This window comes from Roseinatronobacter sp. (genome assembly GCF_051859525.1).
Classification (GTDB): Bacteria; Pseudomonadota; Alphaproteobacteria; order Rhodobacterales; family Rhodobacteraceae; genus Roseinatronobacter.
In genome coordinates, this window is sequence record NZ_JBHYFM010000005.1 from 65,784 (window position 1) to 121,839 (window position 56,056).

53 protein-coding genes and 1 tRNA gene (2 of these 54 only partly in view) are annotated in these 56,056 nt (G+C 60.2%); 28 read left to right on the forward strand and 26 right to left on the reverse strand.

Going from position 1 to position 56,056, the window contains the following annotated elements:
• From ACTIE1_RS06705 to ccmE, 3 genes are all read left to right on the forward strand, one after another.
• Positions 1-414, forward strand: partial view of a glutamate racemase gene (locus tag ACTIE1_RS06705; protein WP_439561022.1) — the 3' portion only. 399 nt of this gene lie to the left of the window's left edge; 414 of the gene's 813 nt are visible here — the last part of the coding sequence; the start codon falls outside the window, past its left edge; it ends in the stop codon at positions 412-414.
• 99 nt (positions 415-513) lie between these two features.
• Positions 514-1,542: an N-acetyl-gamma-glutamyl-phosphate reductase gene (gene argC, locus ACTIE1_RS06710; RefSeq protein ID WP_439561021.1), complete on the forward strand. Its 1,029-nt coding sequence runs from the start codon at positions 514-516 to the stop codon at positions 1,540-1,542.
• Positions 1,543-1,554: 12 nt separating this feature from the next.
• Positions 1,555-2,004, forward strand: coding sequence for a cytochrome c maturation protein CcmE (gene ccmE / locus ACTIE1_RS06715; protein ID WP_439561020.1), 450 nt, complete (start codon positions 1,555-1,557; stop codon positions 2,002-2,004).
• A 192-nt stretch (positions 2,005-2,196) separates the two neighbouring features.
• On the opposite strand, the gene ACTIE1_RS06720 is transcribed toward ccmE, so the two are convergent.
• Genes ACTIE1_RS06720 through ACTIE1_RS06730 form a run of 3 tightly spaced genes read right to left on the reverse strand, consistent with a single transcriptional unit; the run spans position 2,197 to position 5,757 of the window.
• Positions 2,197-2,850, reverse strand: coding sequence for an ATP-binding cassette domain-containing protein (locus ACTIE1_RS06720; RefSeq protein ID WP_439561019.1), 654 nt, complete (start codon positions 2,848-2,850; stop codon positions 2,197-2,199).
• On the reverse strand, positions 2,847-4,538 hold the full coding sequence (locus tag ACTIE1_RS06725; protein ID WP_439561018.1) for an ABC transporter permease: 1,692 nt from the start codon (positions 4,536-4,538) through the stop codon (positions 2,847-2,849). The genes ACTIE1_RS06720 and ACTIE1_RS06725 overlap by 4 nt, the downstream gene beginning before the upstream one ends.
• A gap of 1 nt (position 4,539) precedes the next feature.
• A complete protein-coding gene (locus tag ACTIE1_RS06730) occupies positions 4,540-5,757 on the reverse strand; it encodes an ABC transporter substrate-binding protein (RefSeq protein ID WP_439561017.1) in 1,218 nt (405 codons plus the stop codon).
• 258 nt (positions 5,758-6,015) lie between these two features.
• On the opposite strand from ACTIE1_RS06730, the gene ACTIE1_RS06735 reads away from it, so the two are divergent.
• Positions 6,016-6,627, forward strand: coding sequence for a CDP-alcohol phosphatidyltransferase family protein (locus ACTIE1_RS06735; RefSeq protein ID WP_439561016.1), 612 nt, complete (start codon positions 6,016-6,018; stop codon positions 6,625-6,627).
• Between the two features lie 44 nt (positions 6,628-6,671).
• Here ACTIE1_RS06735 and ACTIE1_RS06740 read toward each other — a convergent pair whose 3' ends face one another.
• The 7 genes from ACTIE1_RS06740 to ACTIE1_RS06770 all read right to left on the reverse strand — a co-directional run bounded on the left by ACTIE1_RS06740 (position 6,672) and on the right by ACTIE1_RS06770 (position 13,467).
• Positions 6,672-7,532 (reverse strand): arginyltransferase, encoded by an 861-nt coding sequence (locus tag ACTIE1_RS06740; RefSeq protein WP_439561015.1) that lies wholly within the window; start codon positions 7,530-7,532, stop codon positions 6,672-6,674.
• A gap of 82 nt (positions 7,533-7,614) precedes the next feature.
• Entirely contained in the window at positions 7,615-8,049 is a 435-nt protein-coding gene (locus ACTIE1_RS06745) for an RDD family protein (RefSeq protein WP_439561014.1), read from the reverse strand.
• Positions 8,046-8,513, reverse strand: a complete 468-nt coding sequence (locus tag ACTIE1_RS06750) for a YbaK/EbsC family protein (protein WP_439561013.1) — start codon at positions 8,511-8,513, stop codon at positions 8,046-8,048. Before ACTIE1_RS06750 ends, ACTIE1_RS06745 begins: the two co-directional genes overlap by 4 nt.
• Positions 8,514-8,519: 6 nt before the next feature.
• Positions 8,520-9,842 (reverse strand): aspartate aminotransferase family protein, encoded by a 1,323-nt coding sequence (locus tag ACTIE1_RS06755; protein ID WP_439561012.1) that lies wholly within the window; start codon positions 9,840-9,842, stop codon positions 8,520-8,522.
• Positions 9,843-9,957: 115 nt separating this feature from the next.
• Positions 9,958-10,554 (reverse strand): LysE family translocator, encoded by a 597-nt coding sequence (locus tag ACTIE1_RS06760; protein ID WP_439561011.1) that lies wholly within the window; start codon positions 10,552-10,554, stop codon positions 9,958-9,960.
• A 106-nt stretch (positions 10,555-10,660) separates the two neighbouring features.
• A complete protein-coding gene (locus ACTIE1_RS06765; protein WP_439561010.1) occupies positions 10,661-12,292 on the reverse strand; it encodes an alpha-D-glucose phosphate-specific phosphoglucomutase in 1,632 nt (543 codons plus the stop codon).
• Between the two features lie 305 nt (positions 12,293-12,597).
• Positions 12,598-13,467: a branched-chain amino acid aminotransferase gene (locus ACTIE1_RS06770; RefSeq protein WP_439561009.1), complete on the reverse strand. Its 870-nt coding sequence runs from the start codon at positions 13,465-13,467 to the stop codon at positions 12,598-12,600.
• A gap of 172 nt (positions 13,468-13,639) precedes the next feature.
• Between ACTIE1_RS06770 and ACTIE1_RS06775 the strand changes: the two genes are divergently transcribed.
• The 4 genes from ACTIE1_RS06775 (at position 13,640) to ACTIE1_RS06790 (ending at position 17,845) form a co-directional block, all read left to right on the forward strand.
• Positions 13,640-14,149, forward strand: coding sequence for a MarR family winged helix-turn-helix transcriptional regulator (locus ACTIE1_RS06775; protein WP_439561188.1), 510 nt, complete (start codon positions 13,640-13,642; stop codon positions 14,147-14,149).
• Entirely contained in the window at positions 14,146-14,865 is a 720-nt protein-coding gene (locus tag ACTIE1_RS06780) for a response regulator (RefSeq protein WP_439561008.1), read from the forward strand. Before ACTIE1_RS06775 ends, ACTIE1_RS06780 begins: the two co-directional genes overlap by 4 nt.
• A 122-nt stretch (positions 14,866-14,987) precedes the next feature.
• On the forward strand, positions 14,988-16,790 hold the full coding sequence (locus ACTIE1_RS06785; protein WP_439561007.1) for an ABC transporter ATP-binding protein: 1,803 nt from the start codon (positions 14,988-14,990) through the stop codon (positions 16,788-16,790).
• A 95-nt stretch (positions 16,791-16,885) separates the two neighbouring features.
• Positions 16,886-17,845: an acetyl-CoA carboxylase carboxyltransferase subunit alpha gene (locus tag ACTIE1_RS06790; protein WP_439561187.1), complete on the forward strand. Its 960-nt coding sequence runs from the start codon at positions 16,886-16,888 to the stop codon at positions 17,843-17,845.
• Between the two features lie 178 nt (positions 17,846-18,023).
• On the opposite strand, the gene ACTIE1_RS06795 is transcribed toward ACTIE1_RS06790, so the two are convergent.
• The 3 genes from ACTIE1_RS06795 to ACTIE1_RS06805 all read right to left on the reverse strand — a co-directional run bounded on the left by ACTIE1_RS06795 (position 18,024) and on the right by ACTIE1_RS06805 (position 21,308).
• Positions 18,024-18,803 carry an enoyl-CoA hydratase-related protein gene (locus tag ACTIE1_RS06795; protein ID WP_439561006.1) on the reverse strand — a complete coding sequence of 260 codons (780 nt, stop codon included), beginning with the start codon at positions 18,801-18,803 and terminating at the stop codon, positions 18,024-18,026.
• Positions 18,804-18,873: 70 nt separating this feature from the next.
• Positions 18,874-19,338, reverse strand: coding sequence for a cytochrome c-type biogenesis protein (locus ACTIE1_RS06800; RefSeq protein ID WP_439561005.1), 465 nt, complete (start codon positions 19,336-19,338; stop codon positions 18,874-18,876).
• Complete coding sequence (locus ACTIE1_RS06805) at positions 19,335-21,308, reverse strand: heme lyase CcmF/NrfE family subunit (RefSeq protein ID WP_439561004.1); 1,974 nt, start codon at positions 21,306-21,308, stop codon at positions 19,335-19,337. Before ACTIE1_RS06805 ends, ACTIE1_RS06800 begins: the two co-directional genes overlap by 4 nt.
• Positions 21,309-21,514: 206 nt before the next feature.
• Here ACTIE1_RS06805 and ACTIE1_RS06810 point away from each other — a divergent pair, with 206 nt between their 5' ends.
• From ACTIE1_RS06810 to thpR, 4 genes are all read left to right on the forward strand, one after another.
• A complete protein-coding gene (locus ACTIE1_RS06810; RefSeq protein ID WP_439561003.1) occupies positions 21,515-22,420 on the forward strand; it encodes an AAA family ATPase in 906 nt (301 codons plus the stop codon).
• An 83-nt stretch (positions 22,421-22,503) separates the two neighbouring features.
• Positions 22,504-23,763 carry a vWA domain-containing protein gene (locus tag ACTIE1_RS06815; protein WP_439561002.1) on the forward strand — a complete coding sequence of 420 codons (1,260 nt, stop codon included), beginning with the start codon at positions 22,504-22,506 and terminating at the stop codon, positions 23,761-23,763.
• Between the two features lie 46 nt (positions 23,764-23,809).
• Positions 23,810-24,151, forward strand: coding sequence for an antibiotic biosynthesis monooxygenase family protein (locus ACTIE1_RS06820; RefSeq protein ID WP_439561001.1), 342 nt, complete (start codon positions 23,810-23,812; stop codon positions 24,149-24,151).
• Positions 24,148-24,693, forward strand: a complete 546-nt coding sequence (thpR, locus tag ACTIE1_RS06825) for an RNA 2',3'-cyclic phosphodiesterase (RefSeq protein ID WP_439563313.1) — start codon at positions 24,148-24,150, stop codon at positions 24,691-24,693. Before ACTIE1_RS06820 ends, thpR begins: the two co-directional genes overlap by 4 nt.
• Positions 24,694-24,858: 165 nt before the next feature.
• Here thpR and ACTIE1_RS06830 read toward each other — a convergent pair whose 3' ends face one another.
• Positions 24,859-25,581, reverse strand: coding sequence for a M48 family metallopeptidase (locus ACTIE1_RS06830; protein ID WP_439560999.1), 723 nt, complete (start codon positions 25,579-25,581; stop codon positions 24,859-24,861).
• Positions 25,582-25,702: 121 nt separating this feature from the next.
• On the opposite strand from ACTIE1_RS06830, the gene ACTIE1_RS06835 reads away from it, so the two are divergent.
• Entirely contained in the window at positions 25,703-26,014 is a 312-nt protein-coding gene (locus tag ACTIE1_RS06835) for a TIGR02300 family protein (protein ID WP_439560998.1), read from the forward strand.
• 93 nt (positions 26,015-26,107) lie between these two features.
• Positions 26,108-26,183, forward strand: a tRNA-Ala gene (locus tag ACTIE1_RS06840).
• Positions 26,184-26,385: 202 nt separating this feature from the next.
• On the opposite strand, the gene ACTIE1_RS06845 is transcribed toward ACTIE1_RS06840, so the two are convergent.
• Positions 26,386-27,732, reverse strand: a complete 1,347-nt coding sequence (locus tag ACTIE1_RS06845) for an NAD(P)-binding domain-containing protein (RefSeq protein ID WP_439563314.1) — start codon at positions 27,730-27,732, stop codon at positions 26,386-26,388.
• Between the two features lie 169 nt (positions 27,733-27,901).
• Between ACTIE1_RS06845 and ACTIE1_RS06850 the strand changes: the two genes are divergently transcribed.
• Complete coding sequence (locus ACTIE1_RS06850; protein WP_439560996.1) at positions 27,902-29,212, forward strand: ABC transporter substrate-binding protein; 1,311 nt, start codon at positions 27,902-27,904, stop codon at positions 29,210-29,212.
• Position 29,213: 1 nt separating this feature from the next.
• Here the strand turns inward: ACTIE1_RS06850 and ACTIE1_RS06855 are convergent, their stop codons facing one another.
• Together ACTIE1_RS06855 and ACTIE1_RS06860 are read right to left on the reverse strand one after the other, a co-directional pair.
• A complete protein-coding gene (locus ACTIE1_RS06855; protein ID WP_439560995.1) occupies positions 29,214-29,933 on the reverse strand; it encodes a FadR/GntR family transcriptional regulator in 720 nt (239 codons plus the stop codon).
• 180 nt (positions 29,934-30,113) lie between these two features.
• Complete coding sequence (locus ACTIE1_RS06860; RefSeq protein ID WP_439560994.1) at positions 30,114-31,484, reverse strand: ammonium transporter; 1,371 nt, start codon at positions 31,482-31,484, stop codon at positions 30,114-30,116.
• 624 nt (positions 31,485-32,108) lie between these two features.
• Here ACTIE1_RS06860 and ACTIE1_RS06865 point away from each other — a divergent pair.
• The 4 genes from ACTIE1_RS06865 to ACTIE1_RS06880 all read left to right on the forward strand — a co-directional run bounded on the left by ACTIE1_RS06865 (position 32,109) and on the right by ACTIE1_RS06880 (position 37,239).
• On the forward strand, positions 32,109-33,359 hold the full coding sequence (locus tag ACTIE1_RS06865; protein WP_439560993.1) for a sarcosine oxidase subunit beta family protein: 1,251 nt from the start codon (positions 32,109-32,111) through the stop codon (positions 33,357-33,359).
• 82 nt (positions 33,360-33,441) lie between these two features.
• Positions 33,442-33,729, forward strand: coding sequence for a sarcosine oxidase subunit delta (locus ACTIE1_RS06870; protein ID WP_439560992.1), 288 nt, complete (start codon positions 33,442-33,444; stop codon positions 33,727-33,729).
• Positions 33,726-36,677 (forward strand): sarcosine oxidase subunit alpha family protein, encoded by a 2,952-nt coding sequence (locus tag ACTIE1_RS06875; protein ID WP_439560991.1) that lies wholly within the window; start codon positions 33,726-33,728, stop codon positions 36,675-36,677. Before ACTIE1_RS06870 ends, ACTIE1_RS06875 begins: the two co-directional genes overlap by 4 nt.
• On the forward strand, positions 36,670-37,239 hold the full coding sequence (locus ACTIE1_RS06880; protein ID WP_439560990.1) for a sarcosine oxidase subunit gamma: 570 nt from the start codon (positions 36,670-36,672) through the stop codon (positions 37,237-37,239). The genes ACTIE1_RS06875 and ACTIE1_RS06880 overlap by 8 nt, the downstream gene beginning before the upstream one ends.
• A gap of 7 nt (positions 37,240-37,246) precedes the next feature.
• Here ACTIE1_RS06880 and ACTIE1_RS06885 read toward each other — a convergent pair whose 3' ends face one another.
• Complete coding sequence (locus ACTIE1_RS06885; RefSeq protein WP_439560989.1) at positions 37,247-38,275, reverse strand: GlxA family transcriptional regulator; 1,029 nt, start codon at positions 38,273-38,275, stop codon at positions 37,247-37,249.
• A 68-nt stretch (positions 38,276-38,343) separates the two neighbouring features.
• On the opposite strand from ACTIE1_RS06885, the gene ACTIE1_RS06890 reads away from it, so the two are divergent.
• Positions 38,344-39,006: a helix-turn-helix domain-containing protein gene (locus ACTIE1_RS06890; protein ID WP_439560988.1), complete on the forward strand. Its 663-nt coding sequence runs from the start codon at positions 38,344-38,346 to the stop codon at positions 39,004-39,006.
• A 1-nt stretch (position 39,007) separates the two neighbouring features.
• Here ACTIE1_RS06890 and ACTIE1_RS06895 read toward each other — a convergent pair whose 3' ends face one another.
• Genes ACTIE1_RS06895 through ACTIE1_RS06910 form a run of 4 tightly spaced genes read right to left on the reverse strand, consistent with a single transcriptional unit; the run spans position 39,008 to position 42,865 of the window.
• Positions 39,008-40,075, reverse strand: a complete 1,068-nt coding sequence (locus ACTIE1_RS06895; protein ID WP_439560987.1) for a heme-dependent oxidative N-demethylase family protein — start codon at positions 40,073-40,075, stop codon at positions 39,008-39,010.
• A gap of 12 nt (positions 40,076-40,087) precedes the next feature.
• The gene (locus tag ACTIE1_RS06900; RefSeq protein ID WP_439560986.1) at positions 40,088-41,053 is read right to left on the reverse strand and encodes a PDR/VanB family oxidoreductase; all 966 of its coding nucleotides are present in this window, start codon (positions 41,051-41,053) and stop codon (positions 40,088-40,090) included.
• Positions 41,050-41,676, reverse strand: coding sequence for a dimethylamine monooxygenase subunit DmmA family protein (locus tag ACTIE1_RS06905; protein WP_439561186.1), 627 nt, complete (start codon positions 41,674-41,676; stop codon positions 41,050-41,052). The genes ACTIE1_RS06900 and ACTIE1_RS06905 overlap by 4 nt, the downstream gene beginning before the upstream one ends.
• A gap of 52 nt (positions 41,677-41,728) precedes the next feature.
• A complete protein-coding gene (locus ACTIE1_RS06910; protein WP_439560985.1) occupies positions 41,729-42,865 on the reverse strand; it encodes an aminomethyltransferase family protein in 1,137 nt (378 codons plus the stop codon).
• A gap of 453 nt (positions 42,866-43,318) precedes the next feature.
• Between ACTIE1_RS06910 and ACTIE1_RS06915 the strand changes: the two genes are divergently transcribed.
• The 4 genes from ACTIE1_RS06915 to glnT all read left to right on the forward strand — a co-directional run bounded on the left by ACTIE1_RS06915 (position 43,319) and on the right by glnT (position 47,663).
• On the forward strand, positions 43,319-44,215 hold the full coding sequence (locus ACTIE1_RS06915; protein WP_439560984.1) for a class II glutamine amidotransferase: 897 nt from the start codon (positions 43,319-43,321) through the stop codon (positions 44,213-44,215).
• A gap of 2 nt (positions 44,216-44,217) precedes the next feature.
• Positions 44,218-44,901 (forward strand): protein GlxC, encoded by a 684-nt coding sequence (locus ACTIE1_RS06920; RefSeq protein WP_439560983.1) that lies wholly within the window; start codon positions 44,218-44,220, stop codon positions 44,899-44,901.
• 5 nt (positions 44,902-44,906) lie between these two features.
• The gene (locus ACTIE1_RS06925) at positions 44,907-46,256 is read left to right on the forward strand and encodes an FMN-binding glutamate synthase family protein (RefSeq protein WP_439560982.1); all 1,350 of its coding nucleotides are present in this window, start codon (positions 44,907-44,909) and stop codon (positions 46,254-46,256) included.
• Positions 46,257-46,331: 75 nt separating this feature from the next.
• Positions 46,332-47,663, forward strand: coding sequence for a type III glutamate--ammonia ligase (glnT, locus tag ACTIE1_RS06930; protein ID WP_439560981.1), 1,332 nt, complete (start codon positions 46,332-46,334; stop codon positions 47,661-47,663).
• A gap of 87 nt (positions 47,664-47,750) precedes the next feature.
• On the opposite strand, the gene ACTIE1_RS06935 is transcribed toward glnT, so the two are convergent.
• Together ACTIE1_RS06935 and ACTIE1_RS06940 are read right to left on the reverse strand one after the other, a co-directional pair.
• Complete coding sequence (locus ACTIE1_RS06935) at positions 47,751-50,120, reverse strand: DUF1989 domain-containing protein (protein ID WP_439560980.1); 2,370 nt, start codon at positions 50,118-50,120, stop codon at positions 47,751-47,753.
• A 276-nt stretch (positions 50,121-50,396) separates the two neighbouring features.
• The gene (locus ACTIE1_RS06940; RefSeq protein WP_439560979.1) at positions 50,397-50,864 is read right to left on the reverse strand and encodes a hypothetical protein; all 468 of its coding nucleotides are present in this window, start codon (positions 50,862-50,864) and stop codon (positions 50,397-50,399) included.
• Between the two features lie 204 nt (positions 50,865-51,068).
• Between ACTIE1_RS06940 and ACTIE1_RS06945 the strand changes: the two genes are divergently transcribed.
• The 3 genes from ACTIE1_RS06945 (at position 51,069) to fabD (ending at position 53,389) form a co-directional block, all read left to right on the forward strand.
• Entirely contained in the window at positions 51,069-51,494 is a 426-nt protein-coding gene (locus ACTIE1_RS06945) for a SufE family protein (RefSeq protein ID WP_439560978.1), read from the forward strand.
• A complete protein-coding gene (locus tag ACTIE1_RS06950; protein WP_439560977.1) occupies positions 51,491-52,312 on the forward strand; it encodes a sulfite exporter TauE/SafE family protein in 822 nt (273 codons plus the stop codon). The genes ACTIE1_RS06945 and ACTIE1_RS06950 overlap by 4 nt, the downstream gene beginning before the upstream one ends.
• A gap of 147 nt (positions 52,313-52,459) precedes the next feature.
• Positions 52,460-53,389: an ACP S-malonyltransferase gene (fabD, locus tag ACTIE1_RS06955; protein WP_439560976.1), complete on the forward strand. Its 930-nt coding sequence runs from the start codon at positions 52,460-52,462 to the stop codon at positions 53,387-53,389.
• 218 nt (positions 53,390-53,607) lie between these two features.
• Here fabD and ACTIE1_RS06960 read toward each other — a convergent pair whose 3' ends face one another.
• Positions 53,608-54,165: a YSC84-related protein gene (locus ACTIE1_RS06960; protein WP_439560975.1), complete on the reverse strand. Its 558-nt coding sequence runs from the start codon at positions 54,163-54,165 to the stop codon at positions 53,608-53,610.
• A 160-nt stretch (positions 54,166-54,325) separates the two neighbouring features.
• Complete coding sequence (gene hemB, locus ACTIE1_RS06965) at positions 54,326-55,318, reverse strand: porphobilinogen synthase (protein ID WP_439560974.1); 993 nt, start codon at positions 55,316-55,318, stop codon at positions 54,326-54,328.
• Between the two features lie 207 nt (positions 55,319-55,525).
• Here hemB and dusA point away from each other — a divergent pair, with 207 nt between their 5' ends.
• Positions 55,526-56,056: the 5' portion of a tRNA dihydrouridine(20/20a) synthase DusA gene (gene dusA, locus ACTIE1_RS06970; RefSeq protein WP_439563315.1), read on the forward strand. 480 nt of this gene lie beyond the right edge of the window; only the first 531 of its 1,011 coding nucleotides appear in the window; the start codon lies at positions 55,526-55,528; the stop codon falls past the right edge of the window.

The window sequence follows — 56,056 nt, forward strand, 5'->3', positions numbered from 1 at the left end:
CGCGCCTTCCAGCGTGAACTGGCCTTCCGGGCCATCGGTGTCGATGTCGAGGCCCAGCCTTGCGGCGGTGTGGTCGATGCCATCGAACAAGGGGACATGCAACTGGCCGAAGCGCTGGTGCATTCCCATGTCGAGGCACTTTTGCGCCGCATGCCCCGCCCCGAGGCCGCCGTTCTGGGCTGCACGCATTATCCGCTGGTTGAACATGCCTTTCGCGAAGCGCTGGGTGCGGGGGTTGATGTGTATTCGCAACCCAATCTGGTGGCCGCCAGCCTTGATGACTACCTGACCCGCCGCCCCGAAATGATCGGGGCAGGCAAGGACAGCGCCTTTCTGACCACAGGTGATCCGGTCAATGTCTCGCGCAAGGCCACGCAGTTCTTGCGACGACAGATCACGTTTCGGGGCGCATAACGCGCGCTGTTTCATCTTGCCCCAAATACTCCCCGCGCGGAGCGCGCCTGTTTCTGAAACGCTTGCCTTCGCACACCCACTACACAGGGAACCTGAACCATGACCAAATCCATCGCCATCCTTGGTGCGTCTGGCTATACGGGCGCCGAACTCGTGCGCCTGATTTCCACCCATCCGGACATGAAGATTGCCGCGCTGACAGGGGAACGCAAGGCAGGCCAGCCCATGGCGCAGGTTTTTCCGTTCCTGCGTCATCTGGACCTGCCGGACCTGTGCCGGATCGAGGATGTGGACTTTTCACGCATTGATCTGGCATTTTGCGCGCTGCCGCATGCGACATCGCAGGCGGTCATCAAGGAATTGCCGCGCGATCTGAAAATCGTGGACCTGTCTGCCGATTTCCGCCTGCGCGATGTTGCCGATTATGAAAAATGGTATGGCCAGCCCCATGCCGCGCCCGATTTGCAGCGCGAGGCGGTCTACGGTCTGACGGAATTCTACCGCGAGGAGATTCGCGCCGCGCGGTTGGTGGCGGGCACGGGCTGCAATGCCGCCACGGGGCAATATATCCTGCGTCCGCTGATTGAAGCGGGGGTAATCGATCTTGACCGCATCATTCTGGACCTGAAATGCGGGGTCAGCGGGGCAGGGCGCGCGCTGAAGGAAAACCTGCTGCATGCCGAATTGTCCGAAGGCACGCAGGCCTATGCGGTCGGGGGCACACACCGCCATTTGGGCGAGTTTGATCAGGAATTCAGCCGCATCGCGGGCCGCCCTGTGCATATCCAGTTCACACCGCATTTGCTGCCGATGAATCGCGGTATTCTGGCCACGGCGTGGCTGGACGGGGACAGCTCGCGCATTCACGAAGTTTTGCAGGCCCGATATTGCGCTGAATCAATGATTCATGTGCTACCTTTTGGCACAACACCATCGACTCATGATGTGCGCGGATCAAATTTCGTGCATATCGGGGTTGTCGGGGATCGCATTCCCGGCCGCGCCTTGGTGGTTGCTGCACTGGATAACCTGTGCAAGGGATCATCGGGGCAGGCCATTCAGAACGCGAACCTGATGCTTGGTCTGGAAGAGGGGGCGGGCCTGATGGGCGCACCGCTTTTCCCATGAAATGAGGTTACGATGAAAAGCCTGAAGAAGAAACGCCGGATACAGATCATTATGGTTGCCGCCGTGGCACTGGCGTTTTCGACGGCATTAATCGGCTATGCCATGCGCGACGGGATAAACTTCTTCCGCTCGCCGTCTGAAGTGCTGGCCGCGCCCCCGCCCCCCAACGAGGTGTTTCGCATCGGCGGGCTGGTCGAGGCGGGGTCAATCATTCGCGGGCAGTCGGATACCGTCATTTTTCGCGTAACCGACGGACCCGCTTCGGTCGAGGTGCGCTATCGCGGTATTTTGCCGGACCTGTTCACGGAAAACGAAGGTATGGTCGGGACTGGCCGGTTTGTTGACGGCGTATTCCAGGCCAGCGAAATTCTGGCAAAGCATGATGAAACCTACATGCCGCGCGAAGTTATGGAAGCGCTGCAGGATATGGGCGAATGGAAAGGCCCTGATCCGCAAAGCTAGCTTTGTATACCCAGCGCAAAGCCCGCACCTGCGGGCCGCGTGTGACCTGACGCGGCCAATCGCACCTGCATAAAACCCGCGCTATCTGCGGGCCGATATACTGTGTTGCTGCCACCTTGATTACAGGGTCTCTGGGGGGCATTGCGCGAAGGGCAGCGACGTCCCGCTACGTCCTGTTCAAGCGCACTGGCCTTACGGTATCGGTCGCGGATCTGTAACCGGCTTTCCCTTGACCGAGATGATCTGCCCTGCTGCGGCGCGGGCGTCCTCATAATCATGGGTAACAAGGATCACCGGCAGGTTGCGCGCGCGGGCGCGGTCGAACACGAACCGGCGCATACTGGCGCGCATGTCGCTGTCCAGACTCGAAAACGGCTCGTCCAGCAGAAGCGCGCGGGGGGCTGACAACAGGCTGCGCATCAGCGCCACGCGCGCGCGCTGCCCGCCTGACAATGTGGCCGGATCACGCGCCCCCATGCCGGTCAGTCCCGCCTCAACCAAGGCGGTGTCAATCAGGCCCGCGCGGTCGGGCAGGTGTTTGGGTATCCCGAACCCAAGGTTTCCCGCGACCGACATATGCGGGAACAGAATGTCGTTCTGGAACAGAATGCCCATGCGCCGCGCATGGGTTGGAGTCTGTGTCACATTCACCCCGTCCAGCCATATCTGCCCGCGCATCCCGAAGGCGGGCGGCAACGCGCCGATCAGCGCCGCAAGCACAGTGGATTTGCCGCATCCCGACGGTCCCATGATGGTCAGCACCTCGCCGCCAGCGACTGTCAGGTCCAGTTCGGCCAGCACGCGACCGGCCAGCGTGATGCACAGGTTTTCAAGGCGCAGGGTCATGTGATGCGCATGCCTTGGCGGCGGCGGAAAAGCAAGGCAGGCAGAATAAGGGCCAGCGCGAAAACAGCCATCGGCAGGGCCATTTGCACCACTGCCCAAACCCCGATCAGGCGTCTGTTGCCCGAACTGGCCAGCGCCACCGCTTCGGTGGTCACGGTCGTCACACGCCCCGCGCCGATCAGCAGCGTGGGCAGGTATTGCGCAACCGATGTGGCGAACCCCACCGCAAACGCGATCAGCAAGGGCCGTGTCAGCATGGGCAGGCGCACAGCCCAAAGCACGCGCCACGGACCCGCACCAAGCGCTTGTGCCGCCAGTCCGGCACGCGCGTCCCATGCGCGCCATGGATCTGCCAGCGACAGATAGACATAGGGCAGCACGAACACCAGATGCAGTGCCATGACCGCCCCGCGCGACCCGTCCAGCCCCAAAAACAAGGCGAACCCTGCCAGCCCCGGCAAAAACGCGATTTGCGGTGCAATCAGCGGCAGGTAAATCAGGGCAATCACAGGGGTCTTGTACCCGCGCGCTTCGGCCTCCAGCACCGAGACGCTTAGCGCCATCGCCATGGCGGTGGCGCCTAATGCGATCAGGGCCGTGTCGCGTGTTATGGGGGCAAGGCTGCCCATCTGGCCCACCCAGTTGCGCAAACCCCAGCTTTGCGGCAGCAGGTCCGGAAAACGCCACATGCTGGCAAAGGACCACACCAGCAGGCCCGCCAGCCCCAGTGCGACCGCCCCGCCGATCAGCAGCGCCCCCATGGCGGCCAGCGGGCGCAGGCTGCGGTCCGCGATCACGCCGCGCCCGCCATCCGCCACCCAAACGCGCCCCCTGCGCGCAACCGCATGTTCCGCCAACCGCCACAGGCCCAGCACCCCCAGTACCAGCACCAGTTGCAGCACTGCCCCCGCCGCCGCCTGAAAACGCATGGACAGATCAGGGCGGGTCATCCACTCCAGAATTTGCACGGCAAGTGTCGGCGGACGCGTTGGCCCAAGGATCAGCGCGACATCCACCACAGACATGGAATAGGCCAGAACCGCATAAACCGGCAGGCGGATTTGCGGGTATACGCGCGGCAGCACGGTTTTCAGCCAGCCAGTGACGCGCCCGTACCCCAATGACCGCGCGACAAGCTGGCTGCGCAGGCTGTCGGTCTGGCCTAGTGCCGCCAGTGTCATCAACAGCAAAAACGGCACCTCTTTGATCACCAGCCCCGCGATCAGCGCCAGCCCCCACGGGTCATTGACGATCAGCAGGTCGGGCGGGCGGTCCCAGCCTGTCAGCGTGGGCGATACCGCCCGCGCCATCCAGCCCGAAGGCGCGACAAGAAAGGCCAGCCCGAACGCCGCCGCTGCGTGCGGCAGGGCCAGAAGCGGTGCCAAAGCGCGCGTGATCCAGTTGAAACTGCGTGTGCCCTGCCACGCAGCCACAATAAAGATCGTCAGGACCAGTGACAGCGCTGTGGCCGCAACGCCGGTCGTCACTGACAGGCGCATTGCCGCTGGCAGGCCAGGCCAGCCAAGGGCTGCGCGCCACGCGTCCAGCGTGACCGAATGCCCGCCCAATGCAGGCATATACCCGAAGGCCGGGCCGACCACCCCCGCAAGCCCCGCCAGCACCGGCAGGGCCAGCACCGCAATGCTGACCCATGGCACCAGCGCCCAGCCGCGGCGCGGGGCGCGCATGTTACTGCCCTGTGCCGTAGCGCGCGGCCCAGTCATCTGCGATGCGGGTCATCCATGTCGGGTGCGGCTCCAGCAGGCCCGCGCCCATCTGGTCGGGCGCAAGGGTGGCAATGCCAAGTTCCAGCGCATCCAACCGCGCGCGGTCCTGCGGGTCCAGCAAATGCAGCCCCAGAACGGTTTGAAAGCCCAGCACATCAGGGTCTTGCGCCCGCGCCTGCACCATTGGATCAAGGATCATATTTGCCAGCACCAATGCGCCCGCCTTGTTGGCCGCATTATAGGGAATGGACAGATAGGACGAATTCGCCAGTGTCCCTTCGTCAAACACATAGGTGCGCACGCTGTCTTGCAATTCGCCATCAGCTATGGCGGCGGATGCGCGCCCCGGATTGAACGCGAAGGCGATGTCGATTTCACCATCGGCCAGCAACTGCCCAAGGGCGGGTTCATTGGCAGGATAGGCACGTCCCTGCCGCCACAGATTGGGCGCAATCTCATCCAGAAAGGCCCAGAGGGGGGCTGTCACCGCATCGTAATCCACATCATCAGTGGGGGCCAGCAGGATGGCGGGATCATCCAGCACGCCATACAGCGCCTGTTTCAGGAAACTGGTGCCCAGAAAATCGGGTGGTTGCGGATAGGTGAACCGCCCCGGATTGTCCGCAATCCATGCGCGCAACGCATCCAGCGAACGCGGCGGTTCCGGCAGGGTGGCGCTGTCATATTCAAAGACCATCTGGAACATTGCCCAGGGACTGCCGAACCCCTCGACCGGCAAGGTGAAATCTACCAGAATGCTGGGGTTTGCGTCGGTATCGACCAACCCCCAGTTCGGCAGATCCTGCGCAAACGGGCCGAACAGCAGGCCCTGTTCCTTCATCGACGCGAAATTCGCCCCGTTGATCCAGATCGCGTCCACCGCGCCGCCCGTATCGCGTCCGGCACTGCGTTCGGCAATGACACGGGTGACCGCATCGGCGGTATCGGCCAGCCGCACATGTTCCAGTGTCACACCGTGGCGGGCCTGCAAATCATCCCCGACCGAGGTGATGAACGCATTGATCCGCGCATCCCCGCCCCATGCATGCCAATACACCGTCTGGCCGCGTGCCTGTTCCAGCACCATGTCCCAGTCTTTGGGGTCAATATCCTGCGCCATGACTGGGCTGTGCAGCAAACCGCCAAGACCCAGCACCGTTCCAAGTATCAAGGTTTTCATGAGATGTCCTTTTTGTCCGGTTCTTTTGTTCATATACGCACGTCGATGCAAACTGTTTCACGCAAAAAGAAATTGAAGCGCCGATCAGATGAAATATTTTGAAACATTATGTTTTGCCCGTGCGTATCACCTACAGAATACGGGACGCATGCAGGGGGATCGGCAGTGTGACGCACGCAGACAGGCCAAAGCGAATGTGCAATACTGCATGGGGCAGGGGCCTGCCCTGCGGCGCCGGCAAGGCGAAAGGCCGCTGACATGCTTGACCGTCATATCCGCCCGTTGATTGACCCGCCGCTGAACAGGATCGGCGGGCAAATCGCCAGATTGGGGTTCAGTGCGAATGCAGTTACCCTTGTGGGGCTTGCGTTCGGCATTGCGGCGGCGGTTGCGATTGTGGCGCAGGCGTATGTTGTGGCAATGCTGCTGATTGCGGCGTCGCGTCTGGCTGACGGGCTGGACGGGGCCGTGGCGCGCGCCCACGGCGTCAGCGACTTCGGCGGCTATCTTGATATCACATGCGACTATGTGTTCTATGCTGCCATCCCGCTGGCCTTTGTCATTCTGGATCCGGCCGCGCATGGCGTGGCGGGCGCGTTCTTGTTGCTGAGCTTTTATGTCAATGCCGGGTCGTTTCTGGGGTTTTCCGTTCTGGCCGAGCGCCGGAAGATGCGCAGTGATACCCATGGGGTGAAATCGCTGTATTTCACGGGCGGGCTGCTGGAAGGCACGGAAACGATCCTGTTTTTTATCGCATTGTGCCTGTTGCCCGGCTGGTTTGTGCCACTGGCCTATGCGTTCGGCGCGTTATGCCTTGTTACCGCCGTATCGCGCGTGGTGCTGGCGTGGAAACTGTTTCGGCCCGAATAAGGTTCCCGCGCATGGCGTGGCAGGGTTTCAGGACAGGCAGGGTGTCAGTCCGGTCTGGAAATGCGCTGCGACAGTCCCACGGGCGCAGACATTTCGCGCGGCATGACCAGTTTGGTCACCTGTTCGGCGATCGGCGGGACCGACAGCGGGTGCGTTGCACTTGTGTAATCTGACGGGTCGCCCAGATCGCGCCACTGCCCCTCGTGATAGACCTCCAGCGCGTTGAAGCCTGCCTTGTAATCCATCTTCGGGCTGCCGGGCACCCAGTAGCCCAGATAGACAAAGGGCAGTCCTGCGGCGCGGGCCAGTTCGATATGGTCCAGAATGATGTATTGACCCAGCGAATGCTTGTCCATGCTGGGGCTGAAGAAGGAATATACAAGGCTTAGCCCGTCATCCAGAACATCCGTCAGACAGACTGCCGACAATGCCCTGACACCGTTTTCTTCAGGCGCACGATATTCGATGACACGCGTGCGCACCGGCGTTTCCTCGACCATGGCGGCAAATTCGAACACATCCATATCGGCCATGCCGCCATCTGCATGGCGCGCGTCCAGATAATTGCGGAACAGGTCATATTGTTCCTCGGTGGCCCATGCACTGTTCACTTCCCGCATCAGCGCATTGTTGCGTTTTCGGGTGCGCCGCTGGCTGCGCGACGGCGTAAAATCGGCCACACGAATGCGCGCGGACAGACAGGCGCGGCAATCCGAACAGGATGGACGATACAGCACATTCTGCGACCGCCGGAATCCCTGCTTGGACAGAGTGTCATTCATCGCCTCTGCCTGATCGCCCTGCAATGCCGTGAACAGCTTCCGCTCCATCCGGCCCTTCAGGTAGGGGCAGGGCTGGGGCGCTGTCACATAAAATTGTGGAATTGTCGGTAGGCTATGGCGCATGAGTGTAAACTTGTTGGCAAAGGGATGACATGCACAGTAGCAAGGCTTTGCACGCAGGCCAAGTCATCATTGGTCCTATGAACTATTGCGGCGCGATCCGGTGCAGCATTGTGGTATTCAGGACAAAATCGTGTAACCCCTGACGATACGGCGTCAGCAGGATCATGACCATGGACGCAGCTTGCAGGGGGAACACGGTCCATAATCCGGTATGCATGACGCTGTACCAGAACGCCGTCATCGGGTCAGGCGTGCGCCCGTCAAGCCCCCGCCATTTCAACGCTGTTGCCATCATGCCCAATGTTGCCCCGTAACGTGCCAGCATGACAGTCCGGTACCCGATGGATGCGGTTGCAAACAGGACCGGCAGGAAAAACAGACTGACAAACAGTGTCATGACCAAGCCAACCAGCGTGATCAGCAAGGTTACGACCAGATCTATTGCCCAAGCGCCCACCCGTTTCAGCGGCACATCGGCATAGAATTCCGGTTGCATTTCGGGGTCGGGCAAACTCATTCCACAAAATCCGCGTCTGTTGCATTTGACAAGGACATAAGAACGCGCGGCTTGATAGAAAAGACATGACGCGGGGTTCCGGCAGCAGCCCACACGATTTTGAAATCCAGCAAGCGGGGGTCGATCCAGACGGGCTGCGGCGTCAGATGGCCGATCGGTGCGACACCGCCAATGGCAAATCCCGTGGACGCCCGCACAAGCGCGACATCCGCGCGCCCCAGTTCCTCGCCTGCCAGGGCAGAGGCCTTGGCGGCACAAACGCGGTTGCCCCCTGCGGTCAGAAACAGCCGCACGGCCCCCGATGACACGCCGCAAAACAGGATCGATTTGACAATCTGGTCAATCTCGCAGCCGCAGGCGGCGGCAGCTTGTTCGGCAGTGCGTGTTTCGCCAGCCTCGATAATGGTGTCGGGCAGGCCCGCATCCGACAGGGCGCGGGCCACCCGTTTCAGGGATTTGCTCATGCAGGATCAGTCCAGATTGTCCAGCACCTCGGCAAGGGTGCCGATCAACTGGTCGATATGGGCTTTTTCAATGATCAGCGGCGGGGACATGGCGATAATATCGCCGGTGGTCCGAATCAGGATACCTTTGTCATAGGCTTTCAGGAAGGCGTCAAAGGCGCGTTTGGTGGGCGCACCGGCAATCGGTTCCAGTTCCACCGCGCCGATAAGACCCATGTTGCGAATGTCGATGACATGGCGACGGCCCTTCAGGGAATGCACGGCCTCCTCCCAATAGGGGGCAAGTTCTGCCGCGCGTTCAAACAGCGCATCTTCGCGATAGGTTTCCAGCGTGGCCAGTCCCGCTGCCGATGCAATCGGGTTGCCGGAATAGGTGTAGCCGTGGAACAACTCGATCAGGTTCTCGGGGCCGGTCATGAAGGCGTCATGGATTTCAGCACTTGTCAGCACCGCACCCATGGGAATGACGCCATTGGTCAACCCCTTGGCGCAGGTAATCATATCGGGCAGGACGTCGAAATGCTGCGCGCCAAAGGGGCTGCCAAGACGGCCAAAGCCGGTGATCACCTCGTCAAAGATCAGCAAAATGCCGTGTTTGCGCGTAATCTCGCGCAGGCGCTGCAAATAGCCCTTGGGCGGGATCAGAACCCCCGTGGACCCCGCCACGGGTTCCACAATCACTGCCGCAACCGTATCGGCCCCATGCAGTGCAACGATGCGTTCCAGATCATCGGCCAGATCCGCGCCATGTTCCGGCTGGCCCTTCGACCATTGGTTTTGTGGAATATGCGTGTGGGGCAGGTGGTCGACGCCCGCCAGCATAGCGCCGAAATGGCGGCGGTTGTTGACGATCCCGCCAACGGAAATGCCGCCGAAATTCACACCGTGATAGCCGCGTTCGCGCCCGATCAGGCGCGTGCGGCTGGCGTCGCCCTTGGCGCGGTGATAGGCCAGCGCGATCTTCAGTGCGGTTTCCACGCTTTCCGAGCCGGAATTGGTGAAAAACGCATGGTCAATGCCTTCGGGCGCAAGGTCCACCAGCCGGTTCGCCAGTTCGAACGCTTTGGGGTGGCCCATCTGGAAGGCGGGGGCATAATCCAGTTCTTCTGCCTGTTTCTGGATGGCTTCGGTAATTTTCGGGCGCTTGTGGCCCGCGTTGCAGCACCACAGCCCTGCCGTGCCGTCCAGCACCTGCCGCCCGTCCGATGTGGTGTAGAACATGCCGTCTGCGGCCACCAGCATGCGCGGGGCCTGCTTGAACTGGCGGTTGGCCGTAAAGGGCATCCAGAATGCACGCAGGTCGTTTGGGGTGGGGCGGTCGAGGGCCATGGCTGTTACTCCCGTGGATTTGATCAAAAGACGCTACCAGATTTGCGCGCCATGACAAGGGGGCGAAATGGGCGGGGCGTATTGGGCGGGGCATGACCACAGGTATGGCGCAGTGTCAGACAAACACCATCAGCGCCGACAGTGCCAGCAACCCCGCCATGACCCGCATGAAGATGCGCCAGTGCTGCGGATTTCGCAAAAGCGTTGTCAGCAGCGCGCCTGCGCTGGTCCAGAACAGGCAAACCCCCAGATTGACGGAACTGAACGCAAGCCCAAGGCGCAGCCCTTCCAGCGCGGGCGTCATTCCCGCGCCATACCCCGCAGAGGCTGCGAAGGCGACCGCCCAGACCTTGGGGTTGATCCACTGGAACAGGGCCGCTTGCAACACTGTCATTGGCTGGCCGGTGTCCTGCGCGCCCGAGGCTGGCCTGCGCGTCGCGTTGAAATAGGACCATGCCATATACAGGATCCAGCCCGCGGCCAGCAGCCGCAACACCATCCCAAGCGCGGGGTTCGCAAGGATCAATGCCCCAACGCCAAGGCCTGTCACGCCCGCTGTGATGCCCACCCCGATCACCACCCCTGTCAGGTGCGGCAATGTTCGCGTGAACCCGAAACGCGCCCCCGATGCCGTCAGCATGACAACATTCGGCCCCGGAGAGAACAGGCCAAGAAAGACAAAACCGTATAGCAGCGGATCAAGCAGGGTCATGGGGGCTTTCAGACAGGGTTTCGGCAGGAAAGACAAGCGCGCCCGCAGGCATCAAGGCCGCGTTTCGCCGCGCCCTGCCGCAGAAGGGGGCGGGGTCTACTGTCCCTCAGGTGATCACATCGGGCGCATCGCGTCCTGTCCAGCGTGTGATCCCCGCAATCTGGTCGGCGGCGGCAATCACATCCGCCAGCGCGATCTGCGCATCCTGCGCCAGCGCGTCAGGCGCGGTTTCCAGCCGTTCCAGATAAACCCGCAACGTGGCCCCCGCAGTGCCGGTTCCCGACAGGCGGAACACGATCCGCACATCCCTGCTCAGGAAAATGCGGATGCCTTGCTGCGTGGAGGTGCTGCCATCAACAGGGTCGTCATAAGAAAACTCATCCGCGCGGGTGACGGTCAGGCCCGCGAAATCCTGCCCTGCAAGTGTTGGCAATGCCGCGCGCAACTGCTCCATCAGCGCGGTTGCAGCGTCCGCGTCCACTTCTTCATAATCGTGGCGGGAATAATAGTTGCGGCCATAGCGCGCCCAATGGTCGGCCATCAGGCTGGCCACGGATTTGCCGGTCTGCGCCAGAATGTTCAGCCACAGCAGCACGGCCCATAGCCCGTCCTTTTCGCGCACATGGCTTGATCCCGTTCCAGCCGATTCCTCGCCGCACAGGGTGACCTGACCTGCATCCAGCAGGTTGCCAAAGAACTTCCAGCCTGTGGGGGTTTCAAAACACGCTATGCCCTTGGCGCTGGCCACACGGTCGACCGCGCAAGAGGTGGGCATGGACCGCGCGACGCCTGCCAACCCCCCTGCATAGCCCGGCGCCAGATGGGCCAGATCGGCCAGCACAGCAAGCGAGTCGGACGGGCTGACATAGCAGTCCCGCCCGACAATCATGTTACGATCCCCGTCCCCGTCCGAGGCCGCACCGAAATCAGGGGCATCCGGCCCGTGCATGGCCGCCATCAGGTCTTTGGCCCAGATCGGGTTCGGGTCGGGGTGGCCGCCGCCAAAATCCGGCGAGGGCGTGCCATTCACCACACTGCCCGCCGCCGCGCCAAGGCGGTTTTCAAGAATTTCATGCGCATAGGGGCCAGTGACCGCATGCATCGCATCAAAACGCATGCGAAACCCGTTGTTGAACAAGCTGCGAATGGCGTCAAAGTCGAACAGGGTTTCCATCAATCCGGCATAATCGCTGATCGGGTCGACAATTTCGACCTGCATGCCCGCAAGGTCATAGGTTCCGGCTGCGTCGATGGGCACGCCAGGTGCGTCAAGAATGTGGTATTCGCCCAGGGTCTTGGTGCAGGTGAATATCTGTTCGCTGACACTCTCGGTTGCGGGGCCGCCATTGGGGCCGTTATATTTCAGGCCGAAATCCGCATCAGGGCCGCCGGGGTTATGGCTGGCCGACAGGATCAGGCCGCCATCCGCCTTGCGTTTGCGGATCAGGTGGGACGCCGCAGGTGTCGATAACAGCCCGTTCTGTCCGACAATGCAGCCCCGCGCCCCGTTCGCGGCGGCCATGCGCAAGATCACGTCAATCGCGCGGTCGTTGAAATACCGCCCGTCCCCCCCGACCACCAGTGTTTTGCCCGCGATGCCGCCGATCCCGTTGAAAATGGCCTGCACATAGTTTTCCAAGAAGGGGCTGGCCATGAAAACCGGTGTTTTCTTGCGCAAGCCCGATGTGCCGGGTTTCTGGCCATCAATGGGGGTGGTGGAAATGGTCCTGATCGTCATGCTGCACGGTCCCTTATGTATTTCAACGGCCATCACGTCCCCGCCTGTGCTGGACACCAGATTGGTAGGCGTCCGGATCATACAAGGTCAAGCGTGGCGCGCCTTCTGCCCTGAAATTGGTTAATTCCGTTTCATTTCCATGAAGGCGGGCCAAAAACATGGCATGAAACAGGTATTTGCGCGGCGCGATGCGCCGGTTGTAAAGGGGATTCGCCCGAAACGCGCACATACCTGTCGTAAACGAAAACACGCGGCAGGCTGTGGCCCCTGCCGCGTGTATGCAAACCCGTGGGGCGTCACCTGCTTCAGGCGCGCACCAAGGCCTCATAGGTTTCGGCAACCTTGCGTGTCATCTGGCCCACCTGAAAGTTATGCGGGCCGATCTGGCCCACGGGCGTCACCTCGGCGGCGGTGCCGGTCAGCCAGCATTCGGAAAAATCGGCCAGTTCTTCGGGCATGATATGGCGTTCATGCACGGTGATTCCCATGTCGCGCAGCATGGCAATAACCGTCTGGCGGGTGATCCCGTTCAAAATGGCATCGGGGATGGGGGTGTGCACCTCCCCGTCCTTGACGAAAAACACATTCGCGCCTGTCGCCTCGGCCACATAGCCGCGATAATCATAAAACAGCGCGTCCGAGCAGCCCTTCTCCTCGGCGGCGTGTTTGGACATGGTGCAGATCATATATAGGCCCGCTGCCTTGGCCGCTGTCGGGATTGTTTCGGGCGACGGGCGGCGCCATTTGGCAATATCCAGTTTCGCGCCCTGCATTTTGGCGTCACCGTAGTAGGCGCCCCATTCCCATGCCGCAATCGCCACGCGCACGGGGTTCCGGCGTGCCGCTACACCCATATCCTCGCCCGCGCCGCGCCATGCAAGGGCGCGCACATATGCGTCTGTCAGGTTGTTGGCACGCAGGACTTCGGCCTTGGCTTCTTCCAGCTGGTCCACGCTGTAGGGGATTTTCATATCCAGCAGGCGCCCGGATTCCAGCAGGCGTTCGGAATGTTCGCGGCTTTTGAAAATCTTGCCGCTATAGCAGCGCTCACCTTCGAACACAGAGGAGGCGTAGTGCATTGCATGCGTCAGAATATGCACATTGGCATCCCGCCATGGCACCATTGTGCCATCCATCCAGATCAAGCCGTCTTTGTCGTCATAAGCCCCGGCCATACATGCCTCCTCGTTTGGCGGATTTACTAAAGTTACGCAAGTTAGGTCCACATCGGACATAATGTTGCGCGAAAACTGACGAATCGCTAGCAATTCGATCTTGGAATGTCAACAAGGCTGACATAAAATGGCCTAAAGTTTGATCAGATCGATAATCGGGGGCGCGCGGCACATGGGACAGGGCGGATCGGGAACACTGGGTGGCGAAAATCTGCTGTTCCTGACTGACGAGCAGTTGCGCAAGGGCATTGAGGCGATGTTCTTCGCCTATCGCGGCTTCACCGCTGATCCCGACCGCATACTGGCCGATCACGCCTATGGTCGCGCCCATCATCGCGCGTTGCATTTCATCAACCGCACCCATGGGACGACAGTGAACAATTTGCTGACGGTTCTGGGGGTCACAAAACAATCCCTGAACCGCGTTCTGCGCACGCTTATCGCGGACGGGCTGGTTGAAAGCCGTATCGGGCGCACCGACCGGCGCGAACGCAACCTGTACCTGACAGATGCAGGCAAGGAGTTGGAGCGCATGCTCTCGGAAGCGCAGCGCAACCGGATGCGCGCTGCCTATCGCGCAGCCGGCCCGCAGGCTGTGGCAGGGTTCCGGCAGGTTCTGGAAGCCATGATGGATGACGAGATTTTCCGCCAATACACCGCCCTGAAGGAGCGCCGCACATGACAACGGACCACGCCATGCATCTGTTGATTGTGGATGATGATGCCCGCATCAGGACACTTTTGCAGAAATACCTTATCCGCAACGGTTTCATGGTGACCGCCGCGCGCGATGCGGCACATGCGCGCCGGATTCTGGCGGGGTTAAGTTTCGATCTGGTGGTGCTGGATGTGATGATGCCGGGCGAGGATGGCATAAGCCTGACACGCCATATCTGTGATGACACGGCGATTCCGGTGTTGCTGCTGACCGCCAAGGGCGAGGCCGAGGACAGGATTTCGGGATTCGAGGCAGGTGCCGATGATTATTTGCCCAAACCCTTTGAACCGCGCGAATTGCTGTTGCGCATAAATGCGATCCTGCGCCGCAGGCCACAGCCCGCCGCAACCGAAGTTCTGCCGCAGGTCCTAATCATGGGACCGCTGCGCTATGATCTGGAACGCGGCGAGTTGAAGCGCGGCGATACTGTCATCCGGCTGACGCAAACCGAAGCCACCATCATGCGGTTTTTCTGCGAACGCCCCGGCGAGGTGATCCGCCGCGAAGCGCTGGTCGACCATCTTGGGCGCGACAGGGCAGGGCATGGCGCTGTTGTCGGGCAGGACCGCGCGGTTGATGTGCAGATAACCCGCCTGCGCCGCAAGATCGAGCATGACCCCAAGGCCCCGCGCCATTTGCAAACCGTGCGCGGTGCCGGTTACATGCTGGTTGCCGACTGACATATCGGCCCCAAGCGCGTGACGTCACGCAATCGCGCGGCCTGCCTGTGCAAAAGCGGGGTTTCTAAGCGCGATGAAAGGCGATAATGCTGGCGCGCGAAACAGCCGGAAGTCAAACTATCGTGGCCAAGCAAGACAAGAAGCAGCTTAAACTTAGCAAACGCCAGTTCCAAAGCCGCAATGACAGGGTGATCACGGTCTGGCTGTGGCACACATTCGTGCGCCCCAGGTTGTGGTTCATTGCCCTCGCCGTTGCCTTCATGGTCCTTGAAGCCGCCATGCTGGGCGCGTTCAGCTACCTGATCCGGCCCATGTTCGATGATGTCATGATCGCAGGGGACCGCGCCAGCCTGTATATCGTTGCCATGGGGATGGCGGCGGTGTTTTTCGGGCGTGGCATGTCGCGATTTACCCATAAGGTCATCATGATCAAGCAGGCCGAATGGGCGCTGGCAGAAATACAGTCCATTCTGATGGCCCATTTGTTGCGGCTGGACATGAGCTTTTACAAGCTGAACGCACCGGGTATCCTGATTGAACGGGTGCGCGGGGATTCCGGCGCTGTCGGAAACCTGTTCAAGGGCATGATCACCGGCGTCGGGCGGGACGGGGCTGCGGTGATTGTGCTGTTCGGCGTGGCACTCTGGACAGACTGGCTTTGGACGCTGGTTGCGTTGGGGGCAATTCCGGTGCTGGTGCTGCCGCTGTTGTGGTTGCAGCGGATGATCCGGCGGCGCAGCGCGGAATCGCGCGTTGCGGCGGCCAGCACTTCCAACCGACTGAATGAAGCCTTTCACGGGGTTTCAACGGTTCAGCTGTCGGGCACCGAGGACCGCGAATTGTCGCGCTTCGGCGTGGTGATGCGCGATTACCGGCGCAAGGCATCGCGGGCGGCAATCGGCCATGCGGCAGTGCCCACAGTCATGGATTTCGGTGCGGCCATCGGGTTTGCGCTGGTGCTGATCTATGGCGGCATGCAGATTATCGAAGGCACGCGCACGGTCGGGCAGTTCATGTCCTTCTTCACAGCGCTGGGCCTGTTGTTCGACCCGATGCGCCGGTTCTCGGCGCTTAGCGCGGCGTGGCAATCCATGCTGGCCTCGCTGGAGCGCACTTTTGAACTGTTGCAGGTCCAGCCCTTGGTGACCAACCCGCCCGCGCCGCGCATTCCCGTGCCCCCGCGCGAACAGGCGTCCATCACCTTGCAGGACGTGGAATTCGCCTATGACGACGAACCTGTGTTGCGCGGCTTGTCCTTCACCGCCGAGGCAGGCAAGACAACCGCCATCGTGGGGCCATCGGGCGCTGGCAAGACCACTGTATTTGTCATGTTGACCCGCCTTGCGGATGTGACAGCGGGGCAGGTGCTGCTGGGCGGGCATGACATTCGCAAGATGGATCTGGCAGCGTTGCGCGCCAATTTCGCTGTGGTCAGTCAGGATACGGCGCTGTTCAATGACACAATCCGTGACAACGTCCTTATGGGGGCAGAAGGCATCAGCGAAGAGGCGCTTAATACCGCGCTGAATGCCGCGCATGTTGATGACTTCCTGCCGCTGCTGCCCAATGGCGTGGACTCCTCTGCCGGTCCGCGCGGATCGTCCCTGTCTGGCGGCCAGCGCCAGCGGGTTGCGATTGCACGCGCATTGTTGCGCGATGCGCCAATTTTGCTGCTGGATGAAGCCACCAGCGCACTGGATGCCAAATCAGAGGCCTTTATTCAGGACGCGCTGGAAAAGTTGTCGGTGGGACGCACCACGATCGTCATTGCGCACCGTCTGTCAACCATTCGCAACGCTGACAAGATCGTGGTCATGGACCGCGGGCGCGTTGTGGAACAGGGCAGTCACGAAGAATTGCTGGCGCTTGGCGGGGCCTATGCGCGGCTGTATGCGATCCAGTTCGGGGATGAAACTGAGGACTGAACCTGCGTGGTCCGGTGATCGGGTTTCATGCGCTTCCAGATTGCAAATCCTGCCCTGCTGACGCATAACGCCCCAAACTGCGAGTGGACATGTTGATGAATTATCTGGAATTCGAAAAACCGCTGGCCGAGATTGAAGGCAAGGCGACAGAATTGCGGGCGATGGCAGCGGCCAATCCCGAAACGGATGTCGCCAAGGAAGCTGCGGCACTGGATCAGAAGGCCCAGAAACTACTGGTCGACCTGTATAAGAACCTGTCGCCATGGCGCAAATGTCAGGTTGCCCGCCACCCTGACCGCCCCCATTGCAAGGAATATGTCGACACGCTGTTTGACGAATTCACGTCGCTTGCAGGTGATCGCGGATTTGCCGAGGACGAGGCCGTGATCGGCGGGCTTGCGCGCCTGAACGGGCGTGCGGTTGTGGTCATCGGGCAGGAAAAGGGCCACGATACCCAAAGCAGGTTGCGGCGCAATTTCGGCATGGCCCGACCCGAAGGCTACCGCAAGGCGATACGCCTGATGGATGTAGCCCATCGCTTTGGCTTGCCGGTTATCACCCTGGTCGACACACCCGGTGCCTATCCGGGCAAAGGGGCCGAAGAACGCGGTCAGGCCGAAGCGATTGCGCGCTGTACGCAGAAATGCCTAAGCCTTGGTGTGCCGCTGGTGTCTGTGATCATTGGTGAAGGCGGGTCCGGCGGGGCAGTGGCTTTTGCAACCGCCAACCGCATCGCCATGCTGGAACATTCCGTCTATTCCGTCATCAGCCCCGAAGGCTGTGCGTCCATCCTGTGGAAAGACGCCGAGAAAATGCGCGAAGCCGCCGAGGCGCTGCGCCTGACTGCGCAGGATCTGAAAAAGCTGGATGTGATTGATCGGATCATTCCGGAACCGTTGGGCGGCGCGCAGCGCGACCGTGATGCCATGATCAAGGGTGTTGGTGCGGCCCTGAATGCAATGCTGAAGGAACTGGACGGCAAGGACGCCGCCACGCTGAAGCACGAGCGTCGCCAGAAGTTTCTGGATATGGGCGCAAAAGGATTGTCCGCCTAGCGGTGATGGCCATATCAGGCTGAACCGGCCGGTCTGGTCCCGTTTGGGCTGTCGCGCTGGCAGCCCGCCAAGCCCTAGATCATGTCGCGTTCATTCGTATTCACGCGACATGCTCTAACTTATTGGTTTTGCATGTTCGATAAGCTCAAAACCGGTTCCCACTTTTCAGTAACATGCACTAGCGTCCTTCAAACTCGGCAGGCCGTTTTTCCAGAAAGGCCAGCACACCTTCCTTGAAATCGCGTGTCTTTCCAGCCTCTGCCTGAAGCTGGGCTTCAAGGGCCAGTTGTGCGTTCAGCGTGTTTGACAGGCTGTCGCGCAGGGCGCGGCGAATGTTGCGGTAGGCCACTGTCGGCCCGCTGGCCAGTGCACTGGCGCGCGCCATCCATGTGGCGTGAAACTCGTCATCAGGGGCGGTTTCCCATATCATCCCCCAGTCGGCAGCCTGACGCGCGGGAATGCTGTCTGCAAACAGCATGGCGCCCATGGCGCGCGCAAATCCCACCTGACGCGGCAGAAAATAGGTGCCGCCTGCATCGGGGATCAGGCCGATGCGGGCGAAGGCCTGAATGAACACTGCACTGTCACAGGCAATCACGACATCCGCCGCCAGCGCCAGATTGGCCCCTGCGCCCGCTGCCGCACCATTGACGGCCGCGATAACCGGAACCGGTGCATCGAAAATGGCCCGCAGCAGCGGTTCATATTCTTCCCGCAAGGTGCGTTCCAGATCGATTTCTGCGGCGTTTCCGCCATCGCCCAGATCCTGCCCGGAACAAAACGCGCGCCCCGTTCCCGTCAGGACCAGAACGCGCGCCTTGGGGGCCATGGTCTTGATGGCATGGGTCAGTTCAGCGCGCATCTGTTTGTTCAATGCGTTCATCATCTCGGGTCGTGCCATTGTCACAATGGCAATTCCCCGATCATCGATGCGTGTTGTCAGCGTGTCATAGTCCATCTTGGCCCCCGTCAGAATATGCCGCGCCACCTTAGCGCAGTCACGGACAGGGGAAAGCCTGAACCATGCGTCACTCTTTCAGCAATTCCTGCAAGCGGCGCTTTTCATCCGCGCTCAGGCCATCTTTGTCGGCTTCCGGTGCTGTGTCGCGCCGCCGCAGATACACAAGCGCTGATCCCAGCGCGATCAGAAACATGACCGGCGCCGCAACCCACAAAATGATGTTCGCACCGTCGGTCGTCGGGCGCAGCAAGACATATTCGCCATACCGGTCCACGATGAAGGCAACGGCCTGTTCGTTGGTGTCCCCTTCGACCAGCCTTTCGCGCACCAGAAGTCGCATGTCGCGGGCCAGATCGGCGTTTGATTCGTCGATGGATTCGTTGCGGCACACAAGGCAGCGCAGCCCCGCCGAGATGTCGCGCGCCCGCGATTCCAGCACGGGGTCGTCCAGTATTTCGTCAGGTTGGACAGCCCATGACGGGCTGCCCGCGGCGATTGCAAGAACCATCAAAAGGGTGCGAAATACCTTCATTCTGCCGGCACCGCATCCACGCGGGTTTTTCCCGCCCCCGCAGCGACACGGTAGCGCCGGTCACTCAGGCTGAAGATACCGCCAAGTGCCATAAGGAAACACCCGAACCATAGCCAGTTCGCAAAGGGTTTGATGTAGGATCGCACCGCCCAGCCCCCGTTATCCTGCGGATCCCCCAGCGCCAGATACAGATCACGCGTCACACGGTAATCAATCGCGGCTTCTGTCGTGGGCATTCCCGCAATCGGATAGAAGCGTTTTTCAGGCTGCAGGTTTGCGATGAAACGCCCGTCACGCCGCGCCTCGATGGTGGCCATTGTGGACACATAATTCGGCCCTTCCACACGGTCGACAGATGTCAGGGTCAGGTCATACCCGCCATAGTGATAGGTCTCTCCGATCTGGACCACGCGAATATCTTCGGTTTCCCAGCCAACAAGCGCCGCGACGGCAAACACCGATATGCCAAGCCCGGCATGGGCCGTGAACTTGCCCCAATCAGCGCGCGGCAGGCGCGTTACGCGCCCCAGACGCGCCCGCAGATCACCCCGCCCTGTGCGCGACCATATATCGACAACAGACCCCAGAACGACCCAGATTCCAAGCGCCAGCCCGATGGGGACAAGCATGGAATGGCCGGTCTGCAAGGTCCATGTCAGGGCGCCCATGGCGACTGAAAACACAGCCAGCCCCCATAGCGGCCGCATGGTCCGTGCCATATTGCCGCGTTTCCATGGCAGCATTGCCCCGATGGGCAGCACCATGGCCAGCGCGACCATGAACGGCGTGAAGGCCATGTTGAAAAACGGCGGTCCGACAGACAGCACCCTGTCAAACAGCATTTCTGCCACAAGCGGCCACATCGTTCCAATGAACACCACAAAGGACGACACCGCCAGCAAGACATTGTTGATCACCAGTGCGGATTCGCGACTGACTGTCGCGAAAACGCCCTTTGCCTCCAGCACCGGCGCGCGAATGGCAAACAATGTCAATGCCCCGCCCATAAACGCCGCAAGGATCATCAGGATAAACACCCCGCGTTCAGGGTCCATCGCGAATGCATGCACCGAGGTCAGCAAGCCCGACCGCACAATGAATGTCCCCATCAAAGAGAAGCCGAAGCCAAGGATTGCCAGCAGGATGGTCCAGCTTTTCAGGGTTTCACGCTTCTCCACCACGATCGCTGAATGCAGCAGGGCGGCGGCGAACAGCCATGGCATCAGGCTGGCGTTTTCAACCGGGTCCCAGAACCAGAACCCGCCCCAGCCAAGCTCGTAATAGGCCCACCAGGACCCTGTCGCGATGCCGATTGTCAGAAACACCCACGCCGCCAGCGTCCAGGGCCGCACCCAGCGCCCCCAAGCCGCATCCACGCGCCCCTCGATCAGGGCGGCCACCGCGAAACTGAACGCCATTGAGAGGCCAACATAGCCCAGATACAAAAACGGCGGGTGAAACGCCAGGCCCGGGTCTTGCAGCAGCGGGTTCAGGTCGGTCCCGTCAAAGGGCGGAAAGGCCAGCCGCGTGAACGGGTTTGACGTGAAAATGGTGAAGGCCATGAAGGCTGCGGTGATGGCCGATTGCACGGCCAGAACCCGCGCCTGCAGGCTGGCAGGCAGATTGCCCCCGAACCATGCCGCAGATGCACCAAACAACGTCAGGATCAGCACCCAAAGCAGCAACGACCCCTCATGATTCCCCCAGACACCGGAAATCTTGTAGATCAGCGGCTTCAATGTGTGGGAATTGTCCACAACCAGCTTCACCGAAAAATCGGACACAAGAAACGCATATGTCAGCGCCGCATAACTGAAGGCCACAAGCCCGAACTGGACACTGGCCATCGGGTTGGCCACCAGCATCCAGTCGCGCCAGCCTTTATGCGCGCCGATAAGGGGAATGGCCGCCTGCGCAAGTGCAACAGCGAAGGCCAGAATAAGGGCGAAATGTCCGAGTTCTACTATCATGGTAAGGTTCTTAAACCAAACACCGGATTTGGCAAAGCCTTCTCGCACTGCAAATGCGCGGCGGGTCGTCACAGGTAGGTGCGTAGCGGTCGGGGGGTATGGCGGGGCGGTATTGTCCTTTGGTGTCGGGTGCGGGGGTTTGGTCTTGACCCCTGCGCGCTGGCGCGACAGCGTGTGACACATAATGCATTACGAAAGGGCAACATGTGAACACGGACCTCTCCAGTATCGCATCGGTGCAGACATTGCTGCAAGATCATGCCTATGTGGCCGACCGCGCCCTTTCCACAGTTGTTTTTCTGGCGCTCACGCTGAACCGTCCGATCTTTCTTGAAGGGGAGCCGGGCACGGGAAAGACCGAAATCGCACGCACATTGGCCACCGCGTTGGGGCGCGACCTGATCCGGCTGCAATGCTATGAGGGGCTGGATGCATCCTCGGCGGTTTATGAATGGAATTTCGCCGCGCAAATGCTGGCCATCCGCGCCTCTCAGGCCGCAGGCGACGCCGCTGACGTGAAAGATACGCTGTTCGGTCCTGAATTCCTGATCGAACGTCCGCTTCTGCAGGCCATGCGCCCCCGGCCTGGCGGTGCACCGGTCCTGCTGATTGATGAAATCGACCGCACCGATGAACCCTTCGAGGCCTTCCTTCTCGAGGCGCTGTCGGATTTTCAGGTCACAATTCCCGAACTGGGCACAATCACGGCCGCGCAACCGCCCATCGTCATCCTGACCTCGAATCGCACCCGAGAGGTGCATGACGCCCTCAAGCGGCGCTGCCTCTATCACTGGGTGGAGTATCCTTCATTCCAGCGTGAACTCGACATCCTTGCGACCCGCGCCCCTGGCGCCTCTGCCACATTGTCGCGCGAAATCGTCGCTTTTGTCCAACGTCTGCGCAACGAGGATCTGTTCAAGAAACCGGGCGTTGCAGAAACCATAGACTGGGCAAAATGCCTGCTTGCTCTGGACGTGATCGAACTCTCGCCCGAAGTCATTTCCGACACTTTGGGCGCGATCCTGAAATATCAGGATGATATCGCCCGCCTGCAAGGACTGGAGGCAAAGCGCATCCTCGATGACGCCCGCGCGGCGCTTGCCCCGACATGAGTTTCATTCTGGGAAAAATATCCTGGGGTGAATTGGCGCAGCCAAGAGGGGCAACGCCCCTTCTTCATCCGCGCGTCTAGCCCATGGCCCGCTACGCAGACCTTACCATCCCCGAGGATGGCAAACTTGTGGACAATATCACCCATTTCGCGCGGGCCTTGCGCCGCGCGGGTCTGCCGGTCGGGCCGGGTCGCGTGCGCCTCGCGATCGAGGCGGTGGCGGCGGCGGGCTTCGCGCATAAGGCGGATTTCTACTGGACATTGCACGCGGTGTTTGTGAACCGTCCCGAAGAACGGCAGGTCTTCAACCAGATATTCCGGCTGTACTGGCGTGATCCGCGGTATCTTGAGCATATGATGTCGCTGATGCTTCCCGCGATCCGCAACGTCTCGGAAGAAAAGGCCGCCGAAGACGCGGCAAAACGCGCCGCCCAGGCCCTTCTGGGGGACACACAGGGGCCGGAGCCGCCCCGTTCGGAACATGATAGCGAAAATACTGAGATCCAGATCGACGCCTCTCACACCGTGTCCGGCAAAGAGCGTCTGCGCCATCTGGATTTCGAGCAGATGTCGACCGACGAAATGGCCGAAGCCAAGCGCATGCTGACGCAATTGGCACTTCCGGTGAAGCCGCTGCAAACCCGCAGGCTGCGCCCCAGCACAACAGGGCGCAAACCCGACTGGCGTGCCAGTATGCGCGCAGCCATGCGCCACGGCGGAGAGATGACGCGCATCCATCGCCGCAGCCCCGCCACACGCTGGCCCGCGCTGGTGGTGCTGTGCGACATATCGGGGTCCATGTCGCAATACTCGCGCATGGTTTTGCATTTTGTCCATGCTGTTGCCAATCAGCGCGGGCAGGGCTGGTCGAAGGTGCACAGCTTCACATTCGGCACGCGACTTACCAATATTTCCCATCACCTGCGCAGCCGTGATGTGGATTCGGCCCTGAATGCGGCGGGTGCGCAGGCACAGGACTGGCAGGGCGGCACGCGCATCGGGCAGTGCCTGCGGCGGTTCAATGTCGACTGGTCGCGGCGTGTTCTTGGGCAGGGGGCTGTTGTGCTGCTTATCTCGGACGGGCTGGACCGTGACGATCCCGCCCTTCTGGCCCGCGAAATGCAGCGCCTGCATTTGTCGTCGCGCCGCCTGATCTGGCTGAACCCGCTGTTGCGTTGGGACAGTTTCGCACCGCGTGCGCGCGGGGTGCGCGCGATGCTGCCACATGTGGACAGTTTTCGTGCAGGTCATTGCATCGCGTCGCTGGAGGCGCTGGCCGAAGCGATCTCACAATCCGATGATCAGGGCGAGAAGGCGCGCCTGATGGCCATGCTCGATGATTGATCCCGCACCCGCTTTGCGGCACCATGCAAGCAGGAAGGGGAATATCATGCAAATCATAGCCAGCCCGGACGGCCAGACTGTCATCAGCACCTTTGAAATGACGCCAGGAACCTGCGCGGATGTTCTGGATGCATTGACCGATGCCTATACCAAGGTGATACGCTTCCAGCCCGGTTTTCTGGGCGGCGCGCTTCATGTCAATGATGCCCAGACCCGTATTGCCGCCTATTCCCGCTGGCAGGCGCGCACTGATTTTCAGGCCATGTTGCGCACCCCCCAGATGCGCGAACGCAACCGCGAGATTGCTCGGCTTTGTGCGCGGTTTGAACCGGTTCTGTATGACGTGGCGGCGGTGATCCCGCCCGCACAGGCAGACGGCACATCGTGATTCGCGCCTTTCTGGCGCTGGAGGTGCCGCAGCATATTCGTAGCCAGCTTGTGTTGCAGCAATACCTGTTGCCGGTGGACCGCAGGGTCCCGCCCGAGAATTTTCACATTACGCTGGTGTTTCTTGGCGACAGCCCCCTTGACCGCCTGGAGGAGTTGCATCTTGCGATGGACAGGGTGCGTGTTCCTGCATTGCACTTGCGCATCAAGGGGTTGGGCCTGTTTGGCAAGGACAGGCCGCATAACCTGCATGCGGTCGTCGCTGCGGATGAGGGGTTGTCACGGTTTCAGGCGAAACTTACGACGCTCGCGCGAAACTGCGGGTTTCAACTGACGCCGCGACGGTTCAGCCCGCATGTCACTTTATCCTATCTGCGCGACGGCAGCTTCGACAGGGGCGCGTTGGAAGCGGCCGTAGTGCGCGACGCGCAATTCGCGACGGACCCGTTCGAGGTGGACACGGTCGCGCTGTTCCGGTCGGTGCTGCGCCCGGACGGGGCGGTGCATGATGTGCTGGAACGCTATGGGGCGGTGCATTCCTGAGTGGGCTGTCATGTGGCCACGCCATCGCGGCTTTTTTAGTCCCGATCTTGGCTGTGGCCGTCTAGAGCATGTCGCGTTCATTGGTATTCACGCGACATGCTCTAACTTATTGGTTTTGCATGTTCGAGAAGCTCAAAACCGGTTCCCACTTTTGAGCAACATGTTCTAGAACTTGTAGCTGTGCAACTGCGCCCCGTTCTGGCGCAACCATGTCCGGTGACGCTGATAATCGGGCATCAGCCCCGCAACACAGTCCCAATAGGCGCGGGAATGGTCCATATGGCGAAGATGCGCGGCCTCATGCGCGGCAACATAGTCCAGCACTTGCGGTGGGGCCATGATCAGACGCCATGAAAACATCAACCGACCATCAGCCGTGCACGACCCCCAGCGCGACCGCGTATCGCGCAAGCTGATGGCCCCCACAGGTTTGCCCAGCCTGCTGGCATAGGATTGTGCCGCAGGAACCAGTGCCGCACGTGCATTGTGTTTCAAAAAGGCGGCGACCCGCGCCGGTGTTTTGGTGCCTGACGGGTCCGGTGGCACGAACAGGTGACCTTCGTGGTGCAGAATGCGGGTGCTGCCTGCGGAAATATGTAACGGGTTTCCCTTGAACAGGATTGTGCTGCCAATGCCTGCGGGAACCTGCTGCGGGATGCGGTCCAGCGCCTTGCGCAACCAGTCCTGTTTCTCGGACAGAAATTCCAACGCTGTCGCCTGCGGCAGCGATTTCGGCATCGACAGCGTCACGCGCCCGTCAAGCCCCGAGACGCGCAGCGACATCCGTTTTATGCGTGCCGAACGGCGCAATGTGACAGCAACCTGCGCGCCGCAGCCCAACTCTAGCTGTTGTGTGGTTTCAACGGGCGTATCCGGCAATCTGGCCATGGCAGTGGTGTTTCATATACTGGCCTGATCGTGACAGGCGGTGATAGGGGGCTTTACAGCCCGCATCACTTATGGCACGGCAAGTGGCTTGAAGGAAGGCACGCGAATAAAGGAAAAGTCGATGTCCAATCCAGAATGGGGCGTAAAGCGCGTCTGCCCAGAAACCGGCAAGCGGTTTTACGATTTGAACAAGAAGCCGATCATCAGCCCGTATACCGGAAAAGAAGTTCCGATCGAGACAGTGGAACGCCGCGAGTCGGTGGTCGCTGCCATGGCCGAGAAGTCGAAGAAGAAGATCAAGGATGAAGACGATGATCTGCTGGTCGATGATGATGATTCCGTCGACGTAGATGACGAACTGTTGGAAGATGAAGACGACGATACTGTCGCGCTGGATGATCTTGCAGATGTCGCCGGCGAGGACGAAGATTAAGATGCCAAATTTCTGATGGTGCCGTTTTTCCTATTGCGTTGGCGGATTTGCTTTCGTAATAGGCGGGCATCGTCAGCGAACTGGCGAAACGGTGGGGCCATAGCTCAGTTGGGAGAGCGCTTGAATGGCATTCAAGAGGTCAGCGGTTCGATCCCGCTTGGCTCCACCAGTTAAAAACCCTCTTATAACTCTCGCTGATCGCTGCGAAAATTGACAGAAAAACCCCGCATAGGCGGGGTTTTCTTTCGTTCAGGCCACACCGGCCGGCCTAGCGCCTGTCGCGTTTATTCGCATTCACGCGACAGGCGCCAGTTTATTGTTTCCGCGTGTTTTTATGCGCAAAACCGGTTCCCACTTTTGGGCAACACGCGCTAGTTTTGCAAATAGGCATCCATACTGTCATCCAGCGCATCTTTCCACGGGGTGTGGTGCACCGGGGCCATGGTGCCGGTGATGACCGACCTGTAGCTGTTGTCCCGAAACGCCATGATATCCTTGGCCTTGTGTTTCTTCCATTCAAAGAACGCCTGTGATGCGCCATCGATGTCGAAAGAAGGATAGTCGGTTTCCGCGACCAGTTCCTTGATGTAATCGGCCTGATAGGTGATCGCGTATTTCGTGTCGGTGTCAGCTTCTTCGCGGGTTTCACGTTCGCGCACATCTGCCAGCAAGGCGTCCTTATCCGCCGGAATCGCGATCTTGCCCATGATCGCATCGCGCACCCACCATGCCTGCGCATCGAACATGTTGAAGGTGAACCACTGGTCCTGCATGCCAAGATAGAACAGTTTGGGGTTATGGACCCACACAACGCCCTTATACAGGTCCGCAGCAGCCAGCCGGTTGGCCGTTTTCAGGCGCAGATCATCGGGCAGGAAGTTGAAGAAGTGTTTGTAGCCGGTGCACAGAATGATTGCATCAATCTGTTTGGTGCTGCCATCCTTGAAATAGGCGGTATTTCCGTCAACACGTTCCAATGCGGGTTTCTCTTCCCAGTTTTCGGGCCAGTTGAACCCCATCGGCGCAGAGCGGTAGCAGGATGTGATCGATTTTGCCCCGTATTTCCAGCATTGCGACCCGATATCCTCGGCTGAATAGGACGCGCCCATGACCAGAATATCCTTGCCCGCAAATTCGCGGGCGTCGCGGAAATCATGGGCGTGCAAAACGCGCCCGTTGAAGGACTCAAATCCCGGATAATGCGGCACATTGGGCACCGAAAAATGCCCCGATGCGACGATCACATGATCGAAGGTTTCGGAATAGACATGATCGGCGGCATGGTCATGGACCGTTACAGTGAACTGCCCTGTGGCGTCATCATATGCCACCCAGCGCACAGCGGTGTTGAACCGCACCCAGTCGCGCACGCCTGCCTTTTTGACGCGCCCTTCGATGTAATCGAACAAGACCGCGCGCGGCGGATAAGAGGCGATCTGCTTGCCGAAATGTTCCTCGAATGAATAATCCGCGAATTCCAGCCCTTCCTTCGGGCCGTTTGACCACAGATAGCGATACATCGAACAATGGACCGGCTCGCCATTCTGGTCCAGTCCGGTGCGCCATGTGTAATTCCACAGGCCGCCCCAGTTGTCCTGCTTCTCGAAGCAGGTGATTTCGGGAATGTCTTCGCCTTGTGCTGCGGCAGACTGAAAGGCCCGCAATTGTGCAAGGCCGGACGGGCCTGCGCCGATGATGGCAATTCGCTTCTGGGTCATAAGGTGCTCCGTGTTGGTTGGCGGGAACCAATTATAAGTTTGGTTTGAACCAAATTTGTGCCGGATAGAACCAATCTGTCAACCAGATTTCATGGTGGGGATAAATTTTTCATCGAAGTGGGTCATCTGCCCGTCGCTTTGGCGTGATTTCATGCTATAGGCTAAGGGTATGACCGGACCCAGTTTTGCACAACGAATGGCGTTACGCAGTTTGCTGCCCACCTATCGGGTTGGTATGGCGCAGGACGTCACGATTGGCATGCTGGTGCCGTTAAGTGGCCCTGCAAAATCATGGGGGCAGCCCGGCCTGAACGGGTGCCGGATCTGGGAAGACTGGCTGAACACTGCGGGGGGAATGCTGGTGCAGGGGCACCGTTTTCCGGTGCGCATTGTCGCACAGGATTGCGGAACCACAGCCGCGCAAGCGCTGGAAGGCGCGCGCCATCTTGTGGAGAGTGAAAAAGTGTCCCTGCTGATGATGCTGGGCGGTGACAGTTTCACGCCCGTGCGGGGGTTCCTGAACCGCCACAAGGTGCTGACATCCACATTGTTGCCCAGCGATTTGTCACCCGACACGCGCTATCTGATTGCCCCGTCCGAGGTGCATCCGGTCTATAACGTCACGGGCGTGGACTGGCTGGCGCAAAACCGGCCCGATTTACGCAAGGTGGCCCTGTGCAGTCAGGGTGATGCATTCGGCCTGCCGTCACTTGCGACCTACCGTGCGGCCCTGAAGGTGGCAGGGCACGAGATTTGCAGCGAAATCCGGTATGATGCGCAATCGCGCGATGTGGCAGGCATCGTCCAGCCCATGCTTGACGCACAGCCCGATATCCTGTGCTGGTGCACCAGCTATACGCCAATGGTCCACGCAATGACGGAATATGCCTTCGCGCAGGGGTTCAAGGGCACGATCCTGTCCTGCACAATGGACCAGTATGATCGCCTTGTCGCGCGGACATCTGTGGATTTCATGGAAGGCACCATTTTCCAGTTTCCGGATTTTGATGATCCGCTTCTGGCCGAAAAAGCCTTTTTCTTCAATCAGCCCAGCCTGTTCTATTCCGAATACAACAGCCGTTTTCCGGACAGCTGGAGTGCGGTCAGCTGGGAATATGCAGCGATTCTGGATATCTGGCTTGCTGCGGTCGAAAAGGTTGGAACGCTTGCCGCGCCGTCTGTGATGGCCGCGATGAAGCAACTGGACAAGGTGAACCACGCCTTTGGTCCGGCCAAATGGTGGGGGCAGTCGCTGTTTGGAATTGACAATGCGCTGGTCGGTGACTGGCCGGTTGTCAGCATCCAGGGTGGCAAGGCCGGTATCGTGGGCTTCGGGTCGGTTCCCGACTGGTTGTCGCGACACGAAGACGTGCTGCACAGGGAAATGCAGGCCCTTGGCCAATTATGGGCGCAACGTCAGGACGGGGGCGGACTGGCCCTGCAAGGCCTTGCACCCCGCGCAGCCTATCCTGCCGAATAGGCTAGGTTTCGTGCAGCAGTAGGCGCTGTTCTTCGATCAGGTGCAGTTTGGTAAATTCGACAGCCGCTTCGACATCCCGCGATGCGATGGCATTGAACAATGTATTATACCGTTTCTGGTAATCCTGAATGCGGTCAGGTGTCAGATGCCGGCGCATCAGCGCTGATCTGAAACTTTGGCGACATACCTGAATTGTCAGGTTATAGCATGATTCCAGCAGCGGGTTGCGTGTGCCGCTTGCGATCTTGCGATAGAAATCTTCTTCATACTGCGCAAACTCCTCGGCATCGTTGCGCACCTGTTCGATCCGCGAGACAATGACATCAAGCTCCTCAATCTCGCGGGGGGACATGTTGATGATGGCCAGTCGCACCATTTCAGGTTCGATGATACTGCGCACAATCAGGTGGTCCAGCGGGCTGGTGCGTTCGGCCACACTGCCTGCCGCGCCCTCATCTGCCGTCTTGGCGCGGAATATGACAAAACTGCCGCTTCCCGCACGACGGCGAATGATCTTCTTGCTTTCCAGCACATCCAGCGCCTCTCGCACAGTGTTGCGCGACACACCAAGTTCGGCAGCAAGCGAGCGTTCACTGGGCAGGCGGCTGTCAACGGGATAATCCTGAGCCTTGATTTTCTGGAACAGCGTGTCGATGACAACCTGCACGGTGCCCCCGACAGAATGCCCCGGTCCAAGCTCTGCATCCCGTCTGCTGGTCATTGCGATCCCCGATATTGACGCGCCATGATGGCATCAAGCCCAAATCCCGTTTGCGTTCTTGCCGACAGGCGGGCCGTATTCTGGTGCGTTATTATGCGGGACCATACAAAATTGCCAGTCCGTTTGCGTCTGGTTCCGCACGCGCCCTGCAATGTCGCAGGGCGCGCGCGGCGTGGCATGTCATTCCGACGGGCTTAGCACAATCGCATCGCCGTCATGTTCGATATCCCAGTTCAACTGGTCCAGCCCGTCAGCCTGTTCATCCTCTGCGACGCGCAGTCCGATGGTTTTTTCCAGCGCGACCCCGACAATCAGTGCCGTCAGCGCGCCTGCGCCAATACAGGCCAGCGTGCCGACAACCTGCATCATGATGCCGATTTGACCATGCTGGAACGCATAGGCCCCGTCTTCTATGCCCAGATAACCGCCGCGGGGTGTGCCTGCCTGAAAGATGCCCAGCATGATCAACCCGTAGCTGCCCGCACCCAGAAACAGGGGGAATAGCTTATGTTCGTCGATTCCACGTCTTAATGTGAATTCATAAACGGCCCATGCCGCGACCGGTGCGCCCAATGACACAAGGAACATTTGCCAGGGCAGATAGACATCAAACCCTGATGCCCCCGCCACATACCCTGCCAGCGGGCCAAGCAGCGTATAGGCGTAATTGCGCGTTTTGTATGCGATCATCAGCCCTGAAATCGCGCCACCGGCCCATGCCAGCCCGTAATTGTTGAACGCGATCCCCACACTGGTATTGGCCATTGTCACACTGACGGCCAGTGCTTCGGGGTCGAAGAAAAACAGACAGGACAGAATGACCATCGGCAAACCCGCGAAGATGGTCATCAATCCGGTTGCCGCCAGCCCGATACTGGGCGCGTTATAGCTGGGCACCTTCGGGTGCGGTGCGAACATGCCCGGACGTGCCCCAAGGCGCGGCACCAGAACCAGTGCCATGCCGGCCGGAAACAGATAGACAAACCCGACCCCGAAGAAATCATGGAATCCGGGATTGGTCAGTGGCCCGACAGACCCCCATGTTGCCCAGCTTAGCGCCGATGACGCCAGCGTCGCAGCAATACATAAGATAAAATAGGCCGCCGCTTTCATCCGTTCCGCGACTGCAAAATGCAGCAGGACATTTATGATGCCCGCAAAGCACGCAAGGAAGAACACGAAAATCTGGAACGTGTTCAGTCCCGGAAATACGTCCGGCGACACCTCATGTGCGCGGGCATTGACCATGCCGCCGCCCAGCCACCAATCGGCAATGGAATCACCAAGTGTCGCATCCTCGATGATGTAATATTGCGCCGCCCACAGCGCGAACCCGATCATGAAGTAGACTGTGAAGCCAATGAAGAAGCCCATCAGCTTTTCAATGGTCGAGGTCAGCAGATTCTTGCTGCGCGTGGTTCCTGCATCAATCATCAGCAGCCCCACGACCACCATAATGGCGCCCACGGTTCCCGATGCATAGACGAGGTTTTGAACAAGAGCATTCAGGCTGACCTGATCAGCGTGAACAGTCGCTAGGTTTAGTGACATTGACAAGCTCCCTGTGTGTGTAGGTTTTTTTGGGGTCGGGCATATTCACCCGGTAACCGACACCAGCATTCGGCTGATTTGTCCTGCTGGAACCAGTTCGTTTTCTGGCTCTCTGTGGTTCTTATTTGGTCTGACCATTTCAAGAGGGCAGGTAAAGCCTGCCGCAGGAATCGCGTTGTGCAAAGGAAAAAGTTGCATTTTATGAAAATAAATTTCTTTTATGTATAATATTGGGCGCAAATTGGTGATTTTAGCGCAGACCAATCCGCCAAATTTGGGTGGGTGGCGGTGCGGCCCCGGGCGCTCGGGCAAGGCGAATCGCCACTCTTCCCCCGGGCCGAACTATGTGCGGGCCAATCAAGTGCTGGGCGCTTGTGCGACAAGATCAAGCGGCGGGGCCGGAAACGGCGCATATGCCAACGATTCCGGTTTTCCGCAGGGGATTCCCGTGGCCGGATTTAAGTTATTTATAAACAATGATTTATGTGAATAACCTGCTTCAGGCGAAGCCCCCACCCCTGCTATGCGCCCGCCAGAGAGTCGCATTTGAACGCAAGCCTGTCCGATTTCAAAACCCATACGCTTGCGTGATCCGGTAAGGACATCGTGCAAGGAGTGTTTCGCATGCGCTATTCCGGTTTCAATATACTGAAAGAAGCTCTCGGCGGTCATAAGGGCTGGACACCTGTCTGGCGCGATCCGGCCCCGAAGCCGCACTATGATATTGTCATTGTCGGCGGCGGCGGGCACGGGCTTGCAACGGCGCATTATCTGGCCAGCCAGTTCCGGCAGTGCAATGTTGCCGTCCTTGAAAAAGGCTGGATCGGCGGCGGCAATGTCGGGCGCAACACCACGATCATACGATCGAATTACCTGCTGGACGGGAATGAACCCTTCTATGAATTTTCCCTGAAGTTATGGGAAGGATTGGAGCAGGACCTGAACTATAACGCGATGGTCAGCCAGCGCGGGATTCTGAACCTTATCCATTCGGACGCGCAGCGCGACGCCTTCACCCGTCGCGGCAATGGTATGATCCTGCACGGCGCAGATGCAGAATTGCTTAGTGCCGAACAAGTGCGCCGCGAATACCCCTTTCTGAATTTCGATAATGCGCGCTTCCCCATCAAGGGCGGGCTGGCCCAGCGGCGCGGGGGCACGGTGCGCCATGACGCGGTCGCCTGGGGCTATGCGCGCGCGGCCGACAGTCGCGGTGTCGATATTATCCAGAACTGCGAAGTGACCGGATTCCGCATTGAGAACGGCACATGCGTGGGCGTTGAAACCTCGCGCGGGTATATCGGCGCGGGCAAGGTGGGGGTTGCGGTGGCGGGGAATTCGTCGCGTATCATGGCGCAGGCAGGCATGCGCCTGCCGATCGAATCGCATGTCCTGCAAGCCTTTGTCACCGAAGGGCTGAAACCAGTGCTGCCCGGTGTCATTACCTTTGGCGCAGGGCATTTCTATTGCAGCCAGTCCGACAAGGGCGGGCTGGTCTTTGGCGGCGATATTGACGGCTACAACTCTTACGCCCAACGCGGCAACCTGCCTGTGATCGAGGATGTGGCCGAAGGCGGCATGGCGCTGTTTCCGGGCCTTGGCCGCGTTCGGCTGCTGCGCATGTGGGGTGGCATCATGGACATGAGCATGGACGGATCGCCCATTATTGACCGCACGCATATCGATGGCCTCTATTTCAACGGGGGCTGGTGCTACGGGGGGTTCAAGGCCACACCTGCATCGGGCTGGTGTTTCGCGCATCTTCTGGCCACCGACACCCCGCATGATGTGGCCAAGGCCTACAGGTTCGACAGGTTCCGCCGCGGCCGCATGATCGATGAAAAAGGGATGGGCGCGCAGCCCAACCTGCATTGAGGGGCGCCATGCAGCTTTCATCTTGCCAAAAATACTCAAATACCACGGCCCCGTTCCGGGCCACCCGCCACAGGGGGCGCGCATGATCATCAACCACCCGCTTCTTGGCCCCTGCGACGCACAGGAATTCACCTATCTGGGCGATGCGCGTCTGATTGACCGCCCCGACGGCATGGCAGAAGGCGCGGAAGATGCGTTTTTCGACTATGCCTATCTGCGTGACAATCCGGCGGGGCAACACCGTGAATTATGGTTTCACGAAGCCGGGGACCGCAGCTGGCTGGTCGTCACGCGCAACACGGTGACCCATGAAATCATATCTGTGGAACTGGCGCGCGATGTGGCGCGCAAACAGGGGCGCGGCGCATGAACAGGCTATCTTCCGGCGGCCAGATCGACCGCACAACACGGCTGCGCTTCACCTTTGACGGGCATCCCTATTATGGCCATGCGGGCGACACGCTGGCCTCTGCGCTTCTGGCCAACGGGGTGCGACTGATGGGGCGGTCGTTCAAATATCACCGTCCGCGCGGGGTGCTGTCTGCGGGCAGCGAGGAACCCAACGCCTTGGTCCAGCTGCGCAAGGGCGGGCGGCAGGAACCCAATACCCGCGCGACAGTTGCGGAACTGTTCGACGGGTTGGAAGCTGCGTCGCAAAACGCATGGCCCAGCCTGAAACTGGACGCGATGGCCATCAATGACCGTTTGTCAAATTTCCTGACGGCGGGGTTTTATTATAAAACCTTCATGTGGCCTGCGGCGTTTTGGGAAAAACTGTATGAACCCATCATCCGGCGCGCTGCGGGGCTGGGGTCCATCACAACAGACCCCGACCCTGACGGCTATGACAGGGGGTTCTTGCATTGTGAGCTGTTGGTCATCGGGGCAGGGCCTGCGGGTCTGGCGGCGGCCCTGACGGCAGGGCGTGCGGGCGCGCGGGTCATTCTGGCGGATGAGGATTTTCGCATGGGCGGGCGGCTGAATGCCGAAACCCATGCCTTGGGCGCGCAATCCGGCGCGGATTGGGCGGCGGCAACTGTCGCGGAACTGGCCAGCCTGCCCAATGTCCGGTTGCTATCACGCACCACCGTGCTGGGGGCATTCGATCACGGCATCTACGGCGCTGTGGAACGTGTGGCCGACCATCTGGCCGCGCCTGCAGCGGGCAAGCCGCGCCAGATATTGTGGCGCATCTATTCCAAACGGGCGGTTCTGTGCGCAGGCGCAATTGAACGGCCCATAGCCTTCGCCAATAATGACCGCCCCGGTATCATGCTGGCGGGGGCGATGCGCGCCTATGTCAACCGCTGGGCGGTCAGGCCTGCGCAAAGCGTGGCCATCTTCACCAATAACGATGACGGGCACCGCACTGCACGCGACCTGATGGCGCAGGGCGTTGATGTGGCCGCGGTCATTGACACGCGCGCTGATGCACCCGACTGCGGGGGCGTTCAGGTCATTGCGGGCGCGCAAGTGGTGGACACCGCCGGGCGGCTTGGGCTGAAATCCGTCACCGTGCGGCAGGCAAACGGGCAGGAACACCGCCTGCGCATCGGTGCGCTGGGCGTGTCGGGGGGCTGGAACCCGAATGTGGCGCTAAGCAGCCACCAGCGCGGGCGGCCCGAATGGAATGACGCCATTGCGGCCTTCGTGCCGGGGGGCACGCTGCCACAGGGCATGGTCGTCGCGGGCGCGGCCGCTGGCCGGTTCAGCACGCAAGGCGCGCTGGAGACGGGGGCAGGGGCCGCCATACAGGCCCTGTCCGGTCTGGGCAAAGCGGCGCAGGCCCCCGATTTCCCCAAGGCCGAAGACGGGGAAACCCGTATCACGCCATTCTGGCATGTGGGCGGCACGAATGCCCGCGCATGGCTGGATTTCCAGAATGATGTGACCGTGAAGGACGTGACGCTGGCCCATCAGGAAGGGTTCCGCGCGGTCGAGCATCTGAAACGCTACACCACGCTGGGCATGGCCACCGATCAGGGCAAGACCTCGAATATGGGGGGGCTTGCGGTGATGGCCGAACTGACGGGCCAAAGCATTGCGCAAACCGGCACAACCATGTTCCGCCCGCCTTATACGCCGGTGGCCATGGGCGCGCTTGCGGGCCGGTCGGTGGGGCGCGATTTCCGGCCCACGCGCCTGACCCCCAGCCATGCCTGGGCCGTGGAGCAAGGTGCCACATTCGTTGAGGTGGGCTTGTGGTTGCGCGCGCAGTATTTCCCCCGCGCGGGAGAGGCTGACTGGCGCGAAACCGTGGACCGCGAAGTGCGCGCCACGCGCGGCAGTGTGGGCGTGTGCGATGTGACGACGCTGGGCAAGATCGATGTGCAGGGGCGTGACGCGGCCGCGTTCCTGAACCGCATCTATTGCAACGGCTTCGCCAAGCTGGCGGTCGGGCGTGTGCGCTATGGCCTGATGCTGCGCGAAGACGGCATCGCCATGGATGACGGCACCGCCGCGCGTCTGGCAGATGACCATTTCGTTGTCACCACCACAACGGCCAATGCCGTGCCGGTGTTTCGCCATATGGAATTTGCCCGCCAGTGCCTGTGGCCTGACATGGATGTGCAACTGATTTCCACCACTGAGGCATGGGCGCAATTTGCGGTGGCGGGGCCGAATTCGCGTGCGTTGCTGCAAAAGATCGTGGACCCCGAATTCGATCTGTCCAATGACGGTTTCCCCTTCATGGCCTGCGGGGAAATAACAGTTTGCGGCGGGTGCCGTGCGCGGCTGTTCCGCATCTCCTTCTCGGGCGAGCTGGCATACGAGATTGCCGTTCCCACGCGCTACGGTGATGCGCTGATGCGCCGCCTGATGGATGCGGGCCGTGAATTCGATGTCACCCCCTACGGGACCGAGGCATTGGGCGTCATGCGTATTGAAAAAGGCCATGCCGCCGGCAATGAACTAAACGGCCAGACAACGGCGCTGAACCTTGGCATGGGGCGCATGGTCAGCGACAAGAAGGACAGCATCGGTGCGGTGTTGTCGCGCCGCGAAGGGTTGCAGGAAGAAAACGGCCTGCGGCTGGTGGGGTTCATGCCCACGACCCCGCAAGAGCGTGTGATCGCAGGCGCGCATCTGCTGGAAAAAGGGGCAGACCTGCATGCGGCCAATGATTTGGGCTATGTGACTTCTGCCTGCTATTCGCCCACGCTGGACAGCTATATTGCCATCGGTTTTCTGAAGGCGGGCGATGCGCGCCTTGGCGAAGTGATACGCGCGGCATCGCCGCTGACGGGACATGATACCGAAGTGACTGTTGTGTCGCCCCATTTTGTCGACCCAGAAGGAGGACGCCTTCGTGCATGACCTTGCCCCCCTGACCGCGCTGGGGTCCAGCGCGCCACAACGCGCCACCATCGGCCCAGTCACGATAACGGAAAACCCCGACAGGGCGCTGGTGTCGGTGGCCGCGCGTCTGGGTCAGGATGCGCCCTGCATCAAGGCATTGACGGCCGTTCTTGGCACGGCAGCGCCTGATGTGGCGCAATTTGTGCGGGGGCCGGTGCTGGGGGCCTTCTGGACTGCGCCGCAATGCTGGATGGTGGATGGCCCCTATGATCCCGATCACCCGCAGAGCGATCTGGACACCCGATTGAGGGCGGAATTCGGCGACATGGCCAGTGTCACCGACCAAAGCGGGGCCTGGGTGCGCTTTGATCTTCAGGGGGACGGGCTGGACGCGCTGTTTGAACGTCTGTGCAATCTGGACATGGCGCGCGTGACTGACGGGTCTGCGCGGCGCACTGTCATTGACCATCTGGGCTGTTTTGTGCTGCGCCACGGGGGGGGCATCATTGTTTACGGCCCGCGGTCTGCGGCGCAAAGCCTGCATCACGCTTTGGTCACCGCAGCGCGTTCGGCGTTCTGACGCGCTGTCAGGCCGATGGCACCGAACGGTTGTCCTGCACGCGGAACACATTGATCTTGCGGCGGTCCTCCTCTGGGGGCAGGCCGTAGGTTTCGTGATAGCGTTGCCGGAACGGACCGGCCGAGGAATAGCCGATCGCCAGCGCAATCTCTCGCATTGATTTGTTGGAATACATGACCAACTGCCGCGCCGCTGCCAGCCGCAGATTGCGGTAATAGGCCAGCGGGCTTTTGTCCGTCAGCTTTTTGAACAACCGTTCCAGATGGCGCGGCGACACATCGATCTGTTCACAGATATCGGCAATGCTGATCGGGTCTTCCAGATTTTCGGACATGATCTGCACGGCACTGGCTACGGGTTCGGGCATCATATCGGCGGTGGCTGCGGCGCGCAGCGCGGGAATGCGCTGGCGCGTCCCTTCGCCGCGTCCGGGCTGGTGCTGGAACCAGCAGGCCACTTCGGTCATGATTTCCGGCCCAAGTCGCGCCTCAATCAGCATCAGCGACAGATCGAACGCAGCCGCGGCCCCCGACACTGTGACGCGCCGCCCGTCTGTCATGATTACATCATCGGTCATGGCGTGGTCGGGAAATTCATCCGCGAAGGCCGCCGCATAACACCAATGCACCGAACACACGCGGTCTGCCATGACACCCGCGCGCACCAGTGGAAACACCCCGCCACTGACAGCCCCCAGAACCGTGCCGTGCCGTTCCAGCGCACGCAGCGCTGCGTTGCTGCTGCGCGGTGTGTCAAATTGCGCATTGGGCGGGCTTAGCACAACAAGGTAGTCCAGCCCCGTGATTCCGCCCAGACTGGCGGAAGGGTGGAACGCCACCTGCGCGCTGCTCTCGACGGCATCTCCCTGTTCGGATATCAGCGTCCAGCGAAACGCGCGCCGGCCCGCGATTTCATTGGCTGCGCGCAGCGGCTCGATCAGCGATGTCAGGCATGCCATGGGAAATCCCGGAAAGATCAGGAACCCCAGATGCATATTTTCATTTCGGGTTGTCAAATCTATACTCTGATGAAACATGGCGGTCGGGTCCTCGGCCCTTAGCTTGGGTTTTGTTACGTGCCCGGTTCGGCAGTCAAGGAGAAATCATGTTGAAGGATGCACAAGACCGCCCGCGCAAAGAGGTTGCGGCACCCCTGTCGCAGGACCCGCATCTGGTGCGCGAGGAACGCGAAAAGGTGCTGGAAGTCGCCATCGGGCGCGAAGTGCGCGGCTACAGGCACCAGAAGGGTATGACCGTGGCTGATCTGGCGCAGGCCACCGGCCTGTCCATCGGCATGTTGTCCAAGATCGAGAATGGCAACACCTCGCCCTCGTTGACCACGTTGCAGACACTGGCCAATGCCCTGAGCGTGCCGCTGACATCCTTCTTTCGCCGTTTTGAAGAACACCGCGAAGCGGTGCATACCAAAGCGGGCGAAGGGGTCGAGATCGAGCGCGCGGGCACGCGGGCAGGGCACCAATACAACCTGTTGGGGCATATCGGGGTGAATGCCAGCGGGGTTATGGTCGAACCCTATCTGATTACCCTGAGCACCAGCGCCGACATTTTCCCGACCTTCCAGCATGGCGGGATCGAGACGATTTACATGCTGGAAGGTGAATTGCTGTATCGCCACAGCGACCAGCTGTATCATCTGCGCCCCGGCGATACGCTGTTTTTCGACGCGGACGCCCCCCATGGCCCCGAAGGGCTGGAAAAACTGCCTGCGCGCTATCTGTCGATCATCGCCTACCCGCAAAACGGCTGACCTAGTTTTCAAGCGGTGGTTCGGTATCCAGATCAGGCCAGATACCGGCTGATGTGGGTTTGCCGTCATCATATTGCGCCAGATAGTCCAGAATAAGCGGGCGGTTATTGATGAACCCCTTATAGGTGGCCAGCTCGTCAGGCAGATCGCGTATAACACGGTGCAAGCGGCGGCCCCATTTGGGCACGCTTACCAGATCTTCCAGCGCGATCAGATAGCAGCGGATCGGGAAAACCAGCGCGTTGGACCGTGGCAGGCGGTAGAAGGTTTGCAATTCCACCCGCAAATGCTGTTTGCGCCCGATATTTTCCGGCGTCAGCGTCGTTTTCTGCACCCCCCATTTATGGTAGTTTTCAGGGCTTGTATCCAGCAGCGGGTTGACGGTCAGTGTCCAGTTCAACCGTCGCGCGGGGCTGCCTTGCTGGATGTTCAGAAGGAATTTCAGCGCGCGTTTGAACACCCCCATTTCATGGGCGCGCGGCACCGGCGCGTGCCATTCAAAGAAATTCATGCCGATGTCGAAATCCAGTGACCAGTCGGCCTGTGTGGTGACCATGCCCGCATCCATCCACAGGTTATTCTCGCGCTGGTCCAGAACCGCGAAATCCCCCTGACTCTGACGGGTGATGTATTCCATCGGCCCGTAAGGCAGGCTGGCCTCATCCATGAAGGTGAATGTATCGTCGATGCCCAAGGGCTTGTTCACCCAGCGCCATGTGTTCCCATTGCGGTGCAACTCGAACAAGTCGGGGTAATCCTCTGATTTGCTGACCATAATCAATTCCAGCAAGTCCCATCCCGCAAGGGTCATATGCGGCAGGGACTGGCAACGCAGCGGGTCGTCATCCAGCACCAGTGCGCGGTCGCGCATTTCCGAGATGTAGTGTTCATCCACATCGAAGCGCTTCTCAAAGACCGACCCTGCAGGCCCGCCACGATGCTGTTCCATATTGACGGAATACATGTAGCTGTCTTCGTGGAACGGAAAGGGAAAGCGCTTGATCGCCCAATCCGAGTTATGGAAGGTGTAGTCGTCGCGGAAGGTTTCGTCATTGAACTGAATGGTCATGGCAGCCCCCTGTTATCGGTCCAGCACCAGTGTCTTGCCGTCAAACCGGCTGACACAGGGCATGATCTTTTCACCGCTGGCATGTTCGTCATCGTCCAGCCAGTGATCATTGTGCAAAAGCGTGCCGTCATGGCGGATGACGCGGGTTTCACATTGTCCGCAGGCCCCGCCGCGACACATATAAGGCGCGTCCACGCCCGCGCGCTCGATCGCTTCCAGCAGGCTTTCATGTTCGCCCACGGTGACGGTCTTGCCGGATGCGGCCAGTTCCACCGCGAAGGGTTTGCCCGATTGCGGCGCAAGGAATTCTTCATAATGCAGTGCGGTTTCCGGCCAGCCCAGACTGGTGGCAGTGGACAGCACCCAGTCAATCATGCCGCGCGGGCCGCAGACATAGACATGCGTGCCCGCCGGTTGCCCCTTCAGCAGGGTTTCAAGGCCTATGCGTTCGTCCTGATCGTCATGATAGACATGCACATGCGCGGGGTAGCGCGCGGTCAGGTCGCTGGCATAGCTGGCAAGGGCGGCGCTGCGCACCGAATAATGCAGCTCGAACCGTCCCGCGATCCTCTCCAATTGCCGGATTTGCGACAGGAACGGGGTAATGCCGATACCACCCGCAATCATCAGGTGTTTCTTCGCCGTCAGGTCCAGCGGGAACAGGTTGACCGGATAGCTGATCATCATGCGGTCGCCCACCCGCACCTTGTCATGCAGGAAAACCGACCCGCCACGCCCCTGATCGTCGCGCCGCACTGAAATGGCATAGTGGCGCGGGTCCATCGGGTCCGACATCAGGGAATAGGGGTTCAGGCGGGTTTTGCCTGCGTCCTGCATCTCGACCACAGTATGGGCACCGCCCGAAAAATGCGGCAGCTCCTGCCCTTCGGCATGGCGGAATTCAAAACGGGTGACAAGATCGTTCAGCGGCACCTTGGCGGTAACGATGACGGGAATTTTCTGTGTTCCGGAACTCATGAATACAACTCCACCGAAGGGGGGACATTGCCGGGGTCTTCGGCATCGATGCACACCCCCTGAAACGCGGCCAGCCTGCGCGAATAATGGTCGCGCACAAACAGGTTCAGCCCGCAATGACTGCACTGGAACGGGTCTGTCATCACGTCCTCGGTGATACCCTTGCAATGGACGCATTGCACCCTGCGCGCAACAGATCCGCGATGCTCGGTCTGGATGGCGGCAAGGGGAATGCCCGCGCCCAACGCCTCATTCATGGCCTGCCCGATCAGCCCTTCGGTCCCCGCCAGATAGATTTGCGCGCCCATCACTGTGTCCCCCATGACCCTGCGAATGCGTGGAACACTGGCGTCGTAACTGGCCCCGATATGCAGCACTGCCGGTTCTACGGCCCGAAGTCGGGCCACATACCGCGTGCCCGTGTCGCGGGGGATGTAGATGATATGCGCGCCGGCCATCAGCGTGGTATCGGCCTGCGCCAGTTCCAATAGCGCCTCGGCCCCTTCGGCATCGGCAATCATCAGATGCTGCCTGCCCTTGCGCGGCGACAGCGTGCCATAGACAGGGCGGCTGGGGATGGAGGGGGGGAAGGTGAACCTGCTCATCTGGCGATCACTCCTGATACTATGCGGAAAAAAGGCGCGGCCCCGTATGGGTGCCGCGCCCTGTCATATGTCAGCCCTTCGCGGTGCGACGCTTCTTGTCGGGGTCATAGAACGGCATGGAATGCGCAACGCAGGGAATGTCACCGCCTGCATTCTGCACCACCATTGGCGTGCCATCGACCGCGCAATCCACCGGCATACGGGCAATGCCCACATTGTGCTTGTTCAGGGACGAATACACGCCAACGGTGACAACCCCGACCTGCTTGCCATCCTTCAACAGGGGGGCGCCTTCGTCGGCAGGGGTCGTGCCCTCCAGCTTCACGCCGTAGATCTTGAAGCGCTCCTTGCCTTGCAGGCGGTAATGCTCCTCTGCGCCGCGAAAGCCGGTCTTGCCCTTGGATACGGTGAAATCAAGGCCAAGCTCCCACAATGTATCGCCGCCTTTCTCATTCTCGAACGGGTATTGGTCGGAATTGTCATAGGGATAGAACAGCAGATAGCTTTCTGCACGCAGCAGGTCCAGCGTGGTAAAACGCGTGGGGATAATGCCCATGGGCGCGCCCTTGTCGGCCAGCGCATCCCAGATATCGGCGGCGTCTTGTGCACGGCAGAAAATCTCGTACCCGCGCTCGCCGGTGTAGCCCGTGCGCGAAATCATCACCGGCTTGTCCCACAGCATTGTCTGCGTATGGGCGAAATAGGCCAGATCACGGATGCCCGGAACGCCCTGCGCTTCCAGAAAATCCACGGCCAGCGGACCTTGCAAGGATATATCGTGCAGATTGTCGTCAAAGCGGATGTCCACATCACGCCCCATCGCGGCCATGGTCAGTTGCTCATGTCCAGCGCCCGCGCCATGCACGACCATATAGGAGTTCGGGCCAGTGCGATAGATCACGCAATCATCAATGAACTTGCCGTCATCATTCAGCATGGTCGCATAGGAACTGCGCCCCGGCTTGATCTTGTCGGCATAGCGTGTGGTCGCACGGTCAATGACATGGAACGCATGCGGTCCCACCACATGCACCTTTTTCAGGCCAGACACGTCCATGAAACCGGCCTTGGTGCGGATGGCCAGATATTCCTGTTCCTGATCCTTGTCATAGCTCCATGCCGTGCCCATGCCGGACCAGTCCTCAAGTGCTGATCCAAGGGCGCGGTGACGGCTGGCAAGCGCCGAGAATCGCCACGATGTTGTCATTTCCAATCTCCCTATCTGGTTCCGTATTGGTTTTTACTGGTCTGCGCGTGGTTGATGCGGTGCATGTGGCCAGTATTTGCTTTTGGGCATAGTTGGCCAAAACGTAGCTTCAAAATCAACACAAAAAGAAAAATATTTTACTGTAGTGCAATTTATTTCGCCGACAGCGCTATTTGCTTGCGCATGGTGGTTTGAAAACGGGCAGTGACAGGGTACCAATTTGGCGCGATTTGGGGAATCTGGTCCGAATCGATATGTTCTGATCCCTGCGATCCGGATGTCGCTGCGCAGCGATTTGCATGGTTCTGCCCGCAGGTTGCGGTTGAGACAGGGCCGGAATGCATGAAATTTCAGCGCTGACGTAACTGAAAGGAAAAATATTTTCTTACCAGTTGATTCCGCCGAAGGCAGTTGATAGCGTTCGTGCAAGCGCAATTTGCAAGGAAATGGGTAATGTGCGGAATAGTTGGGCTGTTTCTGAAAGACAGGTCGCTGGAGCCACGTCTTGGGGCCATGCTGACAGATATGCTGGTAACAATGACGGATCGCGGCCCCGATAGTGCCGGGATCGCGATTTACGGATCAGGGCAAACGGGGCAGGCGAAGCTGACCGTCCAGTCGGACAACGCAGATACGGATTTTGCCACGCTGGCCGATGAATTGGGCCATATGCTGGGGGCCAGTGTCACGCTGCGCCGCGCTGATACACATGCGGTGCTGACCCTGCCAGCCGCACAGGCACAAGCCGCGCGCGATGTGCTGGCCACATTGCGCCCCGATCTGCGCATCATGAGTGATGGACAGAATATCGAGATTTACAAGGAAGTTGGCCTGCCGCGCGATGTTGCCGCGCGCTTTGACGTGGCGTCCATGTCGGGCAGTCACGGCATCGGGCATACGCGCATGGCGACCGAGTCCGCCGTGACGACCCAAGGTGCGCACCCGTTTTCAACCGGCGCGGACCAATGCCTTGTGCATAACGGGTCATTGTCCAACCACAATAACCTGCGCCGCACCCTGAAGCGTGCAGGCGTGCGCATCGACAGCCAGAATGACACCGAAGTGGGCGCAGCCTATGTGACGTGGAAAATGCAGCAAGGCGCCACCCTGGGCGAGGCGCTGGAAGGCACGCTGGAAGATCTTGACGGTTTCTTCACCTTTGTCGTCGGCACCAAGGACGGGTTTGGCGTCGTGCGTGACCCGATTGCGTGCAAGCCAGCAGTCATGGCCGAAACCGATCAGTATGTGGCCTTCGGGTCCGAATATCGCGCGCTGGTCAACCTGCCGGGCATTGAGGATGCGCGCGTTTGGGAACCCGAACCCGCCACTGTTTATTTCTGGAGCCACTGATCATGCAAACTATTGATCTTGCAAACCAACCCCTGCGTGAACTGAACAGCACGCTTCAGGCGCAGACGGCGCAAACCAACGCCACCGCGTGGGAAGTGCTGAACCCGCGCGGCGCACATGCCATTGCGGTGGGTCTGGATGCCCCCATCGAGGTGACGGTGCGCGGTGTTACCGGATATTACTGCGCAGGCATGAACAAACAGGCGCATATCCATGTCACAGGGTCTGTCGGACCGGGGGTTGCGGAAAACATGATGTCCGGCACCGTTATGATTGATGGTGATGCAAGCCAGTATGCAGGCGCCACAGGGCGCGGCGGGTTGCTGGTGATCAAGGGCAATGCCTCATCACGTTGCGGGATTTCCATGAAAGGTATTGATATCGTGGTGCATGGCAATGTGGGCCATATGTCGGCCTTCATGGCGCAGGCGGGCAATCTTGTGGTGTGCGGCGATGCGGGCGATGCGCTGGGCGATTCCATCTATGAAGCGCGCCTGTTTGTGCGCGGGTCCGTCAAAAGCCTTGGGGCGGATTGCATCGAGAAGGAAATGCGCCCCGAGCATCTGGAAATCCTGCGCGACCTGCTGGAGCGCGCGGGCGCGGATGCCAAGCCAGAGGAATTCCGCCGCTACGGGTCCGCGCGGAAACTTTATAATTTTGATGTCGATAATGCGGCTGCATATTGAAGGATATGACAATGAAAGATCATGACACCCGCATTCCCCAGACGGTGCCCATCCAGTCGGCCACGTTTTCCAACCCCATCAATGCCGAAATCCGCCGCGCGGCGGCAACGGGCATCTATGACATTCGCGGGGGCGGCGCAAAACGCAAGGTGCCGCATTTTGACGACCTGCTGTTTCTGGGCGCGTCCATCAGCCGCTACCCGCTGGAAGGCTACCGCGAGAAATGCGACACCCGCGTGACCCTTGGCACGCGCTTTGCGAAGAAACCTATCGAGCTGGAGATTCCCGTCACCATCGCAGGCATGAGTTTTGGCGCGCTGTCGGCGCAGGCCAAGGAAGCGCTGGGGCGCGGTGCATCCGCGGCGGGCACATCGACCACCACCGGCGATGGCGGCATGACACCCGAAGAACGCGGCCATTCCAGCAAGCTGGTTTATCAATATCTGCCATCGCGCTATGGCATGAACCCCGACGACCTACGCCGCGCCGATGCGATTGAAATCGTCGTGGGGCAGGGCGCGAAACCGGGCGGCGGCGGCATGTTGCTGGGCCAGAAGATTTCCGACCGTGTGGCCGAAATGCGCACCCTGCCCAAGGGGATCGACCAGCGGTCGGCCTGCAGGCACCCCGACTGGACAGGGCCGGATGATCTGGAAATCAAAATTCTGGAACTGCGTGAAATCACCGGCTGGCAGGTGCCCATCTATGTCAAGGTCGGCGGCACACGACCCTATTATGATACCGCGCTGGCGGTCAAGGCGGGCGCGGATGTTGTGGTCCTTGACGGCATGCAGGGCGGTACCGCCGCCACGCAGGATGTGTTCATCGAACATGTGGGCCTGCCGACACTGGCCTGTATCCGGCCTGCCGTGCGCGCCTTGCAGGATCTTGGCATGCACCGCGAGGTGCAGCTGGTTGTCTCGGGCGGGATCCGGACCGGCGCGGATGTGGCCAAAGCGCTGGCGTTGGGCGCGGATGCGGTGGCCATCGGCACGGCGGCATTGATTGCGCTGGGCGACAATGACCCCAAATGGGAAGCCGAGTATCAGAAACTGGGCACCACCACGGGCGCCTATGATGACTGGCATGAAGGGCGCGATCCGGCGGGCATTACCACGCAAGACCCCGAACTTGCCGCACGCCTTGACCCCATCGAGGCCGGCCGCCGGTTGCGCAATTACCTGAAAGTCATGACGCTGGAGGCGCAGACCATCGCGCGCGCCTGCGGGCATAACCACTTGCACAATCTGGAACCCGAAGACCTGTGCGCGCTGACGATGGAGGCCGCCGCCATGGCGCAGGTGCCGCTGGCGGGCACGGACTGGTATCCCGGCAAACCGGGGGCTGGGTATTGAAATTTGGCGCGGGTCGGACGGGGTCCGGTCCGCGCAGTCACTTAAAAAACACGCGACCAACAGGGACAGGACAGCATGACACAAGATCTTGCAAAATTCGCGGCAGAACGCGGCGTCAAATACTTCATGATTTCGTTCACCGACCTTTTCGGGGGGCAGCGGGCGAAACTGGTGCCCGCACAGGCCATTGCCGATATGCAGGTTGATGGCGCGGGCTTTGCGGGGTTTGCCACATGGCTGGACCTGACTCCGGCCCACCCCGATATGCTGGCCGTGCCCGACCCGTCATCGGTCATTCAACTGCCATGGCAACCGGATGTGGCATGGGTGGCGGCAAACTGTGTCATGGAAGGGCAGGATGTGGCGCAGGCCCCGCGCAATGTGCTGCGCCGCCTGATTGATGACGCCGCCAGCGAAGGGTTGCATGTCAAGACGGGCATTGAGGCCGAGTTCTTCCTGCTGACGCCTGCAGGGGACCAGATTTCAGACCCGTTCGATACCGCTGCCAAACCCTGCTATGACCAGCAGGCGGTGATGCGCCGTTATGATGTGGTGCGCGAAATCTGTGATTACATGCTGGATCTGGGCTGGGGCCCGTATCAGACCGACCATGAGGATGCCAATGGCCAGTTTGAAATGAACTGGGAATTTGACGATGTTCTGGCCACGGCTGACAAGCACAGCTTTTTCAAGTTCATGACCAAATCTGTCGCGGAAAAGCACGGATACCGCGCGACATTCATGCCCAAACCCATCGAGGGGCTGACCGGCAACGGGTGTCATGTTCATATCTCGGTCTGGGATGGCAAGGGCAAGGATGCGAAAACCAATGTTTTCGCCAGCGACAAGGGCCACGGCCAGACCGGAGAGGTCGGCTTGTCCGACAAGGGGCGCGCGTTTCTTGGCGGGATCATGAAACACGCATCTGCCTTGGCAGCGATCACCAACCCCACAGTGAACAGCTATAAGCGCATTAATGCACCGCGCACCATTTCAGGGGCCACATGGGCACCCAATTCGGTGACATGGACGGGCAACAACCGCACCCATATGGTGCGCGTGCCCGGACCGGGGCGGTTTGAACTGCGCCTGCCCGACGGGGCCGTGAACCCCTATCTGTTGCAGGCGGTTGTTATTGCGGCGGGACTTAGCGGGATACGCACCAATGCCGATCCCGGCAAGCGCTGGGATATTGACATGTATGCCGAAGGCCACAAGGTCGAAGGGGCACCCAAGCTGCCGCTGAACATGCTGGACGCGCTGCGCGCCTATGAAGCGGACGAGGAATTCATGAAGATGATGGGAACAGAATTTTCCAGCGCCTATCTGAAGCTGAAAAAGCAGGAATGGAACTCCTTCGTGTCGCATTTCAGCCGTTGGGAACGCGAACACACGCTTGATATCTGAGGAAGTACCACAGGCACAACGTCAGGCACTGTTTTAGGTATGATTGCGGGCTGCCATGTGCGGCCCGCAATCCTTTTGAAATGCCTGTTATGATCGCGGGCGTTCCTTCTTCGGGTCATAATGTGCAAATGGCACAATGCGGGCGGGCAGGCGTTTTTGATGCCCGTCCAGTTTGCCAATCTCGACCGCAGTGTCCAGATCCGCATGGGCAACGTCCAGCCGCGCAAGGGCTATGTTCTTGCCCAGAAGTGGCGAGCGCATGGAAGATGTGACCTCGCCCACCTGTGCGCGCCCGACATGCACAGGGTCGCCATGCCCGACATCCACATTGCTGTCGATATCCAGACCGACCAGTTTGCGCATCGGGTTTTCCTTGCGCCGGATCAGCGCATCGCGGCCAATGAAATCATCTGTTTTCGATTTCAGCGGCACGGTAAACCCGATGCCCGCCTCGAACGGGTCGGTCTGGTCGCTGAAATCATAGCCTGCGAAAATCAACCCCGCCTCTATGCGGACCATATCCAGCGCATCCAGCCCGAAAGGTTGCAGGCCGTGATCCTGCCCTGCGTCCCAGATCGCATCGAACACGGCCGCACAATCCTTGGGGTGGCACATGACCTCATAGCCCAGTTCACCCGTATAGCCGGTGCGCGACACCACAATCGGCACGCCGTCCGCCCCATGCAGCCGCGCAGGCGTGAAGCGGAACCAGCCCAACTGGTCAAATGTCGGGCGGTGCGGTGCGGTCCAGACAATCTTGCGCAGCAAATCGCGGCTTTCAGGCCCTTGCACCGCGACATTATGCAACTGGTCGGTCGAGGACCGCACAAGAACATTCAGTCCCAGTTTCGCGGCCTGTTCGCGAATCCATTCGCCGCCATAATCATTGCCGCCGATCCAGCGGAAATTGTCGCGCCCCAGCCGGAACAGCGTGCCGTCATCGATCATACCGCCATGAGGGTAGCACATGGCCGTATAGACAACGCCCCCTTCCGACAGTTTCTTGACATCACGGGTGAAAATATACTGGCACAACGCTTCCGCATCAGGCCCCGTAATCTCGAATTTGCGCAAGGGCGACAGGTCCATGATCACGGCGCGCTCGCGGCAGGACCAATATTCCGCAACCGCGCCGGTATTCGCAAAGGAACTGGCCAGCCAGTAGCCGTTATATTCAATAAAATTGCCTGTCAGTTTGGCAAAGCTGGCGTGAAAGCCGGTTTCCTTGGTCATCTTTGGCTCCGAATCGGGGGTGGCGCGCATGGCAATGGCGCGCTGGAAGGTTTCCTTGCCGCTGTAGGTGCGGATGTGAATATCCGTCGGGTTCCAGCCATTGGCGGGCGTCGTGTCATCGGGGCAGGCGGAACTGACGCAGACCAGATCTGTCAGCGCGCGCAGCAGCACATAATCACCGGGGCGCGACCATGGTTCATCGGCATACAGGACGCCGTGTTCATCAAGTCCCGTGTTGAAGAAGAAATTGATCGCCATCCAGCCGGGGCGCGGGGCCGCCCCATAAGGCGCAAGGGCCGCGTTGAAATTATCCGTGCAATTCACATGGCCGGGATAGCCGATATCGTCGTAGTATTTGGCGGCACAGGCCATGGCAAACGCATCATGGCGCCCGCAGGTGTCCTGCACCACCTCGACCAGCGGTTCCATGTCCTGATCGTAGTATTTCGCGTGCAGCCCCGGCATGGGATAGGCGTGCCCCATCAGCGTACGGGTGGTGGTGACATCCAGCGGGTGCTGTGTACCACGATCCAGCTTGCGCGCGGAAAAGCACTGGAAATCCGTGCATTGGCGGCCATCAACATCAATGATCTGGATATAATCGCCCGCCTTGACGAAATACGCCTGCGCGGTGGCGGAATATACCCGAATCTCGGCCGTGGGGTCGGCAAGCGGCGTGGGCAGTTCAAACCGTATATGCGGGCTCACGGTCGCGCGTGTTACCATCACGGTCAGGGGCGTGGCGGTGTCCTGCGCGTCCGGCGCCATTGCGCCCGCAGGCGCGGCAATCACGACAACACCATCACGGCTTACGCGAAAATCCTGCTGTGTTCCGGCAGGGGTCTGGCTGTCGAACAGGCGCACAGTGCCAGCTTGGGCAAGGTCGATCTTGCGCGCCTCCAGTCCCATGCGCAGCCCGCGCAACGATGACAGGTCGCAGGCCAGCAGCGCCTTCAGTCCGGTCCCGTCCGCATTCGCGCTGGCACCTATGAGGCCTGCGTCGATCCGGCCCTTGTTGTCAGCGGCCAGTATTTCACAAACCTGCCCCCCTTCGTCGTTGCGCAGGTTCAGGCGGTCACCCGCGCGCACAGGGATCAGGGCCGCGCCAGCGCCCGCAACGCAGTAGCGTTCAGTGCCCGGCGGCAGGGTAAATGCCTTGGGGGTCAGAATGGCACTGGGGCGCGGCGGGCCAGGGCGGACGGCGGGATATGGGGTGTCCAGCATGTTGCACCTTTCACGGATGTTGCCTTACCGGAATAAAATTTAACTAACAGAGTATTTGGCTTGAGTGCATATGGCAAGCATTCTTGTGCAGGATATTCAAACAAGCTGCATCCGGCCTGCTGCCGCGCGGCAAAAACCAGCGCCCGCGCAGATGGCTGTCGGGCAGGCCTTGCACCAGAAGCGGGGCCAAGCAGGCGGTCCCACGGCAAAAGAACCGGCCCGACGGCGATACCCGTGTCGGACCGGCTTTGGGCCGGATGCATAAGATGTCGTCGCTTAGCGGCGGACTTCACGCTGGTTTTGTGCGCCGCGCACGACGATACGCCGCACACCTTCCAGACGCCGGTTGGACAGTTTCACACCGGCAGTTACCGTGCGCGAGGCTTCTGTTCCCGTCCCGCTTGCAGACATGGGGCTGGCCAGCACGAATTCATAGATCAGCGCGCCATCGACGGGGCGTTCGTCATTGATGGGGCGCAATTCCACATCCCACCAGCCTTGGGTCGCTGTCACGCCGCTGGCATGGACAACCGCCCCTTCCGGTGTGCGCAGCACTTCAACCTCGGTCACCACAGGGACCAGGGCGCGCCGGTCCACTGTCGTGCCCCAGCCGCTGGCCGGAACAAGGGTTTCCGTCGACTGGCTGCCGAACCAGTTCCGGGGGTTCAGACGCGACTCGCGCATCGTTCCGCAGGCCGACAGGACCAGTACCAAAACAAGCGACGCAAGAATGGGCTTTTGCATGACTGGTCCTTTTGACACTTTGACAATACTTGTGCTTTGCAGGGCTTTGTTACGGGTTAGCCTAATTCAAGCGCTTTGAAAAGTGCCCCTGAACCAAAGCATGCGCAGCAAAGCGATGATGTCGACAATTATATGCCCGATCAGGCTGGACCTCGGTCGTCTTGCGCCTTAGGTCTGGGGCCAGTTCCAGCCAAGAGGCCAGCCATGGCAAGTCCTGCATTCGAAGATATCGCCGAGACATTTGATTTTCTGGACGATTGGGAAGATCGCTATCGCCATGTGATCGACCTTGGCCGCGCCATGCCCGCCCTTGATGATGCGCTGAAAACGCCTGCAACCCGCGTTGAAGGATGCGCCAGTCAGGTCTGGATACAACCGATGCTGGACGGTGACGGGCCGCAAGCGAAATTCGATTTCATGGGTGACAGCGATGCGATGATCGTGCGCGGCCTGATAGCGGTGCTGCACGCGCTGTATGCGGGTCAGACCGTGGCGGATGTCCTGAAGATTGACGCACAGGCCGAACTGGCGCGGCTGGGGCTGGATGAACATTTGTCGTCGCAGCGCTCGAACGGGGTGCGGGCCATGGTGGGGCGCATCCGCGCCGTCGCCACCGAGGTGGCGGGATGATCGCCGATCCGGTGCTGCTGATGCAGTTGACCGCGCTGCTGGTCGCCATTGGCGCCTTCGCGGGGATCGTTGCGGGGTTGCTGGGCGTGGGCGGCGGGATCGTTCTGGTGCCCGCGTTCTTCTATCTGTTCACTGCGCTGGGATATGGCGGTGCACAGGTGATGCAGGTGTGTCTGGCAACATCGCTTGCCACAATCATCGTCACCTCTGCGCGGTCGGTCCAAAGCCATAACAAGCGCGGCGCTGTGGAATGGCCCATTTTGCGCGGTTGGGCGCTGGGCATCGCGATTGGTGCCATTATCGGGGTGCTGACGGCGGCACTGCTGCGTTCGGTGGTGTTGCAGGGCATATTCGGCGTGCTTGGTGTGCTGATCGGGCTGTGGTTTGCATTCGGGCGCGCGGATTTCCGGCTGGGCGATCGCATGCCAACCGGCCCGCTGAAGGGGGTCATTTCCAGCACGATCGGTTTCCTGTCGGTGCTTATGGGCATTGGCGGCGGGTCGTTCGGGGTGCCCTTGATGACACTTTATGGTGTGCCCATTCATCGCGCCGTGGCCACCGCTGCCGGTTTCGGCATTCTGATTGCAGTGCCGTCGGTGCTGTCCTTCCTGTTTGTGCCAGTCGCGGATGCGCCGCCGCTGACGGTTGGCGCGGTCAACCTGCCTGCCTTCGCCATTGTCGTCGTGATGACGACGATGACAGCCCCCTTGGGTGCCAGACTGGCCCATGCGATGGACCCCAAGCCGTTGAAACTGGTCTTTGCGGTGTTCATCATCCTGATGGCGCTGAACATGCTGCGCAAGGCGCTGGGCTTTTAATCACGCGCATTGGGGGGCTGTCTGCCCCCTGCGGCCCTGTGCGGGCCGCCCCCCCGAGAGTATTTTTGCCAAGATGAAACGGGCCGTGCTTGCGCAATGGACGCGATTGCGGCATGTCTGGCGCAGTTTGTGACCGAGGAGAGCCATATGAGCCGCGCATTCGTTTTTCCGGGGCAGGGTGCCCAGACCATTGGTATGGGGCAGGCATTGGCCGAGGCCTATCCGGCCGCAATGGCCGTATTTCAGGAAGTGGATGAGGCGCTGGGCGAAAAGCTGTCCAGTCTGATCTGGGACGGTGATATTGCCGATCTGACACTGACCGCCAATGCCCAGCCCGCGCTGATGGCCACGTCCCTTGCTGCCCTGCGCGCGATGGAATCCGAGGGGGTTGCCATAACCGATGCGGCCTTTGTTGCGGGGCATTCGCTGGGGGAATATTCCGCGCTGGCGGCCAGCGGGGCGCTGACGATCGCCGATGCCGCGCGGCTGCTGCGTATTCGGGGGCAGGCCATGCAGGCCGCCGTTCCGGTGGGGCAGGGCGCGATGGCTGCCCTTCTGGGGCTGGATTTCGCAACAGTGGTTGATGTTGCCGCCGAAGCGGCGCAAGGGCAGGTCTGTCAGGCCGCCAATGACAATGACCCCGCACAGGTTGTCGTTTCCGGTCATAAGGATGCGGTCGAACGGGCGGTCGAGATTGCCAAGGCGCGTGGCGCACGTCGTGCGATGTTGTTGCCGGTTTCGGCACCCTTCCACTGCGCGTTGATGCAACCTGCCGCAGACCGTATGGCAGAGGCGCTGGCAGATGTCGCGCTGCAAGCGCCCAGAGTTCCCTTGGTTGCCAATGTGCGGGCCGAACCGGTTCAGGACCCCGAAGAGATTCGCAACTTGTTGGTTGCGCAGGTGACCGGGTCGGTCCGGTGGCGCGAGTCGGTCGCATGGATGGCCGAGAATGGCGTGACAGAGTTTTGGGAGATCGGCGCAGGCAAGGCGCTTTCCGGTATGATCAAGCGTATTGCCAAAACAGCGCAGACGCGGAATTTCGGAACACCGCAGGATCTGGCTGATCTGAAAGCCTGAAGAAGTTATTCAAAACCAACAAGATAAGGCAGTTTCTTTATCCTGGGGTTGTTGCGCAATTCTGCAGGCGCAATCCGGCCCGGTGGCGATGTGTCGTCCTATCGCCACTGAATTACCTCTTCGCACTGTGGGGCGGGTTTGTGTCAGAACACAGCGTCCATGCCCGCATATGGCGACTTGCGAACATATGCGGGCAGAGACAGATGGGTGTTATCCGATCACGGGATGATACGCGCATAGCGGACGCCAGCGAGTGACGCGCCTGCCAGCATGCCGGATTGCCCGAAAACAACCGCGATGACAGGGGCAAACTGGGTGGTGGTTTCGGCCCCCATGGACCCGCCCTGTGACGGGGTTGCGTAGCGCAGATCGGCACTTGCGGCCCATCCTTCCGACATGCGGAAATCTTGCAGGGCCTGTTCGGTCATGAAAAACAGGGCATGTGCGTATTGCTGTGCGCCAGCTTGCAGCCCGAAGCTGGCCCGCGTGGCGGAATAGTAATCGACTGTCATGTCGTCAATGCGCAGCGCGCCGCGCCCGTAGGCCCCGCCGACGAACAGGCCGGCCTCGGTCACGACAGGAATATACAGGATGCCGCGCGCATTCTGGAACAGCTCATTCAGGGACGGATAGGTGTTGCGCAGAAAGTCGCGGGCGGTGTCCACGCGGGCATCCAGCACATCGGCCCCTTGGCCCCCGACCGGGTTGCCACATGCGGCCAGCAGGGACACGGCACCCGTGCCAAGGATCACGCTTCGGCGGTTGATTTGTTTCATTGCTCTGTTTGCCTTTTGTTCTTGCCCGTCTTGGGCGCCTGTTATCGCGCAGTTGCCCTGCGCCGTATTATGTTCGCGATAATAGGGCGAAAATGGCGGTTTGTCACCAGTTTGCGGCTTGCAAACCTGCATTTGCGCGTAGTCCTGCCTGCCGCTCTGGCTATTGTGACAAGGCTTCGGCCACGCGCGGCGCGAAATAGGTCAGGACCCCGTCGCAGCCAGCGCGTTTGAAGGCCATCAGACTTTCAAGCATAACCTTGTCGCCGTCCAGCCAGCCATTCTGCGCAGCGGCCATCAGCATCGCGTATTCCCCTGAAACCTGATAGGCGAATGTGGGCTGGCCGAACTGGTCCTTGACGGCGCGGCAAATGTCCAGATAGGGCATGCCGGGTTTCACCATGACCATATCCGCGCCTTCTTCCAGATCGCGGGCAACGCAGCGCAGGGCCTCCTCGCGGTTGGCCGGGTTGATCTGATAGGTCGCCTTGTCGCCCACCAGACGCCCTGATGCGCCTACTGCATCGCGGAAGGGGCCATAGAACGCGCTGGCAAATTTTGCAGCATAAGACAGGATGGCCACGTCCTTGTGCCCCTGTGTTTCCAGTGCATGACGCAGGGCGCCGATGCGCCCGTCCATCATGTCCGACGGCCCAAGGATATCGGCACCTGCATCCGCTTGCGCCAGTCCCATCTTGACCAGCGCTTCAACAGTTTCGTCATTGACGATCTCGCCATTCACGACGAACCCGTCATGCCCGTTCGCGTTATAGGGGTCCAGCGCTATGTCGGTCATGACCATCAATTCGGGAAATTCCGCCTTCAGCATTCGGATTGCACGATTGGTCAGGTTCTCGGGGTTCCACGCTTCATCACAGGTTTCGGTGCGCAAGGCTTGATCTGTATAGGGAAACAGGCAAATCGCGGGAATGCCAAGTTTGTGGGCCTTCTCGGCCGCGGGCAACAGCTTGTCCAGCGACAGGCGATCGACGCCGGGCAGGGATGCAATCGGTTCCGCGACAGCGGTGCCATCGCGGATGAAAACCGGCCAGATCAGGTCACGCGGGGACAGTGCGTTTTCCTGCACCATTTCGCGCAAGGCGCGGGTCCGGCGCAGGCGGCGCATGCGGGCGACGGGTATATACGCGGATGTCATTCGGCAAGCCTTCCCTGTGATCTGCCGATGTCGTGCCATGTCAGGCCAGAAAATGGAAGCCCTGCCTGCGCAGATCATCCGCGATTGCGCTGCGGTGGTTTGCCTCAAGCGTATATATCGACTATGTGATGCGTGACAAAACCGCAGGATCACGCGCAGCTCGGCTGGTGGTGTCCGGTGCCCGCAAGGAATGTGAAGATAGACCAGATGCAACTCACTCAACATGCCAGATTATCCGTTGCGCCGATGATGGATTGGACGGACCGGCATTGCAGGTTTTTCCACAGGCTTTTGTCCCGGCATACGCTTTTGTATACCGAAATGGTGACTGCGCCCGCCCTGGTGCGTGGCGGGGCATTGCATTTGCTGCGCCATGATCCGGCAGAACAGCCTGTTGCACTGCAACTTGGCGGGTCGGACGCGGATGAACTTGCGCAGGCGGCCGCGCTTGGCTGGCAGGCCGGATATCGTGAAATCAACCTGAATTGCGGTTGCCCGTCCGACAGGGTGCAGTCGGGCAGTTTCGGCGCGGTGCTGATGGAGCATCCGGCACTTGTGGGTGACATATGTGCGGCAATGATTGCCGCATCCCCCGCCGAGGTGACAGTGAAATGCCGCATTGGCGTGGATGCGCAGGTCCCCGAGGAGATTTTGCCCGCATTTCTGGAAACGCTGTCTCAGGCCGGGGTGCGGCGCGTGATTATCCATGCCCGCAAAGCGTGGTTGCAAGGGTTGTCG

What these genes read in the sequence shown, in the direction of transcription:
- ACTIE1_RS06835 (WP_439560998.1), top strand. Translation starts at nt 25,703, where the DNA reads ATGTCCAATCCAGAATGGGGCGTAAAGCGCGTCTGCCCAGAAACCGGC.
- ACTIE1_RS06870 (WP_439560992.1), top strand. Translation starts at nt 33,442, where the DNA reads ATGATCATCAACCACCCGCTTCTTGGCCCCTGCGACGCACAGGAATTC.
- ACTIE1_RS06860 (WP_439560994.1), bottom strand. Translation starts at nt 31,484, where the DNA reads ATGTCACTAAACCTAGCGACTGTTCACGCTGATCAGGTCAGCCTGAAT.
- ACTIE1_RS06770 (WP_439561009.1), bottom strand. Translation starts at nt 13,467, where the DNA reads ATGGCCGGGGCTTATGACGACAAAGACGGCTTGATCTGGATGGATGGC.
- ACTIE1_RS06820 (WP_439561001.1), top strand. Translation starts at nt 23,810, where the DNA reads ATGCAAATCATAGCCAGCCCGGACGGCCAGACTGTCATCAGCACCTTT.
- ACTIE1_RS06745 (WP_439561014.1), bottom strand. Translation starts at nt 8,049, where the DNA reads ATGAGTTTGCCCGACCCCGAAATGCAACCGGAATTCTATGCCGATGTG.
- ACTIE1_RS06735 (WP_439561016.1), top strand. Translation starts at nt 6,016, where the DNA reads ATGCTTGACCGTCATATCCGCCCGTTGATTGACCCGCCGCTGAACAGG.
- ACTIE1_RS06865 (WP_439560993.1), top strand. Translation starts at nt 32,109, where the DNA reads ATGCGCTATTCCGGTTTCAATATACTGAAAGAAGCTCTCGGCGGTCAT.
- ACTIE1_RS06805 (WP_439561004.1), bottom strand. Translation starts at nt 21,308, where the DNA reads ATGATAGTAGAACTCGGACATTTCGCCCTTATTCTGGCCTTCGCTGTT.
- ACTIE1_RS06765 (WP_439561010.1), bottom strand. Translation starts at nt 12,292, where the DNA reads ATGACGATCAGGACCATTTCCACCACCCCCATTGATGGCCAGAAACCC.
- ACTIE1_RS06750 (WP_439561013.1), bottom strand. Translation starts at nt 8,513, where the DNA reads ATGAGCAAATCCCTGAAACGGGTGGCCCGCGCCCTGTCGGATGCGGGC.
- ACTIE1_RS06935 (WP_439560980.1), bottom strand. Translation starts at nt 50,120, where the DNA reads ATGCTGGACACCCCATATCCCGCCGTCCGCCCTGGCCCGCCGCGCCCC.
- ACTIE1_RS06830 (WP_439560999.1), bottom strand. Translation starts at nt 25,581, where the DNA reads ATGGCCAGATTGCCGGATACGCCCGTTGAAACCACACAACAGCTAGAG.
- ACTIE1_RS06945 (WP_439560978.1), top strand. Translation starts at nt 51,069, where the DNA reads ATGGCAAGTCCTGCATTCGAAGATATCGCCGAGACATTTGATTTTCTG.
- ACTIE1_RS06875 (WP_439560991.1), top strand. Translation starts at nt 33,726, where the DNA reads ATGAACAGGCTATCTTCCGGCGGCCAGATCGACCGCACAACACGGCTG.
- fabD (WP_439560976.1), top strand. Translation starts at nt 52,460, where the DNA reads ATGAGCCGCGCATTCGTTTTTCCGGGGCAGGGTGCCCAGACCATTGGT.
- ACTIE1_RS06800 (WP_439561005.1), bottom strand. Translation starts at nt 19,338, where the DNA reads ATGAAGGTATTTCGCACCCTTTTGATGGTTCTTGCAATCGCCGCGGGC.
- ACTIE1_RS06960 (WP_439560975.1), bottom strand. Translation starts at nt 54,165, where the DNA reads ATGAAACAAATCAACCGCCGAAGCGTGATCCTTGGCACGGGTGCCGTG.
- ACTIE1_RS06845 (WP_439563314.1), bottom strand. Translation starts at nt 27,732, where the DNA reads ATGACCCAGAAGCGAATTGCCATCATCGGCGCAGGCCCGTCCGGCCTT.
- ACTIE1_RS06885 (WP_439560989.1), bottom strand. Translation starts at nt 38,275, where the DNA reads ATGTTTCATCAGAGTATAGATTTGACAACCCGAAATGAAAATATGCAT.
- ACTIE1_RS06920 (WP_439560983.1), top strand. Translation starts at nt 44,218, where the DNA reads ATGCAAACTATTGATCTTGCAAACCAACCCCTGCGTGAACTGAACAGC.
- ACTIE1_RS06725 (WP_439561018.1), bottom strand. Translation starts at nt 4,538, where the DNA reads ATGCGCGCCCCGCGCCGCGGCTGGGCGCTGGTGCCATGGGTCAGCATT.
- ACTIE1_RS06815 (WP_439561002.1), top strand. Translation starts at nt 22,504, where the DNA reads ATGGCCCGCTACGCAGACCTTACCATCCCCGAGGATGGCAAACTTGTG.
- ACTIE1_RS06740 (WP_439561015.1), bottom strand. Translation starts at nt 7,532, where the DNA reads ATGCGCCATAGCCTACCGACAATTCCACAATTTTATGTGACAGCGCCC.
- ACTIE1_RS06850 (WP_439560996.1), top strand. Translation starts at nt 27,902, where the DNA reads ATGACCGGACCCAGTTTTGCACAACGAATGGCGTTACGCAGTTTGCTG.
- ACTIE1_RS06950 (WP_439560977.1), top strand. Translation starts at nt 51,491, where the DNA reads ATGATCGCCGATCCGGTGCTGCTGATGCAGTTGACCGCGCTGCTGGTC.
- ACTIE1_RS06730 (WP_439561017.1), bottom strand. Translation starts at nt 5,757, where the DNA reads ATGAAAACCTTGATACTTGGAACGGTGCTGGGTCTTGGCGGTTTGCTG.
- ACTIE1_RS06900 (WP_439560986.1), bottom strand. Translation starts at nt 41,053, where the DNA reads ATGAGTTCCGGAACACAGAAAATTCCCGTCATCGTTACCGCCAAGGTG.
- glnT (WP_439560981.1), top strand. Translation starts at nt 46,332, where the DNA reads ATGACACAAGATCTTGCAAAATTCGCGGCAGAACGCGGCGTCAAATAC.
- ACTIE1_RS06790 (WP_439561187.1), top strand. Translation starts at nt 16,886, where the DNA reads ATGAATTATCTGGAATTCGAAAAACCGCTGGCCGAGATTGAAGGCAAG.
- ACTIE1_RS06895 (WP_439560987.1), bottom strand. Translation starts at nt 40,075, where the DNA reads ATGACCATTCAGTTCAATGACGAAACCTTCCGCGACGACTACACCTTC.
- argC (WP_439561021.1), top strand. Translation starts at nt 514, where the DNA reads ATGACCAAATCCATCGCCATCCTTGGTGCGTCTGGCTATACGGGCGCC.
- ACTIE1_RS06780 (WP_439561008.1), top strand. Translation starts at nt 14,146, where the DNA reads ATGACAACGGACCACGCCATGCATCTGTTGATTGTGGATGATGATGCC.
- ACTIE1_RS06940 (WP_439560979.1), bottom strand. Translation starts at nt 50,864, where the DNA reads ATGCAAAAGCCCATTCTTGCGTCGCTTGTTTTGGTACTGGTCCTGTCG.
- ACTIE1_RS06760 (WP_439561011.1), bottom strand. Translation starts at nt 10,554, where the DNA reads ATGACCCTGCTTGATCCGCTGCTATACGGTTTTGTCTTTCTTGGCCTG.
- ACTIE1_RS06775 (WP_439561188.1), top strand. Translation starts at nt 13,640, where the DNA reads ATGGGACAGGGCGGATCGGGAACACTGGGTGGCGAAAATCTGCTGTTC.
- ACTIE1_RS06720 (WP_439561019.1), bottom strand. Translation starts at nt 2,850, where the DNA reads ATGACCCTGCGCCTTGAAAACCTGTGCATCACGCTGGCCGGTCGCGTG.
- ACTIE1_RS06915 (WP_439560984.1), top strand. Translation starts at nt 43,319, where the DNA reads ATGTGCGGAATAGTTGGGCTGTTTCTGAAAGACAGGTCGCTGGAGCCA.
- ACTIE1_RS06925 (WP_439560982.1), top strand. Translation starts at nt 44,907, where the DNA reads ATGACAATGAAAGATCATGACACCCGCATTCCCCAGACGGTGCCCATC.
- hemB (WP_439560974.1), bottom strand. Translation starts at nt 55,318, where the DNA reads ATGACATCCGCGTATATACCCGTCGCCCGCATGCGCCGCCTGCGCCGG.
- ACTIE1_RS06755 (WP_439561012.1), bottom strand. Translation starts at nt 9,842, where the DNA reads ATGGCCCTCGACCGCCCCACCCCAAACGACCTGCGTGCATTCTGGATG.
- ACTIE1_RS06910 (WP_439560985.1), bottom strand. Translation starts at nt 42,865, where the DNA reads ATGACAACATCGTGGCGATTCTCGGCGCTTGCCAGCCGTCACCGCGCC.
- ACTIE1_RS06890 (WP_439560988.1), top strand. Translation starts at nt 38,344, where the DNA reads ATGTTGAAGGATGCACAAGACCGCCCGCGCAAAGAGGTTGCGGCACCC.
- ACTIE1_RS06795 (WP_439561006.1), bottom strand. Translation starts at nt 18,803, where the DNA reads ATGGACTATGACACGCTGACAACACGCATCGATGATCGGGGAATTGCC.
- ACTIE1_RS06855 (WP_439560995.1), bottom strand. Translation starts at nt 29,933, where the DNA reads ATGACCAGCAGACGGGATGCAGAGCTTGGACCGGGGCATTCTGTCGGG.
- ccmE (WP_439561020.1), top strand. Translation starts at nt 1,555, where the DNA reads ATGAAAAGCCTGAAGAAGAAACGCCGGATACAGATCATTATGGTTGCC.